The 57671-nt window shown below is 69.9% G+C and carries 48 protein-coding genes and 2 tRNA genes; 30 read left to right on the plus strand and 20 right to left on the minus strand.

The features are described from left to right. Positions 1 to 31: 31 nt before the first annotated feature. The 5 genes from ACYVF3_RS27015 to ACYVF3_RS27035 form a co-directional block, all read right to left on the minus strand. Positions 32 to 658 (minus strand): SMI1/KNR4 family protein, encoded by a 627-nt coding sequence (locus ACYVF3_RS27015; protein ID WP_461157071.1) that lies wholly within the window; start codon positions 656 to 658, stop codon positions 32 to 34. Between the two features lie 64 nt (positions 659 to 722). Next, on the minus strand, positions 723 to 4100 hold the full coding sequence (locus ACYVF3_RS27020; RefSeq protein WP_461157072.1) for a WXG100-like domain-containing protein: 3378 nt from the start codon (positions 4098 to 4100) through the stop codon (positions 723 to 725). Further along, positions 4100 to 4411: a type VII secretion target gene (locus tag ACYVF3_RS27025; protein WP_461157073.1), complete on the minus strand. Its 312-nt coding sequence runs from the start codon at positions 4409 to 4411 to the stop codon at positions 4100 to 4102. Before ACYVF3_RS27025 ends, ACYVF3_RS27020 begins: the two co-directional genes overlap by 1 nt. Positions 4412 to 4435: 24 nt before the next feature. Then, positions 4436 to 5035: a YbaB/EbfC family nucleoid-associated protein gene (locus ACYVF3_RS27030; protein ID WP_461157074.1), complete on the minus strand. Its 600-nt coding sequence runs from the start codon at positions 5033 to 5035 to the stop codon at positions 4436 to 4438. A gap of 197 nt (positions 5036 to 5232) precedes the next feature. Then, entirely contained in the window at positions 5233 to 6039 is an 807-nt protein-coding gene (locus tag ACYVF3_RS27035; RefSeq protein ID WP_461157075.1) for an MBL fold metallo-hydrolase, read from the minus strand. Between the two features lie 47 nt (positions 6040 to 6086). On the opposite strand from ACYVF3_RS27035, the gene ACYVF3_RS27040 reads away from it, so the two are divergent. Then, positions 6087 to 6392 (plus strand): hypothetical protein, encoded by a 306-nt coding sequence (locus ACYVF3_RS27040; RefSeq protein WP_461157076.1) that lies wholly within the window; start codon positions 6087 to 6089, stop codon positions 6390 to 6392. A 75-nt stretch (positions 6393 to 6467) separates the two neighbouring features. After that, entirely contained in the window at positions 6468 to 7277 is an 810-nt protein-coding gene (locus ACYVF3_RS27045) for an Fpg/Nei family DNA glycosylase (RefSeq protein ID WP_461157077.1), read from the plus strand. Between the two features lie 144 nt (positions 7278 to 7421). Here ACYVF3_RS27045 and ACYVF3_RS27050 read toward each other — a convergent pair whose 3' ends face one another. From ACYVF3_RS27050 to ACYVF3_RS27070, 5 genes are all read right to left on the minus strand, one after another. Then, positions 7422 to 8183, minus strand: coding sequence for a hypothetical protein (locus ACYVF3_RS27050; protein ID WP_461157078.1), 762 nt, complete (start codon positions 8181 to 8183; stop codon positions 7422 to 7424). A 54-nt stretch (positions 8184 to 8237) separates the two neighbouring features. After that, complete coding sequence (locus ACYVF3_RS27055) at positions 8238 to 9416, minus strand: GNAT family N-acetyltransferase (RefSeq protein WP_461157079.1); 1179 nt, start codon at positions 9414 to 9416, stop codon at positions 8238 to 8240. Positions 9417 to 9458: 42 nt separating this feature from the next. Beyond that, entirely contained in the window at positions 9459 to 10085 is a 627-nt protein-coding gene (locus tag ACYVF3_RS27060; RefSeq protein ID WP_461157080.1) for a 2'-5' RNA ligase family protein, read from the minus strand. Positions 10086 to 10145: 60 nt separating this feature from the next. Next, the gene (locus tag ACYVF3_RS27065) at positions 10146 to 11624 is read right to left on the minus strand and encodes a DHA2 family efflux MFS transporter permease subunit (protein ID WP_461157081.1); all 1479 of its coding nucleotides are present in this window, start codon (positions 11622 to 11624) and stop codon (positions 10146 to 10148) included. A 166-nt stretch (positions 11625 to 11790) separates the two neighbouring features. Beyond that, a tRNA-Gly gene (locus ACYVF3_RS27070) sits at positions 11791 to 11861 on the minus strand. A gap of 127 nt (positions 11862 to 11988) precedes the next feature. On the opposite strand from ACYVF3_RS27070, the gene ACYVF3_RS27075 reads away from it, so the two are divergent. Beyond that, positions 11989 to 12062 (plus strand) — tRNA-Pro (locus ACYVF3_RS27075). Positions 12063 to 12216: 154 nt separating this feature from the next. Here the strand turns inward: ACYVF3_RS27075 and ACYVF3_RS27080 are convergent. After that, positions 12217 to 12420 carry a hypothetical protein gene (locus ACYVF3_RS27080; RefSeq protein WP_461157082.1) on the minus strand — a complete coding sequence of 68 codons (204 nt, stop codon included), beginning with the start codon at positions 12418 to 12420 and terminating at the stop codon, positions 12217 to 12219. A gap of 137 nt (positions 12421 to 12557) precedes the next feature. Between ACYVF3_RS27080 and tig the strand changes: the two genes are divergently transcribed. The 5 genes from tig (at position 12558) to ACYVF3_RS27105 (ending at position 17873) form a co-directional block, all read left to right on the plus strand. Next, entirely contained in the window at positions 12558 to 13964 is a 1407-nt protein-coding gene (tig, locus tag ACYVF3_RS27085) for a trigger factor (protein ID WP_461157083.1), read from the plus strand. 252 nt (positions 13965 to 14216) lie between these two features. Then, on the plus strand, positions 14217 to 14843 hold the full coding sequence (locus ACYVF3_RS27090; protein ID WP_145743610.1) for a ClpP family protease: 627 nt from the start codon (positions 14217 to 14219) through the stop codon (positions 14841 to 14843). Between the two features lie 41 nt (positions 14844 to 14884). Beyond that, a complete protein-coding gene (locus ACYVF3_RS27095) occupies positions 14885 to 15517 on the plus strand; it encodes an ATP-dependent Clp protease proteolytic subunit (RefSeq protein ID WP_461157084.1) in 633 nt (210 codons plus the stop codon). Between the two features lie 263 nt (positions 15518 to 15780). Beyond that, positions 15781 to 17061 carry an ATP-dependent Clp protease ATP-binding subunit ClpX gene (gene clpX / locus ACYVF3_RS27100; protein WP_461157085.1) on the plus strand — a complete coding sequence of 427 codons (1281 nt, stop codon included), beginning with the start codon at positions 15781 to 15783 and terminating at the stop codon, positions 17059 to 17061. A 173-nt stretch (positions 17062 to 17234) separates the two neighbouring features. Next, on the plus strand, positions 17235 to 17873 hold the full coding sequence (locus ACYVF3_RS27105) for an RBBP9/YdeN family alpha/beta hydrolase (protein WP_461157086.1): 639 nt from the start codon (positions 17235 to 17237) through the stop codon (positions 17871 to 17873). Between the two features lie 26 nt (positions 17874 to 17899). On the opposite strand, the gene ACYVF3_RS27110 is transcribed toward ACYVF3_RS27105, so the two are convergent. Continuing rightward, on the minus strand, positions 17900 to 18760 hold the full coding sequence (locus ACYVF3_RS27110; RefSeq protein ID WP_461157087.1) for an alpha/beta hydrolase: 861 nt from the start codon (positions 18758 to 18760) through the stop codon (positions 17900 to 17902). Between the two features lie 52 nt (positions 18761 to 18812). Further along, on the minus strand, positions 18813 to 19649 hold the full coding sequence (gene fdhD / locus ACYVF3_RS27115; RefSeq protein ID WP_461157088.1) for a formate dehydrogenase accessory sulfurtransferase FdhD: 837 nt from the start codon (positions 19647 to 19649) through the stop codon (positions 18813 to 18815). Positions 19650 to 19755: 106 nt separating this feature from the next. On the opposite strand from fdhD, the gene ACYVF3_RS27120 reads away from it, so the two are divergent. From ACYVF3_RS27120 to ACYVF3_RS27140, 5 genes are all read left to right on the plus strand, one after another. Next, positions 19756 to 21093: an L-lactate MFS transporter gene (locus ACYVF3_RS27120; protein ID WP_461157089.1), complete on the plus strand. Its 1338-nt coding sequence runs from the start codon at positions 19756 to 19758 to the stop codon at positions 21091 to 21093. Beyond that, positions 21090 to 21206: an MFS transporter small subunit gene (locus tag ACYVF3_RS27125; protein WP_425474177.1), complete on the plus strand. Its 117-nt coding sequence runs from the start codon at positions 21090 to 21092 to the stop codon at positions 21204 to 21206. Before ACYVF3_RS27120 ends, ACYVF3_RS27125 begins: the two co-directional genes overlap by 4 nt. A gap of 127 nt (positions 21207 to 21333) precedes the next feature. Beyond that, complete coding sequence (locus ACYVF3_RS27130) at positions 21334 to 23985, plus strand: valine--tRNA ligase (protein WP_461157090.1); 2652 nt, start codon at positions 21334 to 21336, stop codon at positions 23983 to 23985. Positions 23986 to 24120: 135 nt separating this feature from the next. Continuing rightward, positions 24121 to 25479 (plus strand): bifunctional tetrahydrofolate synthase/dihydrofolate synthase, encoded by a 1359-nt coding sequence (gene folC / locus ACYVF3_RS27135; RefSeq protein WP_461157131.1) that lies wholly within the window; start codon positions 24121 to 24123, stop codon positions 25477 to 25479. After that, positions 25476 to 25940 carry a DUF4233 domain-containing protein gene (locus ACYVF3_RS27140; RefSeq protein ID WP_461157091.1) on the plus strand — a complete coding sequence of 155 codons (465 nt, stop codon included), beginning with the start codon at positions 25476 to 25478 and terminating at the stop codon, positions 25938 to 25940. Before folC ends, ACYVF3_RS27140 begins: the two co-directional genes overlap by 4 nt. Before the next feature lie 84 nt (positions 25941 to 26024). Here the strand turns inward: ACYVF3_RS27140 and ACYVF3_RS27145 are convergent, their stop codons facing one another. Continuing rightward, positions 26025 to 27125: a zinc-binding dehydrogenase gene (locus tag ACYVF3_RS27145; protein WP_461157092.1), complete on the minus strand. Its 1101-nt coding sequence runs from the start codon at positions 27123 to 27125 to the stop codon at positions 26025 to 26027. Between the two features lie 168 nt (positions 27126 to 27293). Here ACYVF3_RS27145 and ACYVF3_RS27150 point away from each other — a divergent pair, with 168 nt between their 5' ends. The 6 genes from ACYVF3_RS27150 to ACYVF3_RS27175 all read left to right on the plus strand — a co-directional run bounded on the left by ACYVF3_RS27150 (position 27294) and on the right by ACYVF3_RS27175 (position 36685). Continuing rightward, a complete protein-coding gene (locus tag ACYVF3_RS27150; RefSeq protein WP_461157093.1) occupies positions 27294 to 28826 on the plus strand; it encodes an alkaline phosphatase D family protein in 1533 nt (510 codons plus the stop codon). Between the two features lie 137 nt (positions 28827 to 28963). Beyond that, positions 28964 to 29380, plus strand: coding sequence for a nucleoside-diphosphate kinase (gene ndk, locus ACYVF3_RS27155; RefSeq protein WP_461157094.1), 417 nt, complete (start codon positions 28964 to 28966; stop codon positions 29378 to 29380). 157 nt (positions 29381 to 29537) lie between these two features. Next, positions 29538 to 31502, plus strand: a complete 1965-nt coding sequence (locus ACYVF3_RS27160) for a TIGR03960 family B12-binding radical SAM protein (RefSeq protein WP_461157095.1) — start codon at positions 29538 to 29540, stop codon at positions 31500 to 31502. Positions 31503 to 31722: 220 nt separating this feature from the next. Continuing rightward, positions 31723 to 32517, plus strand: coding sequence for a TIGR03936 family radical SAM-associated protein (locus tag ACYVF3_RS27165; protein WP_461157096.1), 795 nt, complete (start codon positions 31723 to 31725; stop codon positions 32515 to 32517). A 166-nt stretch (positions 32518 to 32683) separates the two neighbouring features. Then, on the plus strand, positions 32684 to 35710 hold the full coding sequence (locus ACYVF3_RS27170; protein ID WP_461157097.1) for a translation initiation factor IF-2 N-terminal domain-containing protein: 3027 nt from the start codon (positions 32684 to 32686) through the stop codon (positions 35708 to 35710). 69 nt (positions 35711 to 35779) lie between these two features. After that, complete coding sequence (locus tag ACYVF3_RS27175; RefSeq protein WP_461157098.1) at positions 35780 to 36685, plus strand: hypothetical protein; 906 nt, start codon at positions 35780 to 35782, stop codon at positions 36683 to 36685. Here ACYVF3_RS27175 and ACYVF3_RS27180 read toward each other — a convergent pair. From ACYVF3_RS27180 to ACYVF3_RS27195, 4 genes are all read right to left on the minus strand, one after another. After that, a complete protein-coding gene (locus ACYVF3_RS27180; RefSeq protein WP_461157132.1) occupies positions 36670 to 37431 on the minus strand; it encodes a helix-turn-helix domain-containing protein in 762 nt (253 codons plus the stop codon). The genes ACYVF3_RS27175 and ACYVF3_RS27180 overlap by 16 nt on opposite strands. Before the next feature lie 178 nt (positions 37432 to 37609). Then, complete coding sequence (locus ACYVF3_RS27185; RefSeq protein ID WP_461157099.1) at positions 37610 to 40837, minus strand: arabinosyltransferase domain-containing protein; 3228 nt, start codon at positions 40835 to 40837, stop codon at positions 37610 to 37612. Positions 40838 to 40968: 131 nt separating this feature from the next. Further along, positions 40969 to 41940 carry a glycosyltransferase family 2 protein gene (locus ACYVF3_RS27190; RefSeq protein WP_461157100.1) on the minus strand — a complete coding sequence of 324 codons (972 nt, stop codon included), beginning with the start codon at positions 41938 to 41940 and terminating at the stop codon, positions 40969 to 40971. Then, positions 41937 to 43637, minus strand: a complete 1701-nt coding sequence (locus ACYVF3_RS27195) for a hypothetical protein (RefSeq protein ID WP_461157101.1) — start codon at positions 43635 to 43637, stop codon at positions 41937 to 41939. Before ACYVF3_RS27195 ends, ACYVF3_RS27190 begins: the two co-directional genes overlap by 4 nt. 440 nt (positions 43638 to 44077) lie before the next feature. Between ACYVF3_RS27195 and rplU the strand changes: the two genes are divergently transcribed. The 4 genes from rplU to proB all read left to right on the plus strand — a co-directional run bounded on the left by rplU (position 44078) and on the right by proB (position 47451). After that, positions 44078 to 44386 carry a 50S ribosomal protein L21 gene (rplU, locus tag ACYVF3_RS27200; protein WP_461157102.1) on the plus strand — a complete coding sequence of 103 codons (309 nt, stop codon included), beginning with the start codon at positions 44078 to 44080 and terminating at the stop codon, positions 44384 to 44386. Positions 44387 to 44400: 14 nt separating this feature from the next. Further along, positions 44401 to 44658, plus strand: a complete 258-nt coding sequence (gene rpmA / locus ACYVF3_RS27205; protein ID WP_461157103.1) for a 50S ribosomal protein L27 — start codon at positions 44401 to 44403, stop codon at positions 44656 to 44658. 181 nt (positions 44659 to 44839) lie between these two features. After that, entirely contained in the window at positions 44840 to 46339 is a 1500-nt protein-coding gene (gene obgE / locus ACYVF3_RS27210) for a GTPase ObgE (protein WP_461157133.1), read from the plus strand. Then, positions 46336 to 47451 carry a glutamate 5-kinase gene (proB, locus tag ACYVF3_RS27215; protein WP_461157104.1) on the plus strand — a complete coding sequence of 372 codons (1116 nt, stop codon included), beginning with the start codon at positions 46336 to 46338 and terminating at the stop codon, positions 47449 to 47451. The genes obgE and proB overlap by 4 nt, the downstream gene beginning before the upstream one ends. Positions 47452 to 47487: 36 nt before the next feature. Here the strand turns inward: proB and ACYVF3_RS27220 are convergent, their stop codons facing one another. Then, positions 47488 to 48759, minus strand: coding sequence for an MFS transporter (locus ACYVF3_RS27220; RefSeq protein WP_461157105.1), 1272 nt, complete (start codon positions 48757 to 48759; stop codon positions 47488 to 47490). Between the two features lie 135 nt (positions 48760 to 48894). Here ACYVF3_RS27220 and ACYVF3_RS27225 point away from each other — a divergent pair, with 135 nt between their 5' ends. Then, positions 48895 to 50505, plus strand: a complete 1611-nt coding sequence (locus ACYVF3_RS27225; protein ID WP_461157106.1) for a DUF885 domain-containing protein — start codon at positions 48895 to 48897, stop codon at positions 50503 to 50505. Here ACYVF3_RS27225 and ACYVF3_RS27230 read toward each other — a convergent pair. Continuing rightward, positions 50483 to 52603 carry a RecQ family ATP-dependent DNA helicase gene (locus ACYVF3_RS27230; protein ID WP_461157107.1) on the minus strand — a complete coding sequence of 707 codons (2121 nt, stop codon included), beginning with the start codon at positions 52601 to 52603 and terminating at the stop codon, positions 50483 to 50485. The two genes, ACYVF3_RS27225 and ACYVF3_RS27230, sit on opposite strands and share 23 nt — an antisense overlap. A gap of 142 nt (positions 52604 to 52745) precedes the next feature. On the opposite strand from ACYVF3_RS27230, the gene ACYVF3_RS27235 reads away from it, so the two are divergent. The 6 genes from ACYVF3_RS27235 (at position 52746) to nadD (ending at position 57471) form a co-directional block, all read left to right on the plus strand. Further along, entirely contained in the window at positions 52746 to 53069 is a 324-nt protein-coding gene (locus ACYVF3_RS27235; protein ID WP_461157108.1) for a cytochrome P450, read from the plus strand. A gap of 52 nt (positions 53070 to 53121) precedes the next feature. Next, positions 53122 to 54450 carry a glutamate-5-semialdehyde dehydrogenase gene (locus tag ACYVF3_RS27240; RefSeq protein ID WP_461157109.1) on the plus strand — a complete coding sequence of 443 codons (1329 nt, stop codon included), beginning with the start codon at positions 53122 to 53124 and terminating at the stop codon, positions 54448 to 54450. 2 nt (positions 54451 to 54452) lie between these two features. Beyond that, a complete protein-coding gene (locus ACYVF3_RS27245) occupies positions 54453 to 55034 on the plus strand; it encodes a TetR/AcrR family transcriptional regulator (RefSeq protein WP_461157110.1) in 582 nt (193 codons plus the stop codon). 86 nt (positions 55035 to 55120) lie between these two features. Next, complete coding sequence (locus tag ACYVF3_RS27250; protein WP_461157111.1) at positions 55121 to 56329, plus strand: cytochrome P450; 1209 nt, start codon at positions 55121 to 55123, stop codon at positions 56327 to 56329. Between the two features lie 30 nt (positions 56330 to 56359). Beyond that, complete coding sequence (locus ACYVF3_RS27255; protein ID WP_461157112.1) at positions 56360 to 56581, plus strand: ferredoxin; 222 nt, start codon at positions 56360 to 56362, stop codon at positions 56579 to 56581. A 281-nt stretch (positions 56582 to 56862) separates the two neighbouring features. Then, complete coding sequence (nadD, locus tag ACYVF3_RS27260) at positions 56863 to 57471, plus strand: nicotinate-nucleotide adenylyltransferase (RefSeq protein WP_461157113.1); 609 nt, start codon at positions 56863 to 56865, stop codon at positions 57469 to 57471. Positions 57472 to 57671 lie beyond the last annotated feature (200 nt).

Genomic DNA, 57671 nt, shown 5'->3' on the forward strand with positions numbered 1-57671 from the left:
CGGGTGGCTTGATGGTCGAGTTCCGGTCGGATCAGGGGTTGATGCGAATCTCCGTGCCGGGCGGTAGGTCGTGGATCTGCGTCGCGATTGGGCCACGGATCCGCATCGCCTCGACGGCATTTTTCACCACGAGATTATCCAGGCTTACTTTTCCGCCGAATTCGAAGAACTTGCGGGGGACGAGGCGTTGATCGACATCGAGTGCGCCCTTGTTGTCTTGCCAAACTCGGGCGAGAGTGGCCGTTCCACGAGTATTCGGATTGCTCATCAGCCAAGACGCCCAAGAATCCAACGAATCGCCGATTCGCTCGGCTCGCGCGGTCTCCGGGTCGAACCGGACCACTTCGGAACCGTCCTTGATGGCGAATTGCATTCCTAGGACGTCCTGGCCGAAGCAGAAGTAGTCATCTGCCAAACCTTCGAAGGAGTCCTTCCAGGCCTCTCCGGTGTTCCAATAGGAAAGTTCCGGGCCGACGCCTTCCTCGCTGACCCGAAAGATCTGGACCCCTGCGTTGAAAGCGAAGAAGCCGTTCATCTCCGAGAGCAGCTCGCCGAGCTCCTGAAGGGGGGCATGGTCAGATCCGAAGTTGACGGCGACCTTCGGGCCGAGTGGCCCGCGGGCCGACTCCAGCAACGCCCGCGTACTTGGGCCAAGCATGGGATCTCCAAGGTCGATAAGCAGGTTGGATCAGGTTATCAGCACGAGTTCATGCTGCCTGGTGTCAAGGGGCCGATGGATTGGTGCTGCCGCCGGTGCGGAGGTGATCGGGTAACCCCCAGTCCGGGTTCGTGTCCGCGTCCGGTGGCTTCTCCACGATGACATTGACTTGCGTTCCATCGGGAAGCCCTTTGACGCCGTGATTCCACCAAGATGAGCCGGACGCCTGGTTGTCGGTCCCGGTGATGAGTCGAACGCTGGCGTATTCCGGAGCATCGTCGGTGCCTCGATTGCCGCCTTCGTACATCCGTGCCGGTGGGTATTCGTCCCGGTCAAGGCCGTGATCTGGGTTTCCGGCGCGGGCGTCCGGAATTTCCCCGGCAGCGACCTGCCGTTCAAACTCGTCCAGCGACTCGTCTCGGCGCGTGTTCTGGTGTTCTTTCTTGTCCGCGCTCTGATCGACGGACAGCTCGCTGGGGTGACCTTCGCCTTGTGCGTCGAAGATATGCCGCGCGGACTCCGGGTAACGCTCACCGTTGAGGTAGAGGTCGTAGGTGCCGTCGTCCTGGCGTACTCGCACCGAGCCTCTGCCGTTGAAGTCGACCCTTCCGTCGGCGTCACGCGGTGGCTCGTTTTGTCCCCGGTCCGCCGCGTCCTCCGGCCGTTGTCCTGGGTCTTCTCCGTCCTTGGAGGGGTGGAAGCCGTCTTCGCCGGCCGGGCTGTGGGTGCCGTCGGGGTGGTGGGTGTCCCAGCCGCCGTCCGGGGGCCAGGTGGGGCCTCCGTCGGGGGACGTGCTGGTGGAGAAGACGTTGCCGTTGCCGTCGGACCAGGCCCTGCCGTTCGGGGCGGTGACGTCGACGTCGAGGTTCCTGGCCAGGTCCCTGGCGAAGTCGGACGAGTCGCAGCTGAGCAGGCGGATCGGGCTCTCGCCGTCCCAGCCCGAGCGCCGCAGGACGTCGGCCAGCTCGTCCGGCGAGTAGTTCCGGTCGCCGATCCGCATGCCGTCCGGGCCGTGGTGGGCGTCGACGGTGAAGTGCTTCCCGTCGTGGGGCACCCGGTCGGCCAGGTCCTGCATGTTCGGGTCGTCGTGACCCGACATGCCCGCGTCGGTGTCGTGCGAGTTGCTGACGCCGTCGTCGATCTTCTGCTCGTACTCGGGTGTACCCGGCTCCGGCTCGTCGCCATCGGGGGCGTGGGAGTCGTGGTCCCGGGTCTTGTCCGGGGCGTCCGGTTCGGACTGCGACTCGGGTCCGTTCTTCGGCTCCTCGGGCGAGTCTGTGTCCGGCTTCCTGGAGCCCGGATCCGCGCCGGCGTCCGGGGACTTCTGCGACTCCGGAACCTTGCTCGTCTCCGGCGGTTTCGACGTGCCGGGGCCGCCTCCGTCAGGCGACTTCGGCGGACCGCTCGGGCCGCCGGGCTGCGACGGTCCGGGGGAACCGGGCCGAGACGGGGCGTCCGGTCCGCCGCGAGGAGGAGCGCTCGGACCGGTGCTGCTCGCGTCCCGCGGTCGCGGCGGACCGTCCGGAGTGGACGGTGGGCGTCCCGCTGCGCCGGGGTTGCCGGGAGTTCCGGTCCAGCCACTGCCGGTGGGACGACCCGCGCCGCTCGGGCTGCCACCGCTCGGGCCCGCACCACCTGGGCTTCCGCCCGTGCCGCCCATCGCGCCGCCCGCCGGGGGAGCGGAGCCACCGGGCTGGTTCGGTTGCGCGGTGCCCGGCGGCGGCGAGGTCGGGGATTGGCTCGCCGGGGCGGCCGGTGCGTCCACGTTGGACGCAGTGGTGCTCGCCGGTGCACTCGGTGTGGACGGCGAATGCATTCCGCCGCTGGGAGTTCCGCCACCGCTCGGAGACCCGCCGCTGGTCCCGGACCCGCCGGAGGGGCCGGTGTCGGTTCCGCTGCCGCTGGACGAGCTGGAACTCCCGCCGGGCGAGTCGCCGGAATCGGGGCTGGAGGACCCGTGGGGAGAGCTGCCCAGGTCACCGGACATGGTCGTGTTGCTGCTGCTCGGTGAGGGGCCGTTGCCGGGCGAGTCGGGTCCGGAACCGCTCGACGAGCTGCTGGGCGCACCGCCACCCGGGTTCGCGTCGGCGGACGACCCGCCGGATGGGCTGCTCGACCCGGGATCCTCCGACGACGACCCGCCGTGGGAGCTGGAACCCTCCGGTGCGGAGGTGGAACCGCTGCTGGGCGAGCTCGACCCGCCCGAATCGGTGCTCGCGCTCGATGAGGTGCCGTCGGAGGTGGAGCTCGACGACCCGGTGGCCGAACCGCCGTCCGCGCCGGAGCTCGGCGAGCCGCCGCTGTCGGGGCTCGAACCGCTGCTCCCGGTGTTGCCCGAGCCCGACCCGTTGCCGGAGGACGAGCTGCTCGTGCTCGATCCGGAACGATCGCCGGTGCTCGGTCCGGAGTCGGATCCGTTGCTCGAATCCGGGCTCGAACCGCCGTTCTCGGACCCGGAGCCGTTCCCGGAACTCGACCCGTTGCCGGTGTCCGAGCCGGATCCGCTGCTGGAGCTCGACGATCCGGGCCCGCTGTCGCCGTCCGGGCCGGATGCACCGCTGGAGCCGCCACCGTCCGGTCCGCCGCCGTACTTGGCGTTGTGCTTGCCGACGACGTTGGTGCCGAAGGTGTCGTCGACCTTCTTCCACACCTTCTCCGGCAGCGCGCCCCCGCCGCCCATCAGCTTCTTGAGGATCTTGCCGATGATCTCGATCGCCTTGCCGATCATCGGCGTGACGCGCTTGATCGTGTCGATCAGGGCGGTGACCTTGTCGCCGATCAGCTTGGTCACCTTGGCGACCTTCGCGGCCACCTGCCCGACGATGACCGGGGTCGCCAGCCCGAAGGAGCACACCGCTTCGAGCGCGTAGGTGATGATCGCCGAGATCGTCTCGGAAACGAGGTCGCGGACGAACTCCCGGACGAACGACACGACCTCGCCCATGATCGTGACGACCGAGCTCATCGTGCTGGCCATCTCGCCGGCCGCGGCGATCGCGTCGGCCTTCTCCGCGGCGTGCTTGCGGTAGGCGTCGCCCGCCTGGCCGGTCCACTCGGCCGTGCCGCTCTTGACCGCGTTGTTGAACTCCTCGACCGCGGCCTTGACCGACTCGGAGACCTTCCCCCAGGTCTGCCCGTAGGCCTTGACGCCGTCGGGGTCGCCCGCGAACCAGTCCAGCGCTTCCTTGAGCGGCTCGACGTGCTCCATCAACCAGGACAGCCCGTAGGAGATCAGCGTGCCGATCGGGTCCACCGCCATGCTGACGGCTTCCATCGCCAGACCGGCCGCGCCCAACCCGGCGGACACCCAGTTGCCCTCGCTGATGCCCGAGTAGAGGTCGTAGCCCGATTCGGCCAGGCCCACGCCCTTGATCGCGTCGGGTGCCTCGTTGGGGTCTTTCTGGAGCGTGTCCTCGGTGACGACCAGGTCGTTCTCGGCCATCAGGACACCTCGATCGCGCCGATCGCGGCGCTCTGGGCGTCATCGACGGCCTGGTACTCCTCCGCCGTGGCCCGGACGTCCTCGGCGATCTTCTCCAGCGACTCGACCGCCTTCTTCAGCGCGTCGACGCCGTTCTCCTCGAACGGCTGCAGCAGCATCGCGAACGGCTGGCAGAGGATGCCGTAGGCGTCGTCGTTCATCGTCACCTGCTGCGCGGCGTCCGCCGCCTGCGTCATCTGATCGGCGACGCCGTCCACCGCGGACGAGTGCGCGCGCAGGTTCTCCGTGACGACGTTCATCTGATCGGCCATCGTCTGCTCCCCTCAGTGCAGACCTCAGCGCAGGAAGGAGCCCCCGCCGAAGTCGTCGTCATCATCGAAGTCGTCCTGCCTGCGGCGCGTGGGCCGTTGCTGCTGCGGCGGTGGCGGTGCGGTCCGCCGCTGCGGAGGAGCGGGAGGGGGCTGCCGCCGCTGCGGCTCCTCGTAGTCGTCCTCGACCTGGAACTGCATCTCCGGCACGCGGCGTCCGCGCGGGTCGTCGGCCGGGTCGTCCTCCGGTGGCTCGGGGAAGTTCTTGCGGGCCTCGGTCAGAACATGCTGAGCGGAGGCGTCCTGGAGGCCGACGGTGTCGACGACGGCCTGCCGCATCAATTCCGGGATCTTGGACTGCGCGAGCGCAATGGTGCGCATGAGCTCCGCCGCGAGCTTCGGCATCGGCCTGTTCGCCGCGCCTGGGGAGAGCTGGATGTCCCGCACGATTCCGTTCGACCCGAGGGTCACCTGAACGGCCCCGTCGCGGGAGGATTCGGTGATCGACAACTGCTCGATCTCCTGCTGCATGCGGCCGAACTTCTCCGCTTTCTCAACGGCGTTCTGCTGCCACTGCTGGATCATTCGCTCGGCTGCGCCGATGTCGGCGCCGGGCTCCTCGGGCACACCATTCTCCTCCCGTCCCCCATGACGGTGTCGAACCGCTGCGCAGAGAATGGCGTTCCGAGGTGAGCAGTGGCGCGGTTATGCGCAGAATGCAGCCCAATGGCCGATTGGTGTTGAGCCGAAAGGGGCACTCGCAGCCATTGTGGGAGCGCGGAAACCCGGATGGCCGGAAATGACGCGGAATTCGATTCTCGTGATCAGAATTCGCGGGGCAGAACCGTCGAGGTCGCGTCTTCTGGATAGGGCGAGCGGCGAACGGCCTCGCCGCGGGTGATCCGGTTCGCGAGGAATTCTTCGCGGATTCTCGCCAGCTTCGCGATCTCGTCGCGCTGGGTGCGGACGAATTCCGGTCCTACCGGGTCGCCGTGCCCGGGAACGACGACCTCGGGACCGATCGCTAGCATCGCATCCAGCGTGGCGGGCCAGCGGTCGAGGTGGGCTTCGCCGAAGTCCGGGGGAGCGCCCTGCTCGACGAGGTCACCGGCGAACGCCACCGCGGCGTCCGGGACCGCGACGACCAGGTCGTGATCGGTGTGGCCGAGGCCGAAGTGGTGCAGCTGCGCGATCCTGCCTCCCAGGTCCAGATCGACTCGGTCGGACACCAGGTGATCCGGCGCGGTCGGGGAGGAGGCGGCCAGGGCGTTCGCCGTGCCGGTGGCGCCGGCGGCGCGGTAGTGGGCGACCCAGTGCTCGCGCTGCTCGTCGGCGGTGCGGGTGAGGTGGGCCGGGCAGCGCTCGTGAGCCCAGACGGGTGCGGGCAGGAAGGCCGAGGTGCCGAAGCAGTGGTCGAAGTGGCCGTGGGTGAGGACGATGCGCAGAGGCGCGCGAGTGATCCGCCGGACCGCCTCGGCCAGGTCCGCGCCCTGCCGGTGATCACCCCGGGTGTCGATCAGCAGCGCGGTCTCGTCGCCGACGACCAGGCCCGTGGTCAGGTCGAGTTCGGCGTGGCGACGTGCGAAAACCCGCTCCGCCACCTCGATCCAGGTCCCGTCCGCGCTGCTCACGGGTGCAGCCTAGTGGGCCGTCGGGTGATCTCTGGGAGACTTCGGCGATGCGTCTCCTCGTCGCCCTCACCGCGCTGCTCGCGACCGCCGTCGGGGCGGGTGCGCTGCTCGTCGCCAACAGCGCGTTGTCCCCGGTGCTGATCGGCGGTCCCGGATCGACCTGCCCGCAACCGGATTGCGGGCTGGGCGCCGGGCTGTGGCTCATCGCCGGAGCGGCGGCCGTCGTGCTCGTCGCGTTCCTCGCGGGCTTGTTCCGCGCGGCTGAGCGCCCGGTGCGCCGGGGCCTGTGGATCGCCCTCTGGTGCACGCTGATCTACCTGCTGGAATCGGTCGTGATCTGGATCCTCATCTGAGGCGCCCTCGACGGTTCCCGCGTGCTGCGTGTGCTTGACTCTCCTCCGCGCACGACGAGCTCGGGAGGACGGGACGTGCCCGAAGGCCACACGCTGCACCGGCTCGCCGGGGTGCACCAGGAGCTGTTCGCGGGCGCGCCGGTCCGGGTCAGCAGCCCGCAGGGGCGCTTCGCCTCCAGCGCGTCGCTGCTGGACGGAGCCCTGTTCGAGCGGGCCGAGGCGCACGGCAAGCACCTGTTCCACCGCTACGCCGGTGATCACGTCGTGCACGTCCACCTCGGGCTCTACGGAACGTTCACCGAGACCGAGCTGCCGGCAGGCGAGCCGCGTGGCCAGGTGCGGATGCGCGTCGTCGGCCCGACCCACTTCGCGGACCTGCGCGGTCCCACCCGGTGCGAACTGCTCACCCCCGACGAGGTCACCGCTGTGCGCGACCGGCTCGGGCCGGACCCGCTGCGCGCCGACGCGGAACCCGAGCGGGCGTGGGCGCGGATCTCGAAGTCGCGCACCAGCATCGCCGCGCTGCTGATGGACCAGAAGATCCTGTCCGGTGTCGGCAACGTCTACCGCGCCGAAGTCCTGTTCCGGCACGGCATCCCGCCGATGACGCCGGGTCGCGATCTCGGGCGCGAGCGGTGGGAGCTGATCTGGGACGACCTGGCGGCCTTGATGGCCGACGGGGTCAAGGTCGGGCGCATCGACACCGTCCGCCCGGAGCACCTGCCCGAGGCCACCGGCCGAGCGCCGCGCCAGGACCGCCACGGCGGCGAGGTCTACGTCTACCGGCGTGCGGGGGCGCCCTGCCTGATCTGCGGCGACGAGGTGGTCACCGAAGACCTCGCCGCCCGGAACCTCTACTGGTGCCCCACCTGCCAAACCGGATGATCCTCCGGGCAGCCGGAGCACCGGGTGCGGAGGTGCTGCGGGGACGTGGGTGGTGGGCCGCGGGCAGTTTTGGTCCGAACCGTCCATGATCGAAGTCCGTTTTGCCCGGTCAGTTCGGACCAAAACTGCCCGGTGCCGAGGAGATCAGAAGCCGAAGCCGCCGAAGTCGAAGCCGTCCATGCCTCCGCCGTCGAAGGTGCCCGGGTCGCCCCCGTCAGGGCCCATGCCGTCGGGGCCCATGCCGTCGGCGGCAGCGCCGTCCGCGAAGCCGTCGGCGTAGGCGGCCTCGGCGGGGACGGTGGCCATCCCGAGGAACATCGACGACATCAGCACGTACGACCCGGCGGTCCACATCCCCGCCGCCATGGCCGGCTTCCACCACGGGTCGCTGTACCAGCCCTGCGGAACGGGTTTCCCCGCCACGGTGCCGCCGGGGTAGTAGTGCGGTGTGCGCTCGCTCGGATGCGGTGAAGCGACCTGCGTCCGGCCGTCGACCTCGACCTCGCGGTCCTCGCTGACGTGGCCCGCGTAGCGCTGGCCGGTCAGCGCGGGCAGCTCAGGTCCCGGATCCATGTCCATCGCCTCGCGCGCGGCGCGCACGTAGTGGAGCCCCTCCATGGCCGACTCGGACGTCAGCCGGGCCTGCTTCGACGTCGTGGCCTGGTCGAGCTGGGTGAGCGCGGCGCCGTGCCGCTCGGAGGCGTCCGCGAGCGCCTGCCTGGCGGCATCATTGGTGCCGATGAGGTTGAGCACCTGCCCGCCGAGCCGTTCGACCCAGCGCCTGGCCTCGGCCTTGTCGTCGGCCAGCTGCTTGCGCTGGTGGTCGAGCACCTTCTGCCGGGACCACCACACGGCGGCGCCCAGCACGACGAGCGCGATCAGGAGAAACACGAGTGCACTGGTCATCCCTGCCTCCTCGGGGACGCCGTTGCCCTCGACGGTACGCGCGTGAGCGCAGTGCTAGAAGGCGTCCGGGCAGCTCGGAGGCAGGTCGGTGGCCAGCGCGCGGGACGCGGCGGTCAGCGCGCCCGGCTCCAGTTCGCGCACCCGCCCGGCGGCGGCGAGCTGGAGCAGCGTGCTGCCGCCGAGGTAGGCGGCGGCCAGGTCGGCGACGTCGAGGGCCACCTGCGCGGGCGCGGTGCTCGCCTGCCCGTCGAGCCGCCAGCGGCCCTCGTTCCACGGGCAGAACGAGTCGCTGACCTCCACGACCACGTCCGAGTCGACCTCGCGGGCGGCGAGCGCGGCGGGCACGTCGATCAGCCTCAGCCACAGGCCGTCGACGATCCGCTGCTCGGCGGCGCGCGGGTCGGCGAGCATCCGCACGATCGTTTCGTCGACGGCGGCCTTGCTCCACGAGATCTGCCTGACCAGGTCGAACTCCAGCAGATACCGCCACAGGGCGGCGTAGGCCTGCGGGGTCTCGGCCATCAGGTGGGTGATCTCCAGCTGGTAGTCCGGCCCGCGCTCGGTCCACCTCGGGACCGGCCGGTAGATCACGTGGCCTTCGGGGTGCAGCGCGTAGCGGGACGGGGCACCGCCGCGGCGGTGCTGCCGCATCTGCTCCAGCTCGGCCCACGCGCCGTCACCGCGCTCGATCCACCCGGCTCGGCCTGCGGCGATGCGCGCGTGCTGCTCGTGGACGACCGGCAGCGCGCGCTCCCGGGGCACTTCCCGCACCGGGCGCTCGTCGATCTCGACACCGGGCCGGAAGCGGGCGTCGGCGGGCAGCGCGAGGTGGTTCTCCGAGGTCGCCACGCCGTAGCCGTAGCGTCCGTAGATACCGCCTTCGGAGGCGTACAGGGCGGCCAGCGGGACGTCCGCTTCGCGCAGGTCGTCGAGCTGCCGGCGCATCAGCGACGTCAGCACGCCCCGGCGGCGGTGCCCCGGTTTGACGCCGACGAGCGTGACCCCGGCCAGGCGTGCGCGCCGGTGGTTCGGCAGCATCACCGCGGTGGCGTAGTGACCACCGCCGCCGATCATCTCGGAACCGTCGAAGACGCCCATCGCGTTGGCGTACGGGATCACCGGACGCCATCTGTCGAGGTCGGGCGCGGTGTCCTCCATGAACGCCGCTCCGAACACCGCCGGGAACTCGTCCGGTTCCGCGCCGGTGAGCTTCCTCGCTTCAAGATTCCCCATGCGGCATTACTACAGCGCCGGGGATCGGGAGGCGACTGCTTTTCAGCCGCCCAGCGGGACCTCGGCGATCGTCTCCCACTCCGTGCTGGAGTGGTCGCGACTCATCTTGACCAGCGACAACGCCGAGACCTTCGCGGTGGCCGACTCGACGATGGTGGCCTGCAGGGTGGCGATGGCGAAGATCGCCGGACCGTCGGTGGTGGAGTGGGCGAGGCTGACGTGCTTGTCGATGTCCTCGGGCTCGGACGGGACCGCGTCGGATCCCAGGACCTCGGAGGTGGCTTCGCGGACGGCCGCTCGCAGGTCGAGGACGCTGGACTGGGGTTCCGCGGGCAGCGCCAGCGACTCGGGCAGCACGACCGCGTGGTGGAACGCCAGCGTGAGCGGCAGCACCCCGGCGAGCTTCGGGCGGGTGGCCTCCAGCAGCGTGTCGATGCGGGAGGAGTCCACCTCGTCGGTGAAGCCGATCTCCTGCACGAGGATGTGCATCCATTCCAGCGGGACGAGGTCGAATCCGGGCAGGTCGCGCAGCGCGTACTGGTAGTCGTTGACCAGTTTGCGCAGGCTGGGCTGGTCGGCCAGCGGCAGCACCCAGGCGTAGCCGGTGCGGCCCGCGTGCCAGTCGGTGCGCCAGCGCGTGTGATTGCGAACCTGATCGGCATGTGGCATGTCGGTCACCCCTCACATAGTGCCCGGACGTGTCCGGAAGTGGGGCGCGCTTGACCTATCTCACGGCTCGGAAGGCTCGGGTTCACCCTGCCGTGCTGCGGCTTTCGGGCGGTCGAGAGTGGCCGCGGCATCGGCGTCGCGCACCCGCAATGTCAGCACAATACCCAGCACCGCGAAGGCCGCCGAGACCAGGAAGGCACCGTGGAACGCGGCCAGCTGCGCATCGGCCACCATCGCTGGTGCGGAGGGGTCCACAGTGGATTGGTTGTGCTGCATGAGCATGGTGAGCACGGTCGCCACGACGGCGGTGCCCAGTGCGGTGGCGACCTGGCGCGTGACGTTGAACATCGAGCTGGCCATGCCCATCGCCGGACCGGAGATCGCGGCGAAGGTGGCGGTCTGGATGGGGGTCATCAGCAGACCCATCGCCACCCCCTGGGTGGCCAGCAGCAGGCCGAGCGCCCACAACGGCGTGCTCAGGTTCTGCACCTGCAGCAGCCCGCCGATGACCAGCTGGACCGCGAAACCGGCGAGCACGAGGCGCTTGGGACCGATGCGGCCGTAGACCCGGCTGACGACCTGCGTGGTGGCCAGCATCGCGATGGCCTGCGGCATCATCGTCAGCCCCGCGAACATCGGGGACACCCCGCGCAGCGTCTGCAGGTAGAGCGGGATCAGGAACAGCACGCTGAACATCGCGCCGGTCATGGCCAGCAGCAGCAGGTTGCCGGTGCCGAACAGGCGGTCGCCCAGCAGCCGGAGGTCGAGCATCGGCGAGGAGACGCGCAGCTCGCGCCACACGAGACCGCCGATGAGCAGCACCGAGGCGATGAGGCTCAGCCACACGGCCGGCGAGGTCCAGCCGATCTGGGCGCCCTGGTCCAGACCGACGAGCAGGGTGGCCAGACCGGCACCGGCGAGCACGAAGCCGGGCACGTCGAAGCGGCCGGGATCGCGGGTCGTCTCCTCCTTGAGGAACAGGATGGTGAACAGCAGCGCGAGCGCCCCGACCGGCAGGTTGATGAAGAAGATCCACCGCCAGCTCGCGTACTCCACGAGCACGCCGCCGATCAGCGGTCCGAGCATCGGGGCGACGGTGATCGGGATGGACAGCACCGCACCGGCCTTGGCCCGTTCGCGGGCCGGGAAGGCGCGGAACATCATGGCCTGCCCCACGGGCACGAGCATGCCGCCGCCGACGCCCTGGAGGATGCGCGAGCCGACGAGCATCTCCATGGACACGGCCATGCCGCACAGCATCGAGGCGAGGGTGAAGATGATCACCGCGGCCTGGAAGGTCTTCTTGCTCCCGAAGCGGTCGGCGATCCAGCCGGACGAGGGGATGAACACCGCGAGGCTGATCATGTAGCCGGTCAGCACCCACTGCAGCTGCGCGGGGTCGACCTGGAACTCACGGCCCAGCGTGGCCAGCGCCACGTTCAGGATCGTGACGTCCAGGATCTGCATGATCAGCGCCAGCACGAACGTGATGCCGACCAGCCACTTGTACTCGAGCCGCCGCACGAACCCCCCTGACATGAGAACCGGAAACACCTTCAGCATCCTCCACGCGTTCGGGATACCCAAATGGTTTCGACGCAGACCACAGGCGTCCCAACAGCACGAACCGCACCGCGGGGGAGGAGCCGAACAGCAAAAGGGCGGAGTTCCCGATTCGTCGACCGGGAGACTCCGCCCTGTTCTGAGCGGGCGACGGGAATCGAACCCGCGTAGCCAGTTTGGAAGACTGGGGCTCTACCATTGAGCTACGCCCGCGTGCCGGTTTCGCCTGGTCCGCGCGATTGCTCGGCGGGCCGTTGACGACCTTGCGTGCCACAGCTTAACCGGTCGCGATAGGCTCTTCGCAACGCACCCGGTTGATCCGGGTGCGTCGCACGTCGGACGGGGTGTGGCGCAGATTGGTAGCGCACTCGCTTTGGGTGCGAGGGGTCGTGGGTTCAAATCCCGCCACCCCGACGTGTCGGCCGGCCGCTCGCAGATCTCGCGAGTGGCCGGTTTCGCTTTTCCCCGGGCGGTCCGCCCCGATCGGGTCGGCCGGGCGCGGTAACGACCCGGTGAACAACACCGATTTCCCAGGCGTGCGTGATGCGATTCTGGCCGGACCCGGCGTTCAGCGGTCGGCCGCGGTGGTGTGTGCGGTGCTGTGCGCAGCCGTGGTGGGGCTGATCGCCGTCTCCCTGTGGGTGCCCGGCCCGCCGACCGCCCCCGCGTCGTCTCCCGCGGTGGGGATCGTGACCGCCGTGACGCCCACCGACCTGGGCGCTCCACCCGCGCGCTGAGCTGCCTCGGCCAGCGCCTGAGCGGGCACGTTCACGCCCTTCTCGCAACCCCGGACCGTGTCCCCCGGTGGGAAGCAATAGACTCGGTGGTCAGCCCGGCATTGGACGTGGTGTTTGGCCGCGCCCTGAAGCCAGCGCCGGGGAATCAAGCACGTTCGCACTAGGAGACCACGTGAAGAGCACCGTCGAGCACCTGAGCCCGACGCGCGTCCGGATCAACGTCGAGGTGCCGTTCGACGAGCTCAAGCCGAACTTCGACCGCGCGTACAAGGCACTCGCCCAGCAGGTCCGCATCCCCGGCTTCCGGCCGGGGAAGGTCCCGGCGCGGGTGCTGGAGAGCCGCATCGGTCGTGGACCCGTGCTCGACGAGGTCGTCAACGAGGCGGTTCCGGCCAAGTACCTGGAGGCTGTCAACAGCGACGAGCTGCGCACCCTCGGTCGCCCGGACATCGAGGTGACCAAGATCGAGGACGGCGCGGAGATCGCGTTCACCGCCGAGGTCGACGTCCGTCCGGAGATCACCGTGCCCGCCTTCGGCGAGCTTTCGGTGAGCGTTGACGACGTCGAGGTCGCGGAAGAGGACGTCAACGAGCAGCTGGACTCGCTGCGCGCTCGTTTCGGCACCCTGGCCGGCGTCGAGCGCCCCGCGCAGGAGGGCGACTTCCTCAGCATCGACCTGTCGGCCACGGTCGACGGGGAAGAGGTCGAGGACGCCCAGACCTCGGGTCTGTCGTACGAGATCGGCTCGGGCCAGCTCGTCGAGGGCATCGACGACGCGGTGATCGGCGCGACCGAGGGCGAGACGAAGACCTTCACCACCAAGCTGGTGGCGGGTGAGTACGCGGGCAAGGACGCCGAGGTCTCGGTGAAGGTGAACTCCATCAAGGAGCGCCAGCTGCCGGAGGCCGACGACGAGTTCGCTCAGATGGCCAGCGAGTTCGACACGATCGACGAGCTGATCGCCGACCTGCGCGAGCGCCTGGGCCGGGTCAAGAAGATGGAGCAGGGCATGCAGGCCCGGGACAAGATCCTGGACGTGCTGCTGGAGACCGTCGAGGTCCCGCTCCCGGAGAAGGTCGTCGAGCAGGAGATCGAGGCGCGCCAGCACGACGCGGTGCACCCGTTCGACCACGACGAGAAGGCCTTCGAGGCTTGGCTCGAGACGCAGGACAAGAACCGCGAGCAGTTCGACACCGAGACCCGCGAAGAGGCGGAGAAGGCCGTCCGCACCCAGCTGGTGCTGGACACCATCGCCGACGAAGAGGGCGTGTCGGTCTCGGACGAAGAGCTGACGCAGCGGATCATCTACCAGGCGCAGCGCTTCGGCATGAGCCCGGACCAGTTCGTCCAGCAGGCCCAGGAGTCCGGCCAGATCGGCGCGCTGTTCGCCGACGTCCGCCGCAGCAAGGCGCTGTTCTCGGTGGTCCGCCAGGCCACCGTGACCGACTCCGCCGGCACCGCGCTGGACATGGACGAGCTGTTCGGCCCGCAGGAGGACGAGGAGACCCCCGAGGTCGTCGAGGGTGACACCGCCGAGTCCACCGAGGTCGAGGCGAAGGCCGACGCCAAGTCGGAGTGACCCGGCTCTCGCCGGACAACTTGATACGCATGCTCTAAGCGAACGTGGGCGGTACTGGGAAGCTGGTGCCGTCCACGTTCGTTAGGGTCGGTTGTAGCGGATCACCCGAGTAGGGAAGCAGGACATCACCCTGCGGTCAGCGAGGACGCCCGGTCGTTCGTCGGGTCCACATTGGAAGGACTGCGGCGAGCTCCGGCAAGACCCGAGCGACCAGGGTGGACAAGGGCCCATTGTGGGAGAAGGCAGGGAGACGTGACGCAGCACCTGACTGTTCCGGCGTCCGACGCGCAGGCGCCGTCCATGCGGACGGGCACGAACGGACTCTCGCTCAACGACTCGGTTTTCGAGCGGCTGCTGCGGGAGCGGATCATCGTCCTCGGCTCCCAGGTCGAGGAGAACATCTCGAACCAGATCTGCTCGCAGCTGCTGCTGCTGGCTGCCGAGGACCCGGACCGCGACATTTCGTTGTACATCAACTCGCCGGGTGGTTCGGTCACCGCGGGCATGGCGATCTACGACACCATGGAGCTCATCAAGCCCGACGTGGCCACCGTCGCGATGGGCATGGCCGCGTCGATGGGGCAGTTCCTGCTCTCCGCGGGTGCCAAGGGCAAGCGCTTCGCGCTGCCGCACGCCCGGATCATGATGCACCAGCCCTCGGCCGGACTGGGCGGAACCGCGGCTGACATCGCGATCCAGGCCAAGATGTTCTCCAAGCACAAGGAGGAGATGGCGGGCCTGATCGCCGGGCAGACGGGCAAGTCCGTCGAGACGATCATGGCCGACTTCGACCGGGACCGGTGGTTCACCGCCGAGGAAGCTCGCGACTACGGGCTCGTGGACTACGTGGCGAGCGCGGCGAACCTGCCGACCAGCTGAACAACCCCGCACCCGGACCTAGTTACGAGGAGTCACCCGTCGTGAACCCTTACCAGTCGTTGCAGTCCCGGTACGTGCTGCCGTCGTTCGTCGAGCGCACCGCGTACGGGGTCAAGGAGTCCAACCCGTACAACAAGCTGTTCGAGGAGCGCATCGTCTTCCTCGGCGTCCAGGTCGACGACGCGTCGGCCAACGACGTGATGGCGCAGCTGCTGTTCCTGGAGTCCGACGACCCGGACCGCGAGATCCAGATGTACATCAACTCCCCCGGTGGTTCGTTCACCGCGATGATGGCCATCTACGACACCATCCAGTACGTGCGGCCCGACGTGCGCACCATCTGCCTGGGCCAGGCGGCCTCGGCGGCGGCGGTGCTGCTGGCCGCGGGCACGGAGGGCAAGCGCCAGGCGCTGCCGAACTCCCGCGTGCTGATCCACCAGCCGTCCGTGGAGGGCATCTACGGTCAGGTCTCCGACCTGGAGATCCAGGCCGACGAGGTGCAGCGGATGCGCGACCTGATGGAGTCCTCGCTGGCCAAGCACACCAAGCGCTCCCAGGAGCAGGTGCACGAGGACGTCGACCGCGACAAGATCCTCACCGCTGAGCAGGCCAAGGAATACGGCATCATCGACGAGGTCGTGCCGTACCGGAAGCTCTCCCAGCAGCAGTCCTGACGTCGGCGTTTCCCGGGGGCCTGCGCGCCCCCGGGAAACGTTCCGGCTGCGCGAGTTCCGGTCGGTGGTCCTGACGGTGGTGCGGGCGCCACGCCCGGCCACCGGGACCGCGACACGCCGAGCGCGACGCTGGTCACAGCACGCTCGGCGATGACGGACACTGAGAGCCTCCCCGAACTCGGGGAACGACAGGTACCGTCGAAGGCACATACGGTCAGGCACGCTTTTCGGAGGGCGTGCCGGAGGGGACGGGGTCAGCGGTCATGGCACGTATCGGTGACGGCGGCGACCTGCTGAAGTGCTCCTTCTGCGGGAAGAGCCAGAAGCAGGTGAAAAAACTCATCGCCGGCCCCGGCGTGTACATCTGCGATGAGTGCATCGATCTCTGCAACGAGATCATAGAAGAGGAGCTGGCGGAGGCCGGCGAGGTCAAGCTCGACGAGCTGCCCAAGCCCGCGGAGATCCACGAGTTCCTCGACCAGTACGTCATCGGGCAAGATCCGGCGAAGCGCAACCTCTCCGTCGCGGTCTACAACCACTACAAGCGCATCCAGGCCGGTGAGCGGCGCGAGGCGCGTGGTGAAGAGGCCGTCGAACTGGCCAAGTCCAACATCCTGATGCTCGGCCCGACCGGCTGCGGCAAGACCTACCTGGCGCAGACCCTCGCCAAGATGCTCAACGTGCCCTTCGCGATCGCCGACGCCACGGCGCTGACCGAAGCCGGCTACGTCGGCGAGGACGTCGAGAACATCCTGCTGAAGCTGATCCAGGCCGCCGACTACGACGTCAAGCGCGCCGAGACCGGCATCATCTACATCGACGAGGTCGACAAGATCGCCCGCAAGAGCGAGAACCCGTCGATCACCCGCGACGTCTCCGGCGAGGGCGTGCAGCAGGCGCTGCTGAAGATTCTCGAGGGCACCACCGCGAGCGTTCCGCCGCAGGGCGGCCGCAAGCACCCGCACCAGGAGTTCATCCAGATCGACACGACGAACGTGCTGTTCGTCGTGGCCGGTGCGTTCGCCGGTCTTGAGAAGATCGTCGAGGAGCGGGTCGGCAAGCACAGCGTCGGGTTCGGCGCGGAGCTGCGGTCGAAGTCCGAGGTCGACACCGCCGACTACTTCTCCGACGTGATGCCCGAGGACTTGATCAAGTACGGCTTGATCCCGGAGTTCATCGGTCGTCTTCCCACGATGGCCAGCGTCACCAACCTCGACAAGCCGTCGCTCGTGCAGATCCTCACCGAGCCGCGCAACGCGCTGGTGAAGCAGTACAAGCGCTTGTTCGAGATGGACAACGTGGAGCTGGAGTTCACCAAGACGGCGCTGGAGGCCATCGCCGACCAGGCGATCCTGCGGGGCACCGGGGCGCGCGGTCTGCGCGCGATCCTGGAAGAGGTCCTGCTGCCGGTCATGTACGACATCCCGAGCCGCTCCGACGTCGCCAAGGTCGTGATCACCGAGCAGACCGTGCGGGAGAACGTGAACCCGACGATCGTCGCCCGGCAGGCTTCTCGGCGGGAGCGTCGCGAGAAGTCCGCCTGATCCCTCTCCTCGAAAGCACCCCGCGCTGGTTTCGGCACGGGGTGCTTTTGCGCGCGCGATCACTCGAAGCGGTCATTCCGGGTGCGTCTCGGGTACCCGGTGCCACGTTCTGCGGCGCCGCGGTGAATAGTTGATATTGATGGGTGGCAACGACGAGTCCGGGAGTGCCTGCCATGAGTGAGATGCACGTTCTGCTGGTCCACGGGATGACCGGTGCCGGGCCCTGGCATTGGCAGTCGTGGCTGGCGGGGCGGCTCCGCGACCACGACGTTCACGTCGAGGCGCCGGTGCTCCCGGATCCGGATCATCCTGACCTTCGACGTTGGCTCCCGGTGCTGCGCGAGCGGCTTGCGGCGGTGCCGCCCGAGGCGGAGCTGGTGGTGGCCGCGCACTGGTGCGGCGTCGCCCTGTGGCTGCACCACGCCGCCACGATCGAGTCCGATGGCCGTCGCGCGGACCGGGTCCTGCTGGTGTCCCCGCCGGACTCGGAGTGGAATCACCCGGACGCTCGCGACATCACGCCTTACCCGATCGATGCGACCTCGCTGCGCCGCGCGGCCGGGATCACGCGCCTGGCCGTCGGCACCGGTGACGCCTACCTGCCGATGCACCACGCGCACGCGCTCGCCGAGGACCTGCAGGTCGAGATGGACGTCATCCTCGACGGAGCGCACCTCAACACCGACGCGGGCTACGGTCCCTGGCCCTCGGTCCTGCGCTGGACCCTCTACGGCACGGTTCCCCTCCACGACCGCTTCGACGCCGACGCCTACACGGCCGGCCGCTCCCAGGAAGCCCTCCGGCTGGTCTGAACGACGACGCAGAACCGCGGTTCTCGTCAGGCGCGGATGTGGCCGCCGATGAAGTCGACGAGCTCGGGCAGCGCCTTGCGGAAGTAGGTCTTGTTGTGGCGTCCCGGGCTCGTCGAGGCGTAGGTGGGGTCGGCCAGCCGGATGAAGCGGCGGGTGCCGTCGATGAAGCGGTCGCCGTTGCCGCACCAGACGCCGACCGGCAGGTCACCGAGGCTCTTGATGTGGCGCAGCGGGTCGATCGCCGTCCACTCCGCCTCGTTGGTGAACGCGCGTCGCTTGCGCATCTCCCGCCAGTTCGTGTGCAGGGCGGGGGCGACCACGCCGGCCGCGCGCAGCGGCTCGCCCAGCTCGCGGCGTCGCCGCGCGTAGACCAGAGCGCCGAAACCGCCCATCGAGATCCCCGCGGCCGCCGTCGGCCTGCTCAGGCCACGCTCGGCCAGCCACCGCGGCACCTCGTCGAGGAGCATGCTCATCGCGTCGTCGTCGGGACGGCGGTGCCAGTAGTTGTTCGGACCACCGTCCACCGACAGCAGCGTGAACGGCGGAATCCGACCGGCCGCAACGGAGTTCGAAAGCCACGTGGGTAGGCCGGCGACCGAGTCCAGCGCGTCGCCGAACCGTCCGTGCAGCATCAGGCACACCGGGAGCCCTCGCGGGGACACGCCCGCCGGGTGGATCGCCACCATGTCCACGTGCTGCTTGCGGGCTTCGGAGTAGCGCCGTTCCACGGAGACGTTCTTGGCGAGCGAGACGCGCTTCTCGACCTGGTGCGCCGTCGTCGCGCTGTCGGTGCTCAGCCCGAGCCCGGCCGCCGCGAGCCCGGCGACCCCCGAGGTCAGCAGCGTGCGCCGCGACAGCGGGCCGCCGATCGATCGTCGGTGCGGCAAAACCAGTCCTCCTCGAAGCCCCGCCCATCATCCCAACCGCGGGCGCGGTCCGTCACGCGGATTCGACGCTCGCCACACGTTCCTGTCCCGTGTAGACGTTCATCGAGGACCCCCGCAGGAAGCCGATGAGGGTCATGCCTTGCTCCTCGGCCAGGTCCACGGCCAGCGAGGACGGTGCGGACACGGCCGAGAGCATCGGCACACCGGCCATCGCGGCCTTCTGCACCAGCTCGAACGACGCGCGACCGGACACCATCAGCACGCAGCCGGTCAGTGGCACCCGGCGTTCCATCAGGGCCCAGCCCATCACCTTGTCCACCGCGTTGTGCCTGCCCACGTCCTCCCGCGCCACCAGCAGCTCGCCGCGCGAGTCGAACAGGCCCGCCGCGTGCAGGCCGCCGGTGGAGTCGAAGACGCGCTGGGCCTCGCGCAGCGCGTCGGGCAACCCGATGAGGGTGTCGGCGTCGACGCTCAGCGGATCCGAGGCGGGGGAGTGCTGGGTGCGCAGCTTCACCGAGTCCAGCGCGGCCTTGCCGCACACCCCGCAGGACGACGTGGTGTAGAAGTTTCGCTCCACCGAGGCGTCCGGCATCGGGACATCGGGGGCCAGCACGATGTCGAGCACGTTGTAGGTGTTGCGCCCGTCGGGCCCGGGACTGTCGCAGTAGCGGGCGGTGGCCAGCTGCTCGCGGTCGGTGATGACGCCCTCGGTCAGCAGGAACCCGTGCGCCAGCTCCACGTCGTGACCGGGTGTGCGCATCGTCACTGACAGCGGTTTGCCGTTGACGCGAATTTCGAGCGGTTCCTCGGCGGCGAGCGTGTCCGGCCTGGTCCGCTGGCCGTTCGCGGCGATCCGAAGCACCGGTCGTCGCACGGTGACGCGTCCCATGGGCCCTCCTCGGACATTGTTTCGGTTTGAATGAGATCGGTCATTCGCAGCCGTTCCCAACAGTATGCTCGGCGCGCTGATCAACGTCGCGAAGCCGGGAGGCCCAATGGTTTCAGGGCTGCTTTCACCCAGTCGAACAGTCGCTCCACCGGACTGGAGCAGGTGGCTGATCCCTCCGGCAGCGCTGGCGGTGCACCTGTCGATCGGTCAGGTCTACGCGTGGAGCGTGTTCAAGCCGCCGCTGGAGGACGCCCTGGGCTTGTCGGGCACCTTGAGCGCGCTGCCGTTCCAGCTGGGCATCGTGATGCTGGGCCTGTCGGCCGCGCTGGGCGGCACGACGGTGGAGAGGCGCGGTCCCCGCTGGGCCATGACGGTCTCGGCGATCTGCTTCTCGCTCGGGTTCCTGATCTCCTCGGTCGGCGTCGGGTTGGGCCAGTACTGGCTGGTGGTCCTCGGCTACGGCGTGGTGGGCGGCATCGGGCTGGGCATCGGCTACATCTCGCCGGTGTCGACGCTGATGAAGTGGTTCCCGGACCGGCCGGGCATGGCCACCGGCATCGCGATCATGGGTTTCGGCGGCGGTGCGCTGATCGCCTCGCCGTGGTCGACGCAGATGCTGGACACCTTCGGCGAGGACCGCTCCGGAATCGCGCAGACGTTCCTGGTGCACGGCGTGGTCTACGCGGTGTTCATGTCGCTGGGCGCGCTGCTGGTGCGGGTCCCCGCCCCGGGCTGGCGTCCCAAGTCGATGCCGGAGCAGGTCGCCAAGCCGATGATCACCGCGGCCGACGTGACCGCCAACAACGCCTTGCGCACCCCGCAGTTCTGGCTGCTGTGGGTGATCCTCTGCTGCAACGTCACCGCGGGCATCGGCATCCTGGAGAAGGCCTCGCCGATGATCGTGGGCTTCTTCTCCAACAGCGCGACCCCGGTGGCCACCGGGGCGGCGGCCGGGTTCGTGGCACTGCTGTCGCTGACCAACATGGCCGGTCGGTTCGTGTGGTCGTCCGCATCGGACGTGGTGGGGCGCAAGAACATCTACCGCCTGTACCTGGGCGGCGGAACGCTGCTGTACCTGGGGATCCTGCTGTTCGGCGCGACCGGCATCCCGGTGTTCGTGCTGTGCGCGATCCTGATCCTGTCCTTCTACGGCGGCGGTTTCTCCACCGCTCCGGCCTACCTGAAGGACCTGTTCGGCAACCTGCAGGTCGGCGCGATCCACGGTCGGCTGCTCACCGCGTGGTCGGTGGCCGGTGTGCTCGGACCGCTGATCGTCAACGCCGTCGCCGACGCGCAGGAAGCGAGCGGCGCGAAGGGCCCTGACCTGTACGCGGTCTCGCTCTACATCATGATCGGGCTGCTGGTCATCGGGTTCATCGCCAACGAGCTGATCCGGCCGGTCGACCCGAAGTTCCACGAACCGGTGAAGGGAGCGGACGAGTGACGTCCACGAACCGCCAAGTCCTCCTGGTCATCGCCTGGCTCTGGGTGGGTGTCCCGTTCCTCTACGGCCTCTACGAGCTCATCACCAAGGTCACCAAGCTCTTCACCGGCTGACCGGACGGGTGTGAGAGGGCGCGGCTCGCATCGGGCCGCGCCCTCCTGCTGCGCGTCACCTCCGCGCTGCGGGCGGAGGTGGTATGCCCGGGCGGAACGCCATCCGGGCACTCGTAGAATTCGGCGTGTGACACAGACCCACGCAGCCGCAGCCAACCGTGAACTCCCGTCGTCCTGGAACCCGGCCGACGTAGAGGCAGAGCTGTACGAGCGCTGGGTAGCCGCCGAGTACTTCACCGCCGATCCGCACAGCGACAAGCCGCCGTTCACGATCGTCATCCCGCCGCCGAACGTCACCGGCAGCCTGCACATCGGGCACGCCTTCGAGCACACCCTGATGGACATCCTGACCCGGCGCCGCCGCATGCAGGGCTACGAGGCCCTGTGGCTTCCGGGCATGGACCACGCCAGCATCGCCGTGCAGGCGCTGGTCGAGAAGCAGCTGCGCGAGGAGGGCATCGACCACCGCGAGCTGGGCCGCGGGAAGTTCCTGGAGCGCGTCTGGCAGTGGAAGGAGAAGCACGGCGGGGCGATCCTGTCGCAGATGCGTCGCCTCGGCGACAGCGTCGACTGGTCCCGCGAGCGCTTCACCATGGACGACGGCCTGTCCCGCGCCGTCCAGACGATCTTCAAGAACCTCTACGACGACGGTCTGATCTACCGCGCCGAGCGGCTGGTCAACTGGTCGCCCGAGATGCGCACCGCGATCTCCGACATCGAGGTGGAGCACAAGGAGGTCGAGGGCGAGCTCGTCTCCATGCGCTACGGCGACGGTGACGACGCGATCGTGGTGGCCACCACGCGGGTCGAGACGATGCTCGGCGACACCGCCATCGCCGTGCACCCCGACGACCAGCGCTACAAGCACGTCGTCGGCACCGAGGTCGAGCTCCCGCTGACCGGCCGCAAGATCCCGATCGTGCCGGACGAGCACGTCGATCCGGAGTTCGGCACCGGTGCGGTCAAGGTGACCCCGGCGCACGACCCGAACGACTTCGAGATCGGCAAGCGGCACGACCTGCCGATGCTCACGATCATGGACGAGCAGGGCCGCATCGCCCACACCGGAACCCGCTTCGACGGCATGGATCGCTTCGAGGCCCGCGTGGCGGTGCGCGAGGCGCTGCGCGAGCAGGACCGCATCGTCGCCGAGAAGCGGCCCTACCTGCACAGCGTCGGTCACAGCTCGCGCTCCAAGGAGCCGATCGAGCCGCGGCTGTCGCTGCAGTGGTTCGTCAAGGTGGGCCCGCTGGCGCAGGCCGCAGGCGACGCCGTGCGCGACGGCCGGGTCGCCGTGCACCCGCCGGAGATGTCGAAGCGCTACTTCGACTGGGTCGACAACCTGCACGACTGGGCCATCTCCCGGCAGCTGTGGTGGGGCCACCGGATCCCGATCTGGTACGGCCCGGGCGGCGAGGTCGTGTGCCTCGGGCCGGACGAGGAGCCGCCGCAGGGCGAGGGCTGGCGCCAGGACGAGGACGTCCTCGACACCTGGTTCTCCTCCGGCCTGTGGCCGTTCTCCACGATGGGCTGGCCGGACGAGACACCGGAACTGGAGAAGTTCTACCCGACGTCCGTGCTGGTCACCGGATACGACATCCTCTTCTTCTGGGTCGTCCGGATGATGATGATGGGCCTGTACGCGATGAAGGACCGGGACCCGGCCGAGGCCGTCCCGTTCAAGACGATCGCGCTGCACGGCATGGTCCGCGACGCGCACGGCAAGAAGATGTCGAAGTCCGCGGGCAACACCGTCGATCCGATCGAGTGGATGGACACCTACGGCACCGACGCGCTGCGGTTCACCCTCGCGCGCGGAGCCAACCCGGGCACCGACTCGCCGATCAGCGAGGAGTGGGTCTCGGCGTCCCGCAGCTTCGGCACGAAGCTGTTCAACGCCACCAAGTTCGCGCTGATGAACGGTGCCCGCGTGCCGTCGTCGGAGTTGCGCCGGGAGTCGCTGACGGACGCGGATCGCTGGATCCTCGACCGCCTCGACGCCCTGGTGTCCACAGTGGACGACATGCTGGAGGACTTCCAGTTCGCCAAGGCGACCGAGGCGCTCTACCACTTCACGTGGGACGAGTTCTGCGACTGGTACCTGGAGCTGTCCAAGGTCCAGATGGACGGTTCGCAGGAGCGCGTCGAGAGCACCCGCGAGGTCCTCGGCCACGTCCTCGACGTGCTGCTGCGCCTGCTGCACCCGACGATCCCGTTCCTCACCGAGACGTTGTGGACGGCGCTGACCGGCCGCGAGTCCGTGGTGATCGCCGACTGGCCGAAGGCCACCGGTGCTGAGGCCGACACCGGGGCCGCCGACCGGATCGGGGCGACCCAGAAGCTGATCACCGAGATCCGCCGGTTCCGCTCCGACCAGGGCCTCAAGCCCGGCCAGAAGGTCGCGGCGCGACTCGGCGGGGTCGAGCAGCTGGGCCTGGCCCAGCACGTGGCCGCTGTGCGGTCGCTGGCGAAGGTGACCGAGCCCGGGGACGAGTTCACCTCCTCGGCCTCCATCGAGGTCGGCCTGGCGGGCGGCACCGTCGACGTCGAGCTGGACCTCTCCGGCGCGGTCGACGTCGAGGCCGAGCGCAAGCGCCTCGCCAAGGACCTCGCCGCCGCGGAGAAGGAGCTGTCCGGAGCCGACAAGAAGCTCGGCAACCAGGCGTTCCTGGACAAGGCGCCGGCCGACGTGGTCGACAAGATCAAGGCCCGCCGCGAGGTCGCGGAGTCCGACATCGCGCGCATCACCGCCCGGCTGGAGGCCCTCCCGCAGGGCTGACGCACGTCGACGAGGGGTCCTCTTCGGAGGGCCCCTCGTCGTGCTGAGCGGGGCTGGGCGGCCGCTCACCAGGAGAGACGTAGACTTCAACCTCGGCATTTTCGTCGTTGGCAGGGGAGTGGGCACTTGACCGGCATGGATCCCGGTGCGTTGCACGAGTTGCGCGTGGTGGAAGCCGAGCTCAACGAACGCTGGCCGGAGACCAAGATCGAGCCGTCGCTGGACCGCATCCGCGCGCTCACCGACCTGCTCGCCGAACCGCAGACCAGCTATCCGGTCGTGCAGATCGCGGGCACCAACGGCAAGTCGTCCACGACGCGCATCATCGACGCGCTGCTGACCGGGCTCGAACTGCGCACCGGTCGCTACACCAGCCCGCACCTGCAGCTCGCGACCGAGCGCATCGGTGTCGACGGCGCCCCGATCAGTCCCGCCGGGTACGTCGAGGCGTACCGCGACGTCGCTCCCTACGTGTCCATCGTGGACTCCCGGAGCGACGTCAAGATGAGCAAGTTCGAGGTGCTCACCGGCATGGCCTACGCCGCGTTCGCCGACGCCCCGGTCGACGCCGGTGTCGTGGAGGTCGGGCTCGGCGGCAGCTGGGACGCCACCAACGTCGTCGACGCCAAGATCGCGGTGATCTGCCCGGTCGCGCTGGACCACGCCGAGTACCTCGGCACCGACCTCGCCGGGATCGGCCGGGAGAAGGCCGGGATCATCAAGCCCGACTCGGTCGTGGTCATGGCCTCCCAGCCCGTCGAGGCGCAGCAGGAGATCATGAACCGGATCGCCGAGGTCGACGCGACCGTGGCGCGCGAGGGCCAGGAGTTCGGCGTGCTGGAGCGGACCGTCGCGGTCGGCGGCCAGCTGCTGAAGCTGCAGGGCCTCGGCGGCGTCTACGACGAGATCTTCCTGCCGCTGCACGGCGAGCACCAGGCCCGCAACGCGGCACTCGCGCTGGCCGCTGTCGAGGCGTTCTTCGGCGCCGGTGCCGATCGGCAGCTGGACGTGGAGCGGATCCGCGCCGGATTCGCCTCGGTCCTCGTGCCCGGCAGGCTGGAGCGCGTGCGAGCCGCACCGACGGTGCTCGTCGACGCCGCCCACAACCCGCACGGCACCCGGGCGCTGGCTGACGCGCTGAGCTCGGAGTTCAGCTTCCGCAAGCTCGTCGCCGTGGTCGGCGTGCTGGGCGACAAGGACGCGCGCGGCATTCTGGCCGAGCTGGAACCGGTCGTGGAGGAGCTGGTGCTGACCCGCAACTCCTCGCCGCGCTCGCTGGACCCGGACGAGCTGGCGGGCATCGCGCTCGACATCTTCGGGCAGGACCGGATCATGGTCGAGCCCAGGCTGGACAACGCGGTCGAGCAGGCGATCCAGCTGGCGGAGGAGACCGACGACCCCGGCGAGTCGGTGTCCGGCGGTGGTGTCGTGATCACCGGATCCGTGGTGACCGCGGGAGAGGCCCGCGCCCTGTTCGGCAAGGAGCCCGCGTGAACGAGACGGGAGCGGTCGTGGCCGAGGAATCCGAGCCCGAGAAGGGCCTGCCGGAGGCGCCGGAAGGCGTGCGGGACCCGTGGAAGGGCCTGCGCGGCATCATGGCGGCCACCCTGGCGCTGGAGTTCATCACGTTCCTGCTGGCGCTGCCGGTGGTGTGGAAGTTCGGCGCGGGGGTCTCCAGCGCCGGCTTCGTGATCGTCATCGTGCTCTCGGTGCTGATGCTGGCCGCGGCCTTCGTGCAGCGCCGCCCCTGGGGGCTGGGATTCGCGCTGGCCCTGCAGGCGGCCATGATCCTGTGCGCCTTCATCCACCCGTCGATCGGCATCATGGGCGCGATCTTCGCGCTGATCTGGGCCTACGTCCTCCACCTGCGCAAGGACATAGCCAAGCGCATGCGCGAGGGCCGGCTCTACGACCAACTCGGCCACCCCCCAGGCCACCCCGAGGGCACCGACTGACCCAGGTGGTCCCCAATTTCTTAAGTATTTGGACGTCACCCGAGTGAACGTCAAATACTTAAGAAATTGGGGACCACCACCCGGTCAGGTGAGGTCGATGACTGCTCGGCCGAGGATCTCGCTGCGGTTTAGGGCGTCGAAGGCGTCCTGGACCTTCTCGAAGGGGTAGCGGCGGCTGATGGCGTCCTGCGGGCGGAGCTGGCCCCGGGCGACCAGGTCGAGCAGGACCGGCATGTCCCGGCGGGGTTTGGCGCCGTAGGAGCCCTTGATCTGGAGCTTGCGCCTGGCGATGGTGGCGAGGTCGAACTCGCCGGTCGTGCCCCGAGCGGCGATGCCGACGACCACGACCTGGCCGCCTTCGACGACCGAGTCCCTGGCGACGTTGAACGTCGGGACCGCGCCCAGCGCCTCGAACGCGACGTCCACACCGCGGCCGCCGGTGAGCTCGCGGATGACCGCAGGCGCGTCCACCTCTGACGAGTTCACCGTGTGCGTGGCGCCGAGCTGGCGGGCGGCTTCGAGCTTGTCCTCGCTGATGTCCACCGCGATGATCGTCGACGCGCCGAACACCGCCGCCAGCTGGATCAGGGCCGAGCCCACTCCACCTGCGGCCACCACCGCTACGGTGTCGCCGACCTGCACGTTCGCCGCGTGCCGGAGCGCGCCGTAGGCGGTCATCGTCGAGCACCCGACCGAGGCCACGTCCGAGAGCTCGACCCCGTCGGGAACCCGGTACACCGAGGTCGCGGGCGTCACGCAGCGCTCGGCCAGCCCGCCCTGCGAGTACATCCACACCGGCTCGCCGCCGCTGCGGTGCAACCGGGTGTCGTCGTCGTAGAGCTTGCCCTGACCGCGGTTGAACCGGAAGAACCTCTCGCAGATCTCCTCGTTGCCGCGGGAGCACTGCCCGCACTGGCCGCACGGCATGATGAAGCTGGTCACGACCGGATCGCCCACCGACAGCCCGCTCACGCCGGAGCCAAGCTCGGAGATCACGCCGGCGACCTCGTGGCCGAGCACGGCCGGGGTCGGGAACGGCAGCTCGCCCTTCATCACGTGGAGGTCGCTGTGGCAGGCACCGCAGGAGCGCACGTCGATGGCGACCTCACCGGCCCTCGGCGTCGGATCTCCCAGCTGCTCGATCCGCAACGGTGCGTTGGCGGCGGTGTGCACGGCGGCGCGCATCGTGACCTCCTCGTCAGACCGGCCAGTCGGTTTCTCCGGCCGTGAAGCTAGCCGTCCGACGGGCTGCGCACCAGGGCCCGCGCGGAGGCTGGATCTGCACACCGAAGTTTCACCTGCTCGTTCACCTGTGGTGAGCGCGGCGCGGCCTGGCCGGGCTAGAACCGGGGCATGACCCCCGAGAACCTGTCCCGCCGCGAGCTGCTGCGCCGCGGAGCCACCGGCGCCGGCCTGATGGCCGCGGGCGCGCTGCTGCCGGGCACCGCCTTCGCCCGTTCCGGACGTCCGGTGCTGACCCACGGCGTCCAGCTCGGCGATCCGCGCCCGGACGGAGCCGTGGTGTGGACGCGGGCCGACCGCCCGTCCCGGATGTTCGTCGAGATCTCCGCCCGCGAGGACTTCCGCGACGCCCTGCGCGTTCCGGGGCCGGTCCTGACACCTGACACGGACGGCACCGGTGAGCTGCGGCTCTCCGGCCTCCCGTCAGGTCATGAGGTGCACTACCGGGTCACCGCGGAGGACCTGGACGGCAGGGTCGTCAGCGAGGGCCTGACCGGCAGCTTCCGGACCGTGCCGCAGGACCGCCGCGACGTGCGGTTCCTGTGGTCCGGGGACGTGGTCGGCCAGGGCTGGGGCATCAACCCGGACATCGGCGGCATGACGATCTACCGCGCGATGGCCGACCGCGAACCGGACTTCTTCCTGCACAGCGGGGACACCGTCTACGCCGACGGACCCGTGGAGGAGTCGGTGGCGTTGCCCGACGGCCGGGTCTGGCGCAACGTCGTCACCCCGGAGAAGGCCAAGGTCGCCGAGAGCCTCGCCGAGTACCGGGGCCAGTTCGCCTACAACCTGCTCGACGAGAACGTGCGCGCGTTCGCCGCGCGCGTCCCGCAGCTGATCCAGTGGGACGACCACGAGGTCACCAACAACTGGTACCCGGGCGAGGTCCTCGACGACGACGCCTACACCGAGAAGCGCGTCGACGTGCTGGCCGAGCGCGCGTTCCAGGCGTTCCACGAGTGGCAGCCGATCCGCAGGCAGGACGCCGTCGACGGGCGGGTCTACCGGAAGGTCTCGCACGGACCGCTGCTGGACGTGTTCGTGCTGGACATGCGCAGCTATCGCGACCCGAACTCCGCGGGAACCGCGCCGGAGCGCATCCTCGGCGACGAGCAGGCCCGCTGGCTGGTCCGCGAGCTGTCCGCGTCGCGGGCGACCTGGAAGGTCATCGCCTCCGACATGCCGATCGGCGTCATCGTCCCGGACGGGGACAAGATCGAGGGCGTCGCCAACGGGCTGCCGGGCGCCCCCAACGGCCGCGAGTCCGAGCTGGCGCGGGTGCTGCAGGAGATCAGCCGCCGGCAGGTCCGCAACGTCGTCTGGCTGACCGCCGACGTGCACTACTCGGCCGCGATCAACTACTCGCCGCAGCGCGCCGCGTTCACCGGCTTCGACGAGTTCTGGGAGTTCGTCTCCGGGCCGCTCAACGCGGGCGCCTTCGGCCCCAACGACCTCGACCCGACCTTCGGGCCGGAGATGGCCTTCGTCAGCGCCCCCGCTCGCCAGGGCGCGTCGCCGATGGAGGGCTTCCAGCACTTCGGCGAGGTCACCATCGACGGCACCACGGGACGGCTCACCGTCGACCTCCGCGATCAGCGAGGCGCCGCTCTCTGGAGCAAGACCCTCGAACCCCGCCCCTGAGCCCACCGATCCCGTTCGGGAGGCGTGATCGATTCGAGCCCCGGGTATAAGGGCTTCACCTGCGTCGATACGCTTGCGGTCAAATCGGGCGCTGGGATCTCTGCGCCTGGCGCAACCGTGATGTGAGGAGAGAGAACGTGAGCGAGCGCACTCTGGTGCTGGTCAAGCCCGACGGCGTCGAGCGGGGCCTCGTGGGCGAGGTGATCAGCCGGATCGAGCGCAAGGGCCTGAAGCTGGTCGCGCTGGAGCTCAAGAACGTCGACCGCCAGCTCGCCGAGCAGCACTACGCCGAGCACGACGGCAAGCCGTTCTTCGAGAGCCTGATCGAGTTCATCACCGGCGGCCCGGTCGTGGCGGCCTGCGTCGAGGGACCGAAGGCCATCGCGGCGTTCCGGCAGCTGGCCGGCGGCACCGACCCGGTCGACAAGGCCGCCCCGGGTTCGATCCGCGGCGACTTCGGCCTGGAGGTCCAGTACAACCTGGTCCACGGCTCGGACTCGACGGAGTCCGCCGCCCGTGAGCTCAAGCTCTGGTTCCCCGAGCTGAACGCCTGACGCTGGACGTCCCTGGTGGGGGTGGGGAAGTTTTCATGAAAACTTCCCCACCCACCCCACCACCCACAAGGGGCCACCCACCACGCGTGTGCAGGCGGCGAGGGTGGGTTGTTCGCCCCCGGTCGGCGTCCCGCCGGGGCACCTCTACCCTGGTCGGGTGGCTGCGGAGTCCGTTTTCGACAGGTTGGAGCCCCTGCTGGCTCGGGTGTCCAAGCCCGTGCAGTACGTGGGCGGCGAGCTCAACTCGACCGTGAAGGCGTGGGAGGACACCACCGTCCGGTGGTGCCTGATGTACCCCGACGCCTACGAGGTGGGGCTGCCCAACCAGGGCGTCCAGATCCTCTACGAGGTCCTCAACGAGCAGCCCGACGTGCTCGCCGAGCGCGCCTACGCGATCTGGCCGGATCTCGAAGAGCTGATGCGCGAGAACGGGATCCCGCAGTTCACCGTGGACGCGCACCGCCCGGTGGGCGACTTCGACCTCTTCGGCATCAGCTTCGCCACCGAGCTCGGCTACACCAACCTGCTCGGCGCGCTGGACCTGGCCGGAATCCCGCTGCACGCGGTGGACCGCACCGACGACCACCCGATCGTGCTGGCCGGTGGGCACGCCGCGTTCAACCCCGAGCCGATCGCCGACTTCCTCGACGCGGCGGTGCTGGGCGACGGTGAGGAAGCGGTCCTGGAGATCACCGAGGCCGTCCGACGCTGGAAGAACGAGGGCCGCCCGGGTGGTCGCGACGAGCTGCTGCTGCGGCTTGCCGAGTCCGGCGGCGTCTACGTCCCCAAGTTCTACGACGTCGGCTACGCCGAGGACGGCGGCATCGCCGAGGTCGTGCCCAACCAGGAGCGCGCCCCCTACCGGGTGTTCAAGCGCACCACCATGGAGCTCGACGACTGGCCGTACCCCAAGCAGCCGCTGGTCCCGCTCGCCGAGAGCGTGCACGAGCGGATGAGCGTGGAGATCTTCCGCGGCTGCACCCGCGGCTGCCGCTTCTGCCAGGCCGGGATGATCACCCGCCCGGTCCGCGAGCGCTCCATCGAGGGCATCGGCGAGATGGTGCAGCGTGGCCTGGAGAACACCGGGTTCGAGGAGGTCGGCCTGCTGTCGCTGTCCTCGGCCGACCACTCCGAGATCGCCGAGGTCACCAAGGGCCTCGCCGACCGCTACGAGGGCACCAACACCGGTCTGTCGCTGCCGTCGACCCGGGTCGACGCCTTCAACATCGACCTGGCCAACGAGCTGTCCCGCAACGGCCGCCGCTCCGGGCTCACCTTCGCGCCCGAAGGCGGCAGCGAGCGGATCCGCCGCGTGATCAACAAGATGGTCTCCGAGGAAGATCTGATCCGCACCGTTTCGGCGGCCTTCGCCAACGGCTGGCGGCAGGTCAAGCTGTACTTCATGTGCGGTCTGCCGACCGAGGAGGACACCGACGTCCTGCAGATCGCCGAGATGGCCAAGGAGGTCATCCGCGCTGGTCGCGCGGCGTCCGGGCGCAAGGACATCCGGTGCACGATCTCCATCGGCGGGTTCGTGCCCAAGCCGCACACCCCGTTCCAGTGGGCTTCGCAGACCGACCCGGAGACCGTCGACGACCGGCTGCGCAAGCTGCGCGAGGCGATCAACACCGACCGCTCGCTGGGCCGCAACATCGGCATGCGCTACCACGACGGCAAGCCCTCGCTGATCGAAGGACTGCTCTCCCGCGGTGACCGCCGCCTGGGCCGGGTCATCGAGCGGGTGTGGCGCGAGGGCGGCCGCTTCGACGGCTGGAACGAGCACTTCTCCTACGAGCGCTGGGTCGACTGCGCGGAGGCCGAGCTCGCCCAGGTGGGCGTCGACCTGGCCTGGTTCACCACCCGCGAGCGGACCGAGCACGAGATCCTGCCGTGGGACCACCTGGACTCCGGGCTGGACAAGGAGTGGCTGTGGGCGGACTGGCAGGACGCCCTGGAAGCCCGCGAGCAGGACGACTGCCGGTGGACCCCGTGCTTCGACTGCGGTGTGTGCCCGACGATGGGCACCGACATCGAGGTCGGCCCGACCGGGCGAAACCTGCTGCCGATCTCGCCGGTCGGCCAGGGCTCTCCGGTGCGGAACTCGGCGTTCACCAACGGCTGACCTGCGTGTTCGTGCGCGAACATGCGGTTGGGCACGAACGTGCGTGAAACCCTCGGCCGGGTACGGTCTGGGTCGAAAAACTTCCCGCTGGGTGTTGTCACCTCGCGGTTGAGCAAGCAAGCATCGGCATCGTGAGCGGTCCTGGGGGACCGGCGATGGCGATCATGGTCGGGGAGGCATTCTGAGTCGGAGAGATCATCCCAATCCTTCGGCGCCGCCGGTGCAGAAGCTGCGCCTGCGCTACGCCAAGAGGGGGAGGCTGCGGTTCACCTCGCACCGCGACGTGGCGCGCACGTTCGAGCGCGCGCTGCGCCGGGCCGGAGTCCCGATGGCCTACTCCCAGGGCTTCAGCCCGCACCCCAAGGTGTCCTGGGCCGGAGCCGTGCCCACCGGTGTGTCCAGCGAGGCGGAGTACGTCGAGCTGCAGTTGGTCGAGCACGTCGAGCCCGAGGCCCTGCGCACCGAGCTGGACGCCGCTCTGCCCGACGGCATCGACCTCATCGAGGCCGTCGAGGCGCGTCCGGGTCCGCTCGCGGACCGGCTCCAGGTCAGCAGGTGGCGCCTCGACCTGCCCGGCACGGACGTGTCCGAGCTGCGCAGGGCGACCGACCAGCTGATGGCCGCGGACAGCGCGCTGGTCGAGCGGATGACCAAGGACGGCCGTCGTACCATCGACGCTCGTGCCGCGCTGCTCGATGCGGAGGTGTTCGAGGGCCCTCGGCCGATTGCGCAGCGTGATCAAAAACGCGACGCGACCGCCCGGGTGGACGATTGGCCCGAGGCGTCCGCACCGTATGGGATACTCGTAACGGTCGTGCGGCAGACAACACCCGTCGTACGGCCCGACGACGTACTGAGCGCCCTGCGTGTCGTCGCCGGTCTGGCACCGTCGGCCGCCACGAGCGCGACCCGGCTGGAACAGGGTCGGCTCGATGACGGGGGAGGCATTGCCGACCCGTTGGCCCAGGACTCAGGCGGCGACCGGACTCCGGCGGGAGAGCCCGCGGTCGGGTGACGGACGTTGTGACGTCGTCGACCCGCCGTACGGCTTCCCGGCCTGCAGGTCCGGGGCGGAGGGACCACGAAGAATTGCCGTCGCCCGCGGGCGGCGGAAACTAAAAGATCGCACATGCCTCTGTGCGGCCGCGTCCACCGGACGCGCCCGGGGGCGGAGGAGCTGGATGTTGAACATGGACACGCCCGCTGGGAACAACGCCAGCGGGCAATCGCCCACACCCACCCAGGATGCGCAGGGCACCATCGAGTTGCCCGCGAAGCTCAGGGTGCACGCGCTCGCCAAGCTGCTGGGAGCCAGCAGCCGGGAGATCATCAAGGCGCTGGACGAGCTCGGTGAGCCGGTCCGCAGCGCTCAGTCGAACATCAACCGGGACCTGGCCCTGCGCGTCGTGCAGTCGCTGAACCCGGAGCTGGTCGCCGACGACGGTGAGGACGCGGCCGAGGCCGCCCCGGCTGCCGAGCAGCAGGATTCCGCGCCCCAGGCGTCGGGCAAGCCCGATGCCGAGGCGCCTGCGCCGGAGAAGAGCGCCGCGGTGCCCGCCGCGGACTTCGCGCCCGCTCCGGCCGGATCGGAATCGCAGGACCCCTCGGCCGGGCTGACGCCGGCGTTCGCCGCTCCGGAGGCCATGTTCCTGGCCCCGCAGGCGTCGGCGCCGAACAAGGCCGACAAGCCGAAGCCGGAGCCCGAGGCCGCCCCGGCCGAGAAGGCCGCCGAGCCCGCAGCCGAGCCTCAGACCACGTCCGACGACGATCAGGACGAGTCCGCCGACGACGGCGACGACGACTCCGGTGACGCCGGCAGCCGCCGCCGTCGCCGTCGGGGCCGTCGTGGCCGCGGGCGCGGTCGCGGTGCCGACTCCGACAACGAGTCCGGTGCCGAGGACGGCTCCGAGAGCACCCAGCCGGAGGCCACCAAGACCGAGTCCGGCGAGAGCTCCGAGGAGTCCGAGGAGCAGTCCTCCGAGTCGGACGGCCAGTCCGAGGGGAGCCGTCGGCGTCGTCGGCGTCGTCGCCGCAAGGGCTCGTCGGACGACGAGAGCGGTAGCCGCGAGGACGACCCGCCGAACACCGTCGTGCACGTCCGCGAGTCCGCGCCCGAGTCCTCCCGGCAGGACTCCAGCGACGACGAGGTCCGCTCGGTCAAGGGTTCGACCCGCCTGGAGGCCAAGCGCCAGCGCCGCCGGGACGGCCGCGAGGCCGGTCGTCGCCGCGCGCCGGTGCTCTCCGAGTCGGAGTTCCTGGCCCGCCGCGAGTCGGTGGACCGCAAGATGGTGGTCCGCCAGAGCGGGGACCAGACCCAGATCGCGGTCCTCGAGGACAACGTCCTCGTAGAGAACTTCGTGACCTCGTCGGGCACGGGTTCGCTGGTCGGCAACGTCTACCTGGGACGCGTGCAGAACGTGCTGCCCAGCATGGAGGCCGCCTTCGTCGACATCGGCCGGGGCCGCAACGCGGTCCTCTACGCCGGTGAGGTCGACTGGGACGCCGCCGGGCTGGCGGGCAAGGCCCGTCGCATCGAGCAGGCCCTGCAGACCGGCGACAGCGTCCTGGTGCAGGTCACCAAGGACCCGATCGGCCACAAGGGCGCGCGCCTGACCACCCAGATCAGCCTGCCGGGCCGGTTCCTGGTCTACGTGCCGGGCGGCGGCGCCACCGGCATCAGCCGCAAGTTGCCCGACACCGAGCGCAAGCGCCTCAAGGAGATCCTCAAGCGGATCGTCCCGGAGAACGCGGGCGTCATCATCCGCACCGCCTCCGAGGGCACCAGCGAGGACGCCCTCGATCGCGACGTGCGGCGGCTGCAGGCGCAGTGGGAGGTCATCAAGGAGAAGGCCGAGACCCCCGGCGCGAACGCCCCGCAGCTGCTCTACGAGGAGCCCGACCTGCTGATCAAGGTCGTTCGCGACCTGTTCACCGAGGACTTCTCGTCGATGACCGTCCAGGGCAACGATGCGTGGGAGACCATCGAGGCCTACGTCCAGCACGTGGCGCCCGACCTGGCGCCGCGGCTGGAGAAGCACGTCGGCAAGAACGACGTCTTCCACGAGAAGCGGATCAACGAGCAGATCTCCAAGGCGCTGGACCGCAAGGTCTGGCTGCCCTCCGGCGGTTACCTGGTCATCGACCGCACCGAGGCCATGACGGTGATCGACGTCAACACCGGCAAGTTCACCGGCTCCGGGGGCAACCTGGAGGAGACGGTCACCCGCAACAACCTGGAAGCCGCGGAGGAGATCGTCCGCCAGCTCCGGTTGCGCGACATCGGCGGCATCATCGTCATCGACTTCATCGACATGGTGCTGGAGGCCAACCGGGACCTGGTGCTGCGCAGGCTCACCGAGTGCCTGGGCCGGGACCGCACCCGTCACCAGGTGGCCGAGGTGACCTCGCTCGGCCTGGTGCAGATGACCCGCAAGCGCGTGGGCACCGGCCTGCTCGAGGCCTACAGCAGCACCTGCGAGCACTGCCGCGGGCGTGGCCTGATGGTCTCCACCGAGCCGATCAACCACCAGCACGGCAACGGCGGCGGCAACAACGGCCAGAGCGGTGGTGGCAACGGCGGTGGCCGGCGCAACCGCAACCGCGGCAAGCAGCAGGACGCCGAGCAGCAGGCCACGGAGTCGAAGAACGGGCAGAAGTCCGAGGCCAAGCAGGACTCCAAGTCCGAGTCCAAGGGCGAGGCCAAGCAGGAGCCGAAGCAGGAGCCGAAGTCGGAGACCAAGGCTGAGGCGAAGTCCGAGGCCAAGTCCGAGGAGCGCAAGCCGGAGCCTGCTCCGACCGAGCCGAAGCAGGCTGAGCCGAAGCAGGACACCAAGCAGGCCGAGACCAAGCAGGCCGAGACCAAGCAGGACATCAAGCAGGCCGAGACCAAGCCGGCCGAGCCCGCTCAGGTCGAGCCGGTTGCCGAGTCGAAGCCTCAGGTCAGCGAGACCCCGGCCGCGCCCCAGCCGGTCGAGGCGAAGCCGGAGCCGGCCGAGCCCCAGGCCGAGTCCAACGGAACCCGGCCGCGCCGCAAGGCCGTCCGGTCCGCGGGGAGCGCGGGCGCCCCGGTCCAGCCGCTCGTGGTGTCCAAGCCCGAGCAGCCGCAGTCGACCGGGGACGGTCTGGCGGACATCGAGCCGGCGACTCCGGTCCGCCGGACGCGTCGCCGCGCGGTCTCCCGTCCGTCCGGTCCGCCGGTCGAGGACTGACCTGATCAACACCGGAAATGGCCGATCCGTTCAAGAACGGGTCGGCCATTTCCGCTTAACGTCGGTGGCATGACACGTTGCACACCGCAGCGCTTGGCCGCCGCCGAGCGCTTCATCTGGCTCACGGCCCGCGTGCTGGAGCAGCGCCGCTTCGAGCACCTCCACGCGGAGGGGTCGGCGGACGCGGTCCGGACCGCGCTGGAGGCCTACCGCTGCGCCGATGGCGGCTACGGATACGGCCTGGAACCCGACGTGCGCGGACCGATCAGCCAGCCGCTGCAGACCTGGACGGCGCTGACGATCCTGGACGAGGTCGGGCGCTGCGCCGAGGCCGCACCGGCCGTCTGCGACCACCTCAGCACCATCACCCGCCCTGACGGCGGCGTTCCCGGCGGCGACGTGCGGCTCGGTGACTACCCGCACGCGCCGTGGATCCCGGTGGTCGAGGAGCCCGCGGGGAACCTGCTGTCGACGGCGCTGCTGGCCGGGGTCCTGCACAAGAACTCGGTCGCGCATCCGTGGTTGTCGGGCGCGACCGAGTTCTGCTGGAAGAACATCGACGCGCTCACCGGGACCCATCCGTACGAGGCGATCGCCGCGATGGCGTTCCTCGACCACGTGCCGGAGCGGGAACGGGCCGTCGAAGCCGCGGAGCGCATCGGCGGGTTGATCCGCGAGGCCGGCTACGTGCTGCTCGATCCTGAGCGGCCGGAGCTGGCGCGGGTGGCGCCCGGCTACGCCTCCGGCGAGATCCCCGGGGTGTGCGACTACGCGGCGAGCCCATCGGGGCTGGCCCGGCGGTGGTTCAGCGACTCGGAGCTGGAGCGGGGTCTGGATCACTTGGCGGCGCAGCAGCAGGAGGACGGCGGTTGGCCGATCCACTGGCTGGAGTGGTCGCCGAGCACGGCGCTGGAGGGCAGGCCGCGGGTCACGCTCGACGCGCTGCGCGTCCTGAGCGCCTACGACGAGGCCTGACCTCGGACGAAGTCGGCCCGCGGCGTCGTGCCGGCGAGTCGGCGGAACTCCCTGGTGAGGTGGGCCTGGTCGGCGTACCCGCAGCGGTGGGCGAGGTCGGCGAGGCGGTGCCCGCCGCCGCTGCGGACCGCTCGCTGGAAGCGCAGCACGCTCACCAGCGCGTGCGGTCCGTACCCGGCCGCGTCACCGATCCGGCGTCGCAACTGCCGCTCGGACATGCCGATCCGGACCGCGAGGCCGCTGATCGACGGCGGTCGCGGATCGTCCAGGGCGGCCACCGCGGCCGCGGTGGCGCGGTCGGGCTCCCACTCGGTGAGCCGTTCCCGCGCGAACCCCTCCAGCAGCGCGGGTGCCAGCGCGGGGCGTTCGGCGATGGCCTCGGCGAGATCCCGCGCCCGGGAGCCCCACAGCTCGGTGGCGTCGATCTGGGAGTTCTGGGCTTCGGCTGCGGGGATGCCGAGCAGGAGCCGGGCTCGTCCGGGCCGGGCGCGGATGCCGAAGATCGGTGTCCCGGCGAGCGAGGACGTCCAGGGCCGGGTGTCGGGTCCCACGACCTCGATCCGGCCGGCGCGCCAGATCAGGTCCACGCAGCCGTCGGGCACGACGAGCTGCGATCCCGCGGCGACCGCGTTCTCGTGCCCCCACAAGCACGAGACGAAGCCCCGCAGCCCAACCGAAGGCGACGACTCCCAATACCCCACTACCCCAGTATGCGACGCCCACACGACACCCGACCCGAACCCCACGACCCAGGCCGGGGCGAGGGTCGGGTGAGGTGCGTGCGCGGGCAACGCCCAGTTTTAGTCCTAATCAGGAGGGTTTCGCGCCCGGAAGGTCCGCTCAGTTCGGACTAAAACTGGGAGCTGCTGAGGAATGCGAGCGGCCCGGCTCCCTGCGGAGAGGGAGCCGGGCCTCAGCTGCGGATCAGTTCTGGTCCGAGTCGAAGGACGGGATGTCCGTCCTGTCGTCGGAGCTGGGCATGTCGCCCGGCAGCTCCAGGCCCTTCGTGAGCGGGCCCGGTGACCAGAAACCGGAATGGGTCTCGTCGTGCAGCTTCAGAGCCGCGGAGGCCGGCAAGGCGTCCGGGTTGTAGGGGTGCACCTGGTACAGCGAGCCCCAGTCCTTCTGCGGATCGTCGTTGAGGTACGTCGGCAGGAGGCGCGCGCTGGAGGAGACGTTCATCCAGCCGAACGTGCCACCGGCGTCCGGCGAGGACCAGCCCTCACCGGTGCCGCGGACCTGCTCGCCGCCGCTCACCCGGAACTTCGGCATCTCGGCGATGCCGTTGTAGAGCCCGGAGATCTCCAGGCACGGGTGCACCAGCCCGGCGGGCCACTCCACGAACGCCGGGTCGTTGCCGACGACCTGGGTGAGCTGGGTCAGCTTCGGGACGCGGGGTGCCGACACGGCCAGCCAGCCGGTCTGCCCCAGCGACTGGTCCACCAGCACCATCCGCAGCTTCGTGGCGTCCTTCGCCTCGTCGCCGAGCATGTAGCGATGCTCCCGCCAGCCCGGAGGCGGTCCCTGCTCGACCGGAGAACGGCTCGTCACCTGGAAGCCCTGCGGGGTGTCCTTGCCCAGCTCGAAGTACACCTGGTTCGCGCCGGTCTCGGAGCCCGCGATGCTGATCGCGACCGGTAGCTTCCCCGCTGCGGCTTCCTCCGGGATGTCGTACCAGGGGGTGCGCAGCTCGCCGGTGCCCAGGCCCTCCTCGTCGTAGCTGCCCCAGACCGGGGCGTCCGCTCCGCCGAACTGGTTCGGCGGACGCCAGCTCGGCGAGTCCGGGGACGACTCGTCGGTCGGCGGCACGCCCGGGTCGCTGAAGCCCACCTGCTTGGGCTGCAGGTACTGCTGGGCGTTCTCCTGGTTGGACAGCCGCTGCGGCGGCAGCTTCAGGTCGGGTCGCTGGGAGGGGGCCGCCACCGTCGGCTGCTGCGGGGACGCCTTGAGCACGCCTTCGCGCGGGTTGGTCTCCACCCCGACGGAGTCCGACAGACCGCAGCTCTGGTGGGTGAGCTGCTTGATGTTGTCGGTGCCCAGCGTGTAGCTCGGGCCCCGCTCGACGATGCCCTTGCCGAACGCGGCGAGCTCGCCGAGCACCAGCAGCGCGCACAGCACCGACAGCGGTGCGGTGGCCCAGCGCAGCGCCAGGTTGCGCTTCTCCTTGCTTTCCCAGCTCTCGTCGACGACCGTCGGGTTGTTCTCGTCGATCCTCAGGTGCTCGACGACCGCGATGATGGCGGTGATCGCCGCGACCACGAGGATCATCGTGCTGGCCTTGTAGCCCTTGATCGACGGCGGCTTGTCGAACCACGGTACGCCCCAGCCGGAGACGTACCACCAGGCGTTGGGCCCGGTGACCGCGAAGGCCAGGATCACCAGCAGGCCCGTCACGAACGCCATCCGGTTGCGGCGGGAGCGCAGCACGGTCGTGCTCGTGGCCAGCGCGGTGAGAGCGGCGAGCGCGCCGCCGACCGCGGCGAAGATGCCGAAGTGGTGGGTGTGCTTGGTGGGCGTGAGCGCCAGCACCGCGAAGGACATCGCGGCCACCGCGAGCAGTCGGCGGCTCGGGCCGAGCGCCGCACCGCGAATCCGTCCCCGGCGCAGCAGGACCACACCGCAGGCCGCCACGCACAGGATGACCAGCAGCACCGGGAAGCGGCGGCTCAGCGAACCGTCGGCGCTCTCGCTGAACAGCAGCAGGTACCGGCTGAGCTCCTCGTACCAGCGGCCGTTGGGTCCGAAGGTCGTCTTGAGCTCCATCGCGTCCATGACCGACTGGTAGGTCTGGTCGTAGAACACCAGCGTGAGGATCACGAACCCGGACAGCGAGATCGGTGCCAGCACCGGCAGCCAGCCGAACTGCTGCGCTCGCTTGCGCACCATGCGGAACAGCGGCTTGAAGCCCGCGATGTAGGGCAGCACGGCGATCAGGCCGTGCGGGTTGACCCCCACCGACAGCGCGGCGGCGACCAGGCCCAGCGCGGCCGGCGTCAGCCGCTCGGTTGCCAAGGCCCGCTCGACGGCGCACAGCGCCAGCAGCGAGAACAGCACGACGACCGGTTCGGCGCGCAGCCCGTTGTTGTAGGGCAGCCAGAAGGCGAGGAACACGGCCGCGGCGGCCCAGCCCGCTGCGTTGCTGCGCCGGACCTGCTGGCCGAGCCTCGGCAGCACCTCGCGGGAGATCAGCAGCCAGCTGATGATGCCCATCAGCAGCGCGGGCAAGCGGACCCACGGCGTCGCCGTGGAGACCCGGACCCACAACGAGTAGACCTCGTAGAACCAGCCGAACGGCGATTCGGGGTTGGCGAACCAGCGGTAGTAGTTGCTGACGTACCCGGCGCTCTGCTCCGAGCGCACCATGCTCAGCACGTAGCCGTCATCGGAGGTCATCGCCCCGATCAGCCACCAGATCCCCAGCGCGGCGAACACCGAGATGTCGCGCAGGGTCGGCTTCCACCAGCGTCGCGGCACCAGTCGTGGCGCGCGCCTGCCGGCGAGGGTGTCCAGGCGGCGCAGGCACATCACCGCGCCGATGAACGAGGCCAGGGTGAGCGCGATGACCGTCGTCTTCAGCGGCGTCGCCCAGGAGCTGAACCGGTTGTCCACGCGGGCCTGGAAGTCCAGCCCGCGCACGTCGTCGCGCTTGTCGTCCAGGGAGGAGTAGATGCCGGTCAGCTGCGGGCGCTGGTCGCCGGTCTGGTTGACCCAGCGCTCCTTGCCGAGGGTGGCGGTGGTGCCTCCGGCGTCGGCCCGCACCTTCATCGTGCAGTCACCGGCGGGCAGCGGTGTGGTGCCGATCTGCTGGCCCTTGTTGTAGAGCAGCGCCTGCCCGTTGTCGACCTGCAGGGAGAGGCCGGTGAGCTGACCGGAGTCGGAGTCCGGCGGGTTCGTGTTCAGCAGGGACGCCGGTCCCTCGGTTCTGGCGTCCAGGCTGCGCGCCGAGGCGCACGGGATCTTCGCGTCCAGCCACACCGGTTCGTAGGTCACCAGTGGGGCCGAAACCGCTTGGGTTCCTTCCGCTGTCGGCCACCGCAACGTCCCCACCTTGTGGTTGACGGGGAGGAACGGAACCAGGAGCGCTAAGACGGTGCCCACCAGCCCGAGGAGCGAGGCGAGCAACCGCAACTTCTTCGCCGACTCTTGCTGCACGGGGAGACCCTACGGCCGATGACAGGGTGTGTTCTCCTGCCCCCCGGACTATTTCGTAAATGCGTCAGGTAATGCGCAACGCCTTTGTCAGTGGCTCGTTACCTCGGTGTGTTCGAAAACGAAATATTTGGTCACGAAGCGTGTTGTTCGGAATTCCTGGTTCCGGTCGTCGTGTCCGCTACCAGCACTGTCACGTCGTGTTCGCGGCCGGTTCGGTGCAACACGAGTTCCGCCAAAAGGCCCAGCGAGATCATCTGAACCCCGAAGATCTCCAGCAGAATCCCCAAGGTCAGAAGGGGACGGGTTCCGATGGACTCCTCGGTGAAAAGCCACACTCCGGTCAAGTAGAGCAACACCAGAGTTCCCAGCGTTCCCGCGACCATTCCCAGCCCGCCGAACAGGTGCGCGGGACGGCGTCCGTACCGGGTCAGCGCCATCACCGTGAGCAGGTCCAGCGCGCCGCGCGCGTAGCGCTCCAGCCCGTACTTCGACGTGCCGTGCTGCCGCGCCCGGTGGTTGACCGTCCGCTCCACGACGCGGTAGCCGAGCTGGTGGGCCAGCGCCGGGATGTAGCGGTGCAGCTCCCCGTACAGCGGGACCCGGCGGTAGACCTCGGTGCGGGCGGCCTTCAGCCCGCAGTTGTGGTCGGAGAGCCGCAGCCCGGTGATCAGGCCGGTGAACCAGTTGAACACCTTCGACGGCAGCCGCTTGCCCAGCGGGTCCTTGCGCTCGGCCTTGTGCCCGCTGACCAGGTCGGCGCCGGCGTCCAGCTCGTCCAGCAGCCGGGGGATCTCGGCCGGGTCGTCCTGCAGGTCCGCGTCGAGGGTGACCACGAGATCTCCGCGCACCTCGGCGACGCCGGAGGCCAGGGCGGCGGCCTTGCCGAAGTTGCGGCGGAGCCGGATGCCCCGGATCCGCGGGTCCAGCGCCGCGTGCTCGGCGATGACCTGCCAGCTGTCGTCGGTGCTGCCGTCGTCGACGACGACCAGCTCCCAGTCGCGGTGCTGGCCTTCCATGGCCTCGCGGATCTCGGCGAAGAGCTTCGGCAGGCTGTCGCGCTCGTCCTTGGCCGGTGCGAGCAGCGAGACTTCCGGGACACTCATTGCGCCACCTGCGGTTTCTCGGTGAGCGGCCGGATCCACCAGCCGTCGGGGAACTGGAAGGCCACGCGCAGCTGGCCCGGCTGGGCCGGCGCCACGGCCTGGAACCCGAGGCCGCTCTCGATGCCCGGTGTCGCGGCCTCGGCGTCCGAGCGCGGGATGTCGACCACGCCGCCGCCGACGACCGTGCCGGTCTGGTCGAGCACGGCCACGCAGCGCGCGCGTTCGATGCCGGAGATCGCCCAGCCCTTGATCATCCGGGCGCCGCCCTGGATCTGGTCGGTCTCGGCGTTGAGCACGACGTCCCGGCCGTCCGGGCGGGGTTCGCGCAGCGAGTCGACGCTGGGCGTGCGCCACTGCGCGGTGCTGACCCGGTCGCCGATGGTGAGCCCGTCCGGGCAGCCCAGGGAGAACTCGGGGGAGAAGGGGTAGTGCCCGAGCGCCTGGAGCCGCGGCAGCAGCTGACCCGGCGACGGGAAGCGGGAGGTGAACGCGTCGGGATGGCCGATTCGCGCCGCCACCGCGAGCAGTTGCTGGTTGGGCGCGTCGGCGCGCACGCTCTGCGCCATCGGCGCCCCGAGCGCGACGGTCGCCAGCACCGTGCCGCCCACCGCGGCCGTGCGGAACCGCGGCCACCGGGCCCAGGCGACCACGATGACCAGCACGGCGATCCACAGCGCGGCGGTCATGCTGTTGTACCGGCTCTGCAGCCCGGCCGATTCGCCGAACGCGGCGCGCGATCCCGAGATCATCACCGCGCAGCCCAGCGCGTACAGCGCGAGTCCCCACCAGGGAGCGGCGATCCGCCGCTCGGCGGTGGTCTGGTTCGCGTGCAGCACGAGCACGCCGAGACCGGCCACCCCGGCCAGCAGCGCGACCGAGGGTTCGGTGCCGGTCCACACCATGCCGAGCATGCTCAGACCGGCCAGCATCGCCTGCGCCGGATCGTCGGTCGGCGAACTCCCGCCGCCGCCTTGCGGGCCGCGCAGCACCAGCCACGTCGCGACCACCGCGAACCCGACGATCATCGGTGTCGCGATCCACTTCCGGCGGTCGCCGCGCAGCCACGCCACCAGCGCCAGCGCCGGCCACACGGCGAAGGAGGTGCCGTAGCTGATGGAGGCCAGCAGTCCGAGCGCGACGGCCGTCACCCGGCGCTCCCGGTGCGTCGCCAGCAAGGCGCCCAGCACCAGCAGCATCGCCAGGATCCAGGAGGCGCCGCTCATCGAGCGCACGTAGTTGTGGATGCCGTGCGGGTTGAACACCAGCGTCGAGGTCGCGGCGACCAGTCCCGCCCGCTGCCACGGGGTGAGGTGCTTCGGCAGCATCGCCAGCACCAGCAGGACGCACCCCACGCCCATCGCCAGCACCGCGAGTCCCAGCGGTTGGTTGAGCCCGTGGCCGAAGCGGGCGCTGAGCCAGAACAGCAGGCTCGGCAGCACGAAGGGGTGCTCGTTGCGGAAGCCCAGCAGCGCCTCGGGGCGCAGCGACCCGTCGGGCCCGGTGATGTCGAGCAGCACCCACCAGTAGTCGTAGAAGTGCATCTGCGGGTAGCGCAGGACCTCGCGCAGCATCATCAGCGGCGGGATGACGGCCGACAGCCCCAGCAGCAGCGGACCGAAGCGCCGGACCGGTCCGGGGATGGTCGGGGTCGTGGGTGGAACGGCCTCGCGGTCAGTTTCCGTGGCGATGTCAGTCACTGTGCGTTTCCCCAGATCATCAAGAGCAGCCACCGACGGTAGCAAGGGCAGGTCACGCAGGTGGTCGAACGGGGTGATCTGGCAGGGAACCGCCATCGGCGCGGGGGCGGTTCGCCGGTGCGCGGCGAGCTCGCTTATGCTGTTCCGGCTCGCCCGTCAGCGCGTGGTCCGAGGATCCGCACTGGTGGTACCGCCCCGGTCGATCGGGGACGGAAACCTGGTCTGTATGATGGGTGAGAACTTCTCGCCGCCGGACGGGCGGAGAGATTAAACGCCTGTTTCGAGTGCGGTCGCTCGCGCGGTCCTCGCTGCTGAGACAGGAACCCACCGAGACGCTGCACCGGCGGCGTGGTAGGAAGCCCCGGCTCTCGCGAGCCGTGGCGGACGTCCGCCGCACACTGGTGAATTAGCGAAACCGAGCAGCAGGAGACTTCCGACTCATGTACGCGATCGTCAAGACCGGCGGCAAGCAGTACAAGGTGGCTGTCGGGGACGTCGTCCAGGTCGAGAAGCTCGAAGGCGAGCTGGGCTCCGAGGTCGCGCTCCCGGCCGTTCTGGTCGTCGATGGCTCCGAGGTCACGACCGACGCCGACGCGCTGACCAAGGTGTCGGTGACCGGCGAGCTGGTCGAGCAGACCAAGGGCCCCAAGATCCGCATCCACAAGTTCAAGAACAAGACCGGCTACCAGAAGCGCCAGGGTCACCGGCAGAAGCTGACCCGGGTGAAGGTCACCGGCATCAACAAGTGAGGACCTGAGTAGTCATGGCACACAAGAAGGGCGCATCCAGCTCTCGGAACGGCCGCGACTCGAACCCCAAGTACCTCGGGGTGAAGCGCTACGGCGGCCAGGTCGTCAAGGCCGGTGAGATCCTGATCCGTCAGCGTGGGACCAAGTTCCACCCGGGTCTGAACGTCGGTCGTGGCAACGACGACACCCTGTTCGCGCTGGAGGCCGGTACCGTCGAGTTCGGACGTTACCGCGGCCGCAAGGCCGTCAGCGTGCAGCCCGTCGAGGCCTGATCCGGCTCTCGACGCAGGCCAGCAACTTCCCGGCGAGGGGCGGACCGGCATGACCGGGCCGCCCCTCGCTTTGTGCTGTCATGGGTGACCTCGGTCGCGGCCGGGAAGCGCAGCCGCCGCGCCGCTGTTGCAATCGAGACCAAGAGCTCCACCCGCCGGGCGCCCGCTCGGCTTGATCTTCCTGGAGGCATTCGTGTCGCGGTTCGTTGACCGCGTGACCATCAGCGTCGCCGCTGGCGACGGGGGAAATGGCTGCGCCTCGGTGCACAGGGAGAAGTTCAAGCCGCTGGGCGGACCGGACGGCGGCAACGGCGGCAAGGGCGGCGACGTGAGCCTCGTCGTCGATCCGGGCGTGCACACCCTGCTCGACTTCCACTACCGGCCGAACGCGCGCGCGGTGAAGGGCCAGCCCGGCAAGGGCGGTCACCGCAACGGCGCCCAGGGCGACGACCTCGTGCTGCCGGTTCCCGATGGCACGGTCGTCCTGTCCCCGGACGGGGAGGTGCTGGCCGATCTCGTCGGTCCCGGCACCACGTTCGTCGCCGCGGCCGGCGGTCGCGGTGGCCTGGGCAACGCCGCACTGGCTTCCAAGGCCCGCAAGGCACCGGGTTTCGCGCTGCTCGGCGAGCCGGGTGACGAGTTCGAGCTGGTGCTGGAGCTCAAGTCGGTGGCCGACGTCGGCCTGCTCGGCTTCCCCTCGGCGGGCAAGTCGTCGCTGATCTCGGTGATCTCGGCCGCGAAGCCGAAGATCGCCGACTACCCCTTCACCACCCTGGTGCCGAACCTGGGCGTGGTGACCGCGGGCGAGACCGTGTTCACCGTCGCCGACGTGCCGGGCCTGATCCCCGGCGCGAGCCAGGGACGCGGACTGGGACTGGACTTCCTGCGGCACATCGAGCGCTGCGCGGTGCTGGTCCACGTGGTCGACTGCGCGACGCTGGAGCCCGGCCGCGACCCGCTCTCCGACATCGACGCGCTGGAGAACGAGCTCGCCGAGTACACCCCGGCGCTGGCCGCGGAGCAGGGCGGCGTCGACCTGGCGACGCGCCCGCGCGTGGTGGTGCTGAACAAGATCGACGTGCCCGAGGCGCGCGAGCTCGCCGACTTCGTGCGCGCCGAGGTGGAGGAGCGCGGCTGGCCGGTCTTCGAGATCTCCACGGCTTCCCGCGAGGGCTTGCGCGAGCTGAGCTTCGCGATGGCGGCCGAGGTCGAGCGCTACCGCGAGACCCTGCCGGAGCCCGAGCCCGCACGCGTGGTCGTCCGGCCGGTCGCGGTGGACGACGGTGGCTTCACCGTCGAACCCGATCCGGAGGACGAGGACGCCTTCATCGTGCGCGGTGAGAAGCCGGAGCGCTGGATCCGCCAGACCGACTTCAACAACAGCGAGGCGGTGGGCTTCCTCGCCGACCGCCTGGCGAAGCTGGGCGTCGAGGAGGCGCTGGGCCGCAACGGCGCCGAGCCCGGCAGCCAGGTCACCATCGGCAACATGACCTTCGACTGGGAGCCCTCCACCCCGTCCGGGATGGCCAGCGTGCTCGGCCGACGCGGTCACGACCTGCGGCTGGAGTCCGACGACCGGGTTTCGGCGCACGATCGCAAGGCCGCCAAGAAGGCGCGTCGGGGCACCTCGCTGGACGAGTTCGGTCGCTACGTCGGCGACGAGGAGGAGGACGACGAGTGAGCCTCTCGGCGACTCGGCAGGCGGTCGCGGCCGCACGACGGATCGTGGTGAAGGTCGGTTCGTCGTCGTTGACCACCACCGAGGGCGGGCTGGACGCCGAGCGGCTGTCCGGCCTGGTGGACACGGTCGCCAAGCGCGTCGCCGCCGGGGGTCAGGTCGTGCTGGTCTCCTCGGGCGCCATCGCCGCCGGGATCGCGCCGATGGGGCTGCGCCGCAGGCCCAAGGACCTCGCGACCCAGCAGGCAGCGGCCTCGGTGGGTCAGCTCGCTCTCGCGCACGCCTACGCCGAGTCGTTCGCCCGCTTCGACCTCACCGTCGGCCAGGTGCTGCTCACCGCCGATGACGTGGTGCGGCGCAGCAACTACCGCAACGCGCAGCGCACGCTGAACCGGCTGCTCGGGCTGGGCGTGGTCCCGGTGGTGAACGAGAACGACACCGTGGCCACGACCGAGATCCGCTTCGGCGACAACGATCGCCTGGCCGCGCTCGTCTCGCACCTGGTCGGCGCCGACGCGCTGGTGCTCCTGTCCGATGTGGACGCCCTCTACGACGGCGACCCGCGCAAGGGCGGTGCGAAGGTGATCCGCGAGGTGACCGGCGCGGCCGACATGGCCGGGGTCGACGCGGGCAGCACCGGTGCGTCCGGATTGGGGACCGGCGGCATGGCTTCGAAGGTCGCGGCGGCGAAAGTCGCCTGCACCTCGGGAATTCCGGTGCTGCTGACGTCCTCGCCCAACGCGGGCAGCGCGCTCGGCGACGCGGACGTGGGCACGGCCTTCGCCGCCACCGGTGACCGCCTGTCGGCACGCCGCTTCTGGCTCGCTCATGCCGCGGGCGCCAACGGCAGGCTCTGGCTCGACGAGGGCGCGGTCGCGGCGGTCGTCAAGCGCCGGCGGTCGCTGCTGGCGGCCGGGATCACCGCGGTCGAGGGCGCTTTCGACGGCGGTGACGTCGTCGAACTCCTCAACCCCGCGGGCAAGGTCGTGGCCAGGGGAGTGGTCGCCTACGACGCCGAGGAGCTGCCCGACCTCGTCGGACGCTCCACCCACGACCTGCCGCCCGAGCAGCGCCGAGAGGTCGTCCACGCCGACGACCTCGTGCCGTTGCGTTGATGGGGAAGTTTTCATGAAAACTTCCCCATCCCACGATCAACGGAGTTCGGTGTTGCGAGTCTCGGGCAGGGTGCGGATCACGAAGAACGCGATCGCCGCACCGATCGCGATGTAGTAGAAGAACCCGGTCGAGGCGCCGAACTCGGCGAAGGCCTGGATGACCAGGGGAGCGGTGCCGCCGAAGACGGCGACCGTGAGGTTGTACCAGGCGCCGATGCCCAGACCGCGCAGCTCGGTGGGGAACAGCTCCGACATGATCGCCGGGGCGATCGAGGTCATCGCCGTGTAGAGCCCGACGCCGATGCAGAACACGACGAGCAGGCTGCCCAGACCCGGTCGCACCAGGCTCGACAGCGGCACGATCAGGATCGCGATCGCCGCGGACCACACGAGCAGCTGCGGCTTGCGGCCGTAGCGGTCGGAGAGCGCGCCCATCGGGTACTGCAGCGCGATGAACAGCGCCGTCCCGATGGACAGCGCGAGGAACACGTCGGTGGCGTCGGCGTCGCGGTTCTTCACCGCGAACGGGGTCAGCGCGCTGAAGAACGTGTAGTAGCACAGAGTCGAGAGCATCGAGAACCCGATGAGCTGCCCGACCGCCTTGGGGTGCTCCCGCAGCGTCAGCATCAGCGGATTCTTCAGCGCCTCGGCCTTGGTCTTGTTCTCCTCGTACTGCTCGGTCTCGGTCAGGGTGCGCCGCAACCACATGCCGAGGACGCCGAGCACGCCGCCGATGATGAACGGGATCCGCCAGCCGTAGTCCGACAGCTGCTGCTCGCTGAGCGCGGAGGTCAGCCCGAAACCCAGCAGCGACGCGATGAGCAGCGCGGCGCCCGTGGAGATGTAGAAGAACGACGAGTACCGGCCCCGCCGGGACGGCGGTGCGATCTCGGCGAGGTAGGCCGAGGCGTTGGAGACCTCCCCGCCTAGCGAGAGACCCTGCCCGATGCGGGCGAGGATGAGCAGGATCGACGCCAGCCAGCCGATGGTGTCGAACGTCGGCAGGATGCCGATGATCAGCGAGCCGCCTGCCATCAGCCCGATCGTCACTAGCATCGCCGTCTTGCGTCCGCGCAGGTCGGCGAAGCGGCCGAGCAGCCACCCGCCCAGCGGCCGGAAGAAGAACGCGAGCGCGAACGTCGCCAGCGTGTTGATCAGCGCCCACTCGCCGGGGAAGAACGCGGAGGCGAAGTAGACGCTGAACGCGGCGTAGATCGTCCAGTCGTACCACTCGATGGCGTTGCCGATGCTCGCCGCGACGAGCGTTCGGACCGGGAGCTTGTGGGCCACCGCTTCGTCTTGGGGCATCGGAACCTCCGCGTCGCACCCGGTGTGGGGGTGCCGACACGTTAAGCCCTCGCCCGGATGCGCGGAAGGTCCGATTCCCAACTGGAACCCGGAAGTTCCCCCGGCTCATCGCGTTCGCTGCGGCACACTGCCCGGATGGACACGGTGCGCGGTGCGGCGGACGAGCTGGTCGAGCTGCTCGTCGAGGAGAACCCGCTGAACGAGCTGCTGCAGGGCCTGCCGGGGACCTCCGACCGGCTCAACGATCCGGCGGAGGAGGCGGAAGCGGATCTGCGCGACCGCGCGCTGCGCATCGCCGCCATCGCCGCTGAGCTCGACGACGACCTCACCAGGGCGGTGGTGATCGCCGAGGCGGAGGGCGTGGCCACCCGCATCGGCTCCCGCCTGGTCGAGCACACGATGCACGACTCGGTGGTCTCACCGCTGGGCAAGGTCCTGGAGATGATCCCGCAGCAGCGCCCCGACGGACCTGCTCAGGAGCAGGAGTTCCTGCGCATGCTCGCCGCGGTCCCGGATTTCCTGGCCCGCAGCGCCGAGCGGCACCGCGCCGGTGCGCGCGCCGGACGCCTGCCGGTGGCCCGGCGGGTGCGGGTCGCGATCGAGCACCTCGACGCCCACCTGGCCGCACCCCACGACGACCCGCTGCTCAGGCCCCCGCTGAGCTCGGACGAGGAGCGCGACCGGCTGCTGGCGGACGAGATCCGGCCCGCGTTCGCCGCCTACCGCGAAGTCCTGCGCGACCTGCCGGGAAGGCCCGACGAGCGGCCGGGCCTCTGCTTCCTCCCCGACGGCGAGCAGACCTACGCGTCGCTGGCCCGGATGCACACCACGACCGAGCGCACGCCCGAGGAACTGCACCGGACGGGCCTCGCGCTGCTGGAGGAGCTGGACGAGGAGTACGCCGCGATCGGCTCCCGGGTGTTCGCGACGTCCTCCGCCGACGAGATCCGGGAGTGGATGCGCACCGACCCCGCGCTGCGCTGGTCCAGCGGTGACGAGCTGCTCACCGCTGCGAGAGCCGTTGTCTCCCGGGCGGAACGGGCCGCACCCGAGTGGTTCGGGCTGATACCCGCGCACCCCTGCCGGGTCGAGCCGTTCCCGGCCGACCAGGCACCGGACGCCGTCGGCGCCGCGTACCTGCCCGGCCCGATCGACGGTTCCCGCCCGGGCACCTACTTCGCCAACACCCACGCCGCCGAGCAGCGACCGCGGTTCCTCGCCGAGGCGCTCGCCTTCCACGAAGCCGTGCCCGGCCACCACTTCCAGATCAGCATCGCCCAGCAGCTCACCGACGGGCCGACGATCCGCAAGGTCGCCGGGTTCAACGCCCACATCGAGGGCTGGGGCCTGTACTCCGAGCGGCTGGCCGACGAGATGGGGCTCTACAGCGGTGATCTCAGCCGCTTGGGGATGCTCGCGATGGACTCCACGCGCGCCGCCCGGCTGGTCGTCGACACCGGCCTGCACGCCTTCGGCTGGACCCGCGAGCAGGCCGTGGACTTCCTCCGCGTCCGCACGCTGATGCCCGAAGTGGAGGTCCAGAGCGAAACCGACCGCTACGTCGAAGCTCCCGGCCAGGCGCTGTCCTACATGGTCGGCAGGCTTGAGATCCAGCGGCTGCGGGAGCAGGCCGAACGCCACCCGGCGTTCGACCTGCAGGGCTTCCACGATCTGCTGCTGGCCCACGGCCCGCTGCCGATGTCGGCGCTGGCCGAGCTCGTGGCTAGCTGGTCGAAGCGAGGGTGAACGGCAGCACCGCAGGTGCTCCGGCCTGGCGGAGCATGCGGCCGACGACCGTTGCGGTCCAACCGGTGTCGGCGTAGTCGTCCATCAGCAGCACCGGACCGCCCAACGCCGAGAGCCTGCCCGCGAGCTCCTCATCGATCTTGAACTGGCGCCACAGCGACGCCACCCGCTGAGCGCTGTTGGTGGCCCGGTTCGGTGTCGTGCCGGGGTTGGTCAGCACCTCGCCGAGCAGCGGCAACCGGCCGACACCCGCGATGCGCTCGGCCAGGCTCCGCACCAGCTTCGGCCGCGTGCGCGAACCCAGCGCCACGACGCCGACGGGCCGCTGCTCCCACTCCCAGGCGGCCAGCACCTTGATCGCGGCCTGGTAGAGGTCGTCCGGCAGGTCCTGGTCCGGAGCCCCGGTGGCCAGCAGCTCGCGCAGCCGGTTGCCCCAGCCGATGTCGGTGAGCCTGCCGATCGCGCGGCCCGTGGTGGTCTGCTCGGAGGCGGGCAGCTTGCCGGACGCCTCGACACCGAGCGCGGACATGCCGCTCGGCCACATCTTGCGCGGTGCGATGTCCACGCCCGGCCGCTGCAGCCGCTCCTGCGCCTGCTGCACGGCCTGCTCGTCGACCTCGGCGGAATAGCCCGCGCCGGTGCAGTTGTCGCAGCGCCCGCAGGGTTCGGCGTGCGGATCGTCGAGCTGGCGGCGCAGGAACTCCATCCGGCAGGACGACGTGGTCTGGTACTCGATCATCGCCTGCTGCTCGGACTGCCGCTCGGCCTCGATCCGCCCGTAGCGCTCGGCGTCGTAGTGCCACGGCTCGCCGGTGGCCTCCCAGCCGCCCTTGACCCGCTGGACCGCGCCGTCGACGTCGAGGACCTTGAGGACCATCTCCAGCCGGTTGCGGCCCAGCTCCACGTGCGGTTCCAGCGCGGCGGTCGAGAGCTTGCCCTGCTCGGCGAGGGTGTCGAGCACCGCCCGCACGGTGTGCTCCGGCGGGAACGCCAGCGACGCGAAGTAGCTCCAGATCTCGCGGTCTTCCGGGCCGGGAAGCAGCAGGACCTCGGCGCGCTGCACACCGCGCCCGGCGCGGCCGATCTGCTGGTAGTAGGCGATCGGCGAGGACGGTGCGCCCACGTGCACCACGAAACCCAGGTCCGGCTTGTCGAAACCCATTCCGAGAGCGGAGGTCGCGACCAGGGCTTTGACCTTGTTGTTGAGCAGGTCCGCTTCGGCCTGCTCCCGCTCCGCCGGGTCGGTCTTGCCCGAGTAGGCGGCCACTTCGTAGCCCTGCTCCCGCAGGTAGGAGGTGATCTCGTGGGCCGCGGCGACGGTGAGGGTGTAGATGATGCCCGAGCCGGGCAGTTCCCCGAGCTTTCCCGCCAGCCAGCCCAGCCGGGCCTGCGCGGTCGGCAGCCGCACGACGCCGAGCCGCAGGCTCTCGCGGTCCAGCGTGCCCCGCAGCACCAGGGTCTCCTGCGGGTCGGTGAACTCGCCGCCGACGCCGAGCTGGTCGGAGACGTCGGCGACCACGCGGTCGTTGGCGGTGGCAGTGGTGGCCAGCACCGGAACGCCCGGGGGCAGCTCGGTCAGCAGCGTGCGCAGCCGCCGGTAGTCCGGACGGAAGTCGTGGCCCCAGTCGGAGATGCAGTGCGCCTCGTCGACCACCAGCAGGCCCGCGCTCTGGGTGAGCTCGGGCAGGATCGTGTCCCGGAAGTCGGGGTTGTTCAGCCGTTCCGGGCTGACCAGCAGCACGTCGACCTCGCCGGAGGCGACGCGCTCCTCGATGTCTCCCCACTCCTCGGGGTTGGCCGAGTTGATGGTGGCGGCGTGCACGTCGGCGTTGGCCGCCGCGGAGACCTGGTTGCGCATCAGGGCCAGCAGCGGCGAGACGATCACCGTCGGTCCCTCGCCGAGCTCGCGCAGCAGCGCGGTGGCGATGAAGTAGACCGCCGATTTGCCCCAGCCGGTGCGCTGGACGACCAGCGCGCGACGGCGTTCGAGCACCAGCGCGCGGATCGCCGCCCACTGGTCCTCGCGCAGCGCGGCCTCGGGGCCGGCCAGTGCTCGGAGTCGTTCTTCGGCGAGTTCTCGCAGCGCTTCTTCGTCCACGTCCCGAATTCCTACCGGACGGCTCCGACGTCATGCGCCCGGGGCCGTGCTGGCGTGTCGAAACCACTTGCCCTGCGGTGGCTGATCGCAGGAAGCTGGAGCGACATCGTGACCTGGGGGTGCGTGGTGGAGGAACTCACCGATGAGGGCTTCGACGTCGATCCGCGGGGCTGCTACCGGCGAGGGCGATTTCGTGCACGTGGCGATCGACGCGGCCAACCGCGACCCGCAGCGCTTCGCCGGACCGGAGGTGTTCGAGCCCGACGGCGATTCGAGCGGGGACATCGCCTTCGGGCACGGCATCCACCACTGCCTGGGCGCCCCGCTGGCCAGGCTCGAAGCCGAGATCGCGTTCACCCGGCTCGTCGAGCGGTTCCCGGACCTCCGGCTCGCCGAACCCGAGCCGGAGCGGGTGCCGGGCTTCCGCATCCGCGGGTTCAGCGCGCTGCCGGTCACCCCGTCCTGAGGAGCGGGAAATGCGTTTCCGGGCGTGCGCGGCGACGGATTAGGCTGGTGGGGTGACCGTCATCGAGTTCCCCACCTCCGACAAGGCGACCGGCGACGAGCTGCGCGAGCGGGTGCGCGAGGCCGCCCGCCGAGCCCGCCAGGCCTCCGCCGACCTCGCCCAGGCCACCCGCGGCGCCAAGGACGCGCTGCTGCAGGACATGGCCGCTGAGCTGGTCGAGCGAGCGCCGGAGGTCCTGGAGGCCAACGAGCGCGACGTGGCCGCCGCCCGCGAGTCCGGGATGTCCGAGGCGCTGATCGACCGGCTGAGCCTGAGCACCGGCCGCGTCGAGTCGATGGCCGACGGTCTGCGCACGGTCTCCGGCCTGCCTGACCCGGTGGGGGAGGTGCTGCGTGGCCAGGTCCTGCCCAACGGTGTCCAGCTGCGCCAGGTGCGGGTGCCGCTCGGCGTGGTCGGGATCGTCTACGAGGGGCGTCCGAACGTGACGGTCGACGCCGCCGGGCTGACCCTGAAGTCAGGGAACGCGGTGCTGCTGCGCGGCTCCTCGTCGGCCGAGAACTCCAACACCGCCCTGGTGCGGATCCTGCGCGACGTCGTGGAGCGGCACGGCCTGCCGGTCGACTCCGTCCAGCTGCTGCCCTGCCACGACCGGGCCTCGGTGCACCACCTGATCACCGCTCGCGGCCTGGTCGACGTGGTCATCCCGCGCGGTGGCGCGGGCCTGATCTCGGCGGTCGTGGAGCAGGCGACGGTTCCGGCCATCGAGACCGGCGTCGGCAACTGCCACGTCTACGTCGACTCCAGCGCCGACATCGACATGGCGCTGCGGATCCTGCTCAACTCCAAGGCTCGGCGTCCCAGCGTCTGCAACGCGGCGGAGACGTTCCTGGTGCACGCCGACATCGCCGGGGAGTTCCTGCCCCGGGCGATCGCCGAGCTGCGAGAAGCCGGTGTCACGGTGCACGGCGACGAGCGGGTCGTCGAGGTCGGCGGCTCGAACGTCGTGCCCGCCACCGACGAGGAGTGGGACACCGAGTACCTGTCGCTGGACATCTCCGCCGCCGTCGTCGAGTCGCTGACCGCCGCCGTCGAGCACATCCGAGAGCACGGATCCGGGCACACGGAAGCCATCGTGACCAGCGATTTCCGCTCCTCCCAGCAGTTCACCGCGCAGGTGGACGCTGCGGCGGTGATGGTCAACGCGAGCACCGCCTTCACCGACGGCGCCGAGTTCGGGATGGGTGCCGAGATCGGCATCTCCACCCAGAAGCTGCACTCGCGGGGCCCGATGGGGCTGCCGGAGCTGACGTCCACCAAGTGGCTCGCCTACGGCGACGGCCACGTGCGCCCGGGTTCGGCGCCGGCCAAGCCGGGGAGCTGAGCTTGACGCAGGCGCCGCGGCGGAAGCGCGATTCGGCCGCCACCAAGGAGGCGTTGCTGCAGGCCGCTTCGGAGCTGTTCGCCGAGCGCGGTTTCAGCGCGACGACGGTGCGCGACGTCGCGGCGCGCGCCGGGGTCAACCAGGCGCTGCTGTTCCGCTACTTCGGTTCGAAGCAGGAGCTGTTCGCCGCGGTGCTGACCCGCAACAGCGAGCAGGTGATCGCCGAGCTCTCCGCCGCGGAGCTGCCGAGGCAGCTGCTGATCAACCTGCTCGACAGCGCCGAGCCCAACGGCGAGCACCCGCTGGTGGCGATGCTGCGCTCGTGGAGCGATGAGCGCGCCGCCGAGATGCTGCGCGGTGAGCTCGGCGCGCGCTACACCGAGCGCTTCGCCGAGCTCACCGACGCCGACGACGCGCAGCTGCGGGCCGATCTCGTGCTGGCGTGGGTGTTCGGCATCGGGATGGTCCGCTCGGTGCTCGGCAAGAGCCCGCTGGCGGAGGCCGATCCCGATGCCATCGCCCGTTACGTCACCCGTGCCGCATCTGTCCTGCTGGAGCGAACGGACCTTTCGGACGATCGCTGATCGGAGGTGTGCGCAGCGCTTTTCCCAGGCGTAGCGTGATTTTGTAAGCGACTGCTTACACACGTTGTCTCGCGCGGGAGTTGTGCATGACCACCACGGAGCCGAGGACGTACCCGTTCAACGTCGTCGAGGCGCTCGACCTCGACCCGATCTACGCGCGGCTGCGCGCGCAGGAGCCGCTGAGCCGCGTCAAGCTGCCCTACGGCGAGGAAGCGTGGCTGGCCACCCGCTACGAGGACGTCAAGGTCGTCCTCGGGGACCCGCGCTTCAGCCGGGCGGAAACCCTCCAGCACGACGAGCCCCGACTGCGCCCGCGCCAGCAGACCGGCGGGATCCTGAGCATGGACCCGCCCGACCACACCCGGTTGCGCAGGCTGGTCGCCAAGGCGTTCACCCAGCGGCGGGTCGAGAAGCTGCGCCCGCGAACCCAGGAGATCGCCGACGGCCTCGTCGACGGGATGATCGAGCGGGGCGGTCCGGCCGACCTGGTCGAGGAGTTCGCGCTGCCGCTGCCGATCGCGGTGATCTGCGAACTGCTCGGCGTCCCGTTCGCCGACCGCGAGCGGTTCCGGGTCTGGTCCGATGCGTTCCTGTCGACCAACAAGCTCTCGCCCGAGCAGGTCACCGACTACACGGACCGGATGATGGACTACATCGCCGGTCTGATCGCGCAGCGCAGGGCGCAGCCCGCCGATGACCTCATCACCGGCCTCATCGCCGCGCGCGACGAGCAGGACAAGCTCTCCGAGGACGAGATGGTCCGGCTCGCGGCCGGAATCCTGGTCGCCGGGCACGAGACCACCGCCTCGCAGATCCCCAACTTCCTCCACGTGCTGCTGACCCACCCCGAGCAGCTGGAGCGGTTGCGCGCCGACCTGGACCTCGTTCCGCCCGCCGTGGAGGAGCTGCTGCGGTTCGTGCCGCTGGGCGTCGGCGCGGGTTTCGCCCGGTACGCGACCGAGGACGTCGAACTCGGCGGTGTGCTGGTGCGCGCGGGCGAGCCGGTCCTGTCCAGCGTCGGCTCGGCGAACCGGGACGACGCCATCTTCGAGAACCCGGACGAGCTGGACCTGGCCAGGGCCGAGGCCTCGCACGTCGGGTTCGGTCACGGTCCGCACCACTGCCTCGGCGCCCAGCTGGCCCGGTTGGAGCTCCAGGTGGCGCTGCGCACCCTGCTCACCAGGCTTCCCGGGCTGGGTTTCCCGAACTCGCCCGAGGCGGACGTGGCGTGGAAGACCGGACTTCTCGTCCGAGGCCCCCGCCGGATGGTGGTGTCATGGCAAGGTGTCCGGTGATCTCGCTCATACGGAAGAAGAGGTGAGCTGATGAGTTGGTCGATCGAGATCGACGCGAACACCTGCATCGGGTCGGGCATGTGCGCCGGGGTCGCCCCGGACCACTTCGAGCTGGTCGAGGGCTACTCGACGACGTTGCAGGATCGGACCGAGCCCGACGACGACGTCGTCGACGCGGCGGAGTCCTGCCCGGTCGAGGCGATCCTGGTCAAGGAGCTCGAGACCGGGAAGGTCGTCGCTCCGGAGGAGTGAGGCAGGTCACGGGCTTGCTGCCGTCATGACTTCCGGTGCGCGCGGGTCTCACCTGTGCGCGCCCGCGAGGCAGCGCCCGTGGTCTGAGGTGGGCCCCCAGCCGCCGAGGATCGCGCAGGGCCGCGGGGCCCGGTCGAGGGGGGAGCCTGGACCGGGTTCCGCGGTCGGCCGCGGAACCGGCGCGGGAGCTGAGGGGGTCCCGCGCCGGAACCGTGGTCTCCGACACCCCGAGACGCCCCGCCGACGTGCCTGGTCGTGATGTTTCTCTAGGGTTGTCAGCTATGTCTCGCCGCCGGATCGGGGTCATGGGTGGCACCTTCGATCCCATTCATCACGGACACCTCGTCGCCGCCAGCGAAGTGCAGGCCCAGTTCGGCCTCGAACAGGTGATCTTCGTGCCCACCGGGCAGCCGTGGCAGAAGAGCCACGAGATCGTCTCGCCGGCCGAGGACCGCTACCTGATGACGGTGATCGCCACCGCGTCCAACCCGCGGTTCCTGGTCAGCCGGGTGGACGTCGACCGCAAGGGGCCGACCTACACCGCTGACACGCTCCGCGACCTCCACGCGGAGTTCCCGGACGCCGATCTGTACTTCATCACCGGGGCCGACGCCCTGGAGCAGATCCTGTCCTGGCACCGGGTCGAGGAGATGTTCGAGCTCGCCCACTTCATCGGCGTCACGCGCCCCGGTTACTCCCTCAACAGCGCTCACCTGCCCGACGGGTCGGTGTCGCTGGTCGAGATCCCGGCGATGGCGATCTCCTCCACCGGCTGCCGCGACCGCGTCCGAGCGGGCCTACCGGTCTGGTACCTCGTCCCGGACGGAATCGTCCAGTACATCACCAAACGAGGCCTCTACCGCGACCCAGCAGCCGAGTGGGGCCCCTAACAGCGGAAACGCTCCAACAAGAACGGACCTCGGGCCGCACAGGCACGAATCCGGTGCGAAGTGGTGGGGTGGTGGGGAAGTTTTCATGAAAACTTCCCCACCCCACGAAACCTGAGTCCCCGCTGCGGGTCGCTCCCGAGTGAATGGACTGTGAGCTCCCTCGGCAGGGACCGGTCTTCTCGGGCGGGACGGGGTGCGCT

It is taken from the genome of Saccharopolyspora tripterygii, assembly GCF_054778355.1.

Bases quoted from the DNA above. Each gene is read 5' to 3' on its own strand.
- ACYVF3_RS27150 (WP_461157093.1), top strand. From the start codon at position 27,294: ATGACCCCCGAGAACCTGTCCCGCCGCGAGCTGCTGCGCCGCGGAGCC.
- ACYVF3_RS27120 (WP_461157089.1), top strand. From the start codon at position 19,756: ATGGTTTCAGGGCTGCTTTCACCCAGTCGAACAGTCGCTCCACCGGAC.
- ACYVF3_RS27235 (WP_461157108.1), top strand. From the start codon at position 52,746: ATGAGGGCTTCGACGTCGATCCGCGGGGCTGCTACCGGCGAGGGCGAT.
- ACYVF3_RS27145 (WP_461157092.1), bottom strand. From the start codon at position 27,125: ATGCGCGCCGCCGTGCACACCGCCGCCAACGCACCGTTGCGGATCGAG.
- ACYVF3_RS27065 (WP_461157081.1), bottom strand. From the start codon at position 11,624: ATGTCAGGGGGGTTCGTGCGGCGGCTCGAGTACAAGTGGCTGGTCGGC.
- fdhD (WP_461157088.1), bottom strand. From the start codon at position 19,649: ATGGGACGCGTCACCGTGCGACGACCGGTGCTTCGGATCGCCGCGAAC.
- rpmA (WP_461157103.1), top strand. From the start codon at position 44,401: ATGGCACACAAGAAGGGCGCATCCAGCTCTCGGAACGGCCGCGACTCG.
- ACYVF3_RS27190 (WP_461157100.1), bottom strand. From the start codon at position 41,940: ATGAGTGTCCCGGAAGTCTCGCTGCTCGCACCGGCCAAGGACGAGCGC.
- rplU (WP_461157102.1), top strand. From the start codon at position 44,078: ATGTACGCGATCGTCAAGACCGGCGGCAAGCAGTACAAGGTGGCTGTC.
- ACYVF3_RS27175 (WP_461157098.1), top strand. From the start codon at position 35,780: ATGACACGTTGCACACCGCAGCGCTTGGCCGCCGCCGAGCGCTTCATC.
- ACYVF3_RS27105 (WP_461157086.1), top strand. From the start codon at position 17,235: ATGAGTGAGATGCACGTTCTGCTGGTCCACGGGATGACCGGTGCCGGG.
- ACYVF3_RS27020 (WP_461157072.1), bottom strand. From the start codon at position 4,100: ATGGCCGAGAACGACCTGGTCGTCACCGAGGACACGCTCCAGAAAGAC.
- ACYVF3_RS27040 (WP_461157076.1), top strand. From the start codon at position 6,087: ATGCGTCTCCTCGTCGCCCTCACCGCGCTGCTCGCGACCGCCGTCGGG.
- nadD (WP_461157113.1), top strand. From the start codon at position 56,863: ATGTCTCGCCGCCGGATCGGGGTCATGGGTGGCACCTTCGATCCCATT.
- ACYVF3_RS27015 (WP_461157071.1), bottom strand. From the start codon at position 658: ATGCTTGGCCCAAGTACGCGGGCGTTGCTGGAGTCGGCCCGCGGGCCA.
- ACYVF3_RS27050 (WP_461157078.1), bottom strand. From the start codon at position 8,183: ATGACCAGTGCACTCGTGTTTCTCCTGATCGCGCTCGTCGTGCTGGGC.
- ACYVF3_RS27055 (WP_461157079.1), bottom strand. From the start codon at position 9,416: ATGGGGAATCTTGAAGCGAGGAAGCTCACCGGCGCGGAACCGGACGAG.
- clpX (WP_461157085.1), top strand. From the start codon at position 15,781: ATGGCACGTATCGGTGACGGCGGCGACCTGCTGAAGTGCTCCTTCTGC.
- ACYVF3_RS27170 (WP_461157097.1), top strand. From the start codon at position 32,684: ATGTTGAACATGGACACGCCCGCTGGGAACAACGCCAGCGGGCAATCG.
- ACYVF3_RS27060 (WP_461157080.1), bottom strand. From the start codon at position 10,085: ATGCCACATGCCGATCAGGTTCGCAATCACACGCGCTGGCGCACCGAC.
- ACYVF3_RS27255 (WP_461157112.1), top strand. From the start codon at position 56,360: ATGAGTTGGTCGATCGAGATCGACGCGAACACCTGCATCGGGTCGGGC.
- ACYVF3_RS27220 (WP_461157105.1), bottom strand. From the start codon at position 48,759: ATGCCCCAAGACGAAGCGGTGGCCCACAAGCTCCCGGTCCGAACGCTC.
- ACYVF3_RS27225 (WP_461157106.1), top strand. From the start codon at position 48,895: ATGGACACGGTGCGCGGTGCGGCGGACGAGCTGGTCGAGCTGCTCGTC.
- folC (WP_461157131.1), top strand. From the start codon at position 24,121: ATGGATCCCGGTGCGTTGCACGAGTTGCGCGTGGTGGAAGCCGAGCTC.
- ACYVF3_RS27025 (WP_461157073.1), bottom strand. From the start codon at position 4,411: ATGGCCGATCAGATGAACGTCGTCACGGAGAACCTGCGCGCGCACTCG.
- ACYVF3_RS27250 (WP_461157111.1), top strand. From the start codon at position 55,121: ATGACCACCACGGAGCCGAGGACGTACCCGTTCAACGTCGTCGAGGCG.